Consider the following 57,671-nt stretch of genomic DNA (forward strand, 5'->3'; position numbering starts at 1 on the left):
CCCTGCACCTGCCCCGCAACTGGCCCTGGGCCGCCGCCCGCACCGAACTCACCGCAGCCCTACACACCCCACCACCACAAACCGCCGCCTAAACACCCCAACCACCCACGCCCCCAAGGCCCGACAGCACCACCGAACAACACCGGAACCACAGAGCCGGGCACACAACCACGCCCACCCACCACACCCCGCCCCCCACCACACCAAAAAACCCGGAAACCAGACCCATCGGTGAATCCAGGCTGAGCCGGACCGGAGCGCCACCTCCGCTGGTGAGCCGGGCCGGAGCGCCACCTCCGCTGGTTGAGCCGGGCCGGAGCGCTACGCTAGCGAAGGTCCGTGTCGAAACCACGTACGCCGTAAGGTCAGTGCACCAAACACGAAGTGACAGTTGGCATCTCGTCCCACCATGGTTTCGACACGGGCGCGTCTCGCTGCGCTCGTCGGGCCCGGCTCAACCGGCGGGGTGGTCGGTGCTCGCTGCGCTCGTCGGGCCCGGCTCAACCGGCGGGGTGGTCGGTGCTCGCTGCGCTACGTCGGGCCCGGCTCAACCAGCGGGGGAGGCCGTTTCGATACGGGCGCGTCACTTCGACTCGCTGCGCTCGTCGGGCCCGGCTCAACCAGCGGGGGAGGCACCCCTGGGGCATCGATCCCCGGCTGAGACGCGCGACACGTCGTCGAGCGGGGCGTGGCGGAGCGCGGTGAGTGGCGAAGGTGTTACCGTGGAGTCCCGTAGGTAATCGGGCCCAAAGGCCCGGTGGGTATCCAACGGGAGACGCATTGCGACCACTTCGCCACACACACGATGGCACGAAACACATCTTCGTCACCGGGGGCGTCGCGTCGTCGCTCGGCAAAGGCCTGACCGCCTCCAGCCTCGGTCAACTCCTCACCGCGCGGGGCCTGCGTGTCACCATGCAGAAGCTCGATCCGTACCTCAACGTCGACCCGGGCACCATGAACCCGTTCCAGCACGGTGAAGTGTTCGTCACCGAAGACGGCGCGGAGACCGACCTCGACGTCGGGCACTACGAGCGTTTCCTCGATCGCAATCTGTCGCAGTCGGCGAATGTGACCACCGGACAGGTGTATTCGACGGTCATCGCCAAGGAACGTCGGGGCGAGTATCTCGGCGAAACCGTTCAGGTCATTCCGCATATCACCGACGAACTGAAATCGCGGATCCTTGCGATGCGCGCACCGGACGCCGAAGGCAACGAGCCCGACGTCGTGATCACCGAGATCGGCGGCACCGTCGGCGACATCGAATCCCTGCCGTTCATCGAGGCCGCGCGCCAGATCCGCCACGACGTCGGGCGGGACAACATCTTCTTCCTGCACGTGTCGTTGGTGCCCTACCTCGCGCCGTCGGGGGAGTTGAAGACCAAGCCGACGCAGCATTCGGTCGCCGCGCTGCGCAACGTCGGCATCCAGCCCGACGCGCTGATCTTGCGCTGCGACCGCGACGTCCCCGAGGGACTCAAGCAGAAGATCGCGCTGATGTGCGACGTCGACGTCGAAGGCGTCATCTCCACCCCCGACGCGCCGTCGATCTACGACATCCCCAAGGTGCTGCACCGCGAGCAGCTCGACACCTACGTCGTGCGCAAGCTGGGTCTCCCGTTCCGCGACGTCGACTGGACCGAATGGGGCGATCTGCTCCAACGCGTCCACGAACCGCGCGAGACGGTCACCGTGGCGCTCGTCGGCAAATACGTCGATCTGCCCGACGCGTACCTGTCGGTTACCGAGGCGATCCGCGCCGGCGGGTTCGCGCATCGCGCGCGCACCGAGATCAAGTGGGTGCCCTCCGACGACTGCGAGACGCTCGAGGGGGCTCGCGCCGCACTCGGCGACGTCGACGCGGTCCTCATTCCCGGCGGCTTCGGCATCCGCGGCATCGAAGGCAAGCTCGGCGCCATTTCCTATGCGCGCCAGCGGGGTATCCCGCTGCTCGGGCTGTGCCTCGGCCTGCAGTGCGTGGTCATCGAAGCGGCGCGGACCGTCGGGCTCGACGGCGCCAGCTCCACCGAGTTCGATCCGGACACCGAGTTCCCGGTGATCTCCACGATGGCCGATCAGGAAGACGTCGTCGCCGGTGACGCCGACCTCGGCGGCACGATGCGCCTGGGTGCGTATCCGGCGACGCTGACCCGCGGATCGTTGGTCGCCGACGCCTACGGTTCGACGGAGGTGTCCGAGCGGCACCGGCACCGTTTTGAGGTGAACAACGCCTACCGCGACAAGATCGCCGAGTCGGGGCTGGTGTTCTCCGGTACCTCGCCGGACGGCAAGCTCGTCGAGTTCGTCGAATACCCGAAGTCGGTGCACCCGTTCCTCGTCGCGACACAGGCCCATCCGGAGCTCAAGAGCCGTCCGACGCGACCTCATCCGCTGTTCCGGTCACTGATCGGCGCCGCATTGAAATACAAAGCGGCAGAACGACTTCCAGTAGACATTCATCCGGTGGAGGCCGATGCCCCGGAGTCCGACGACGTCGAGGACGCGAGTTGAGTTCGCCCGGATCGCATGAATTCGCCGTCGCGGGATCGACGACGATCTACGACGGCGCGATCCTCACCCTGCGGGTCGACGACGTCGTGATGCCGGGCGGCGCGACCGCCAAGCGTGAGATCGTCGAACATCACGGAGCGGTGGCCGTCGTAGCCGTCGACGACGACGGTCGTGCTGCGATGATCCGCCAGTACCGTCATCCGGTGGGCCGGCGGCTGCTCGAACTGCCCGCGGGCCTGCTCGACGGAGGGCCGGAAGAATCGGCTCTCGTTGCGGCACAACGGGAATTGGCCGAAGAGGTCGATCTCGCGGCCGCCGACTGGGCGGTGCTCACCGACCTCGTGCTGTCGCCGGGATTCTGCGACGAAGCGCTGCGCGTCTATCTCGCGCGCGGGCTGACCGCTCTGCCGAGCGCGCAACGGTCCGACGAAGAGGCCGATCTCGCCCTGGAATGGATCGATCTCGCCGAGGCGGGCAGGCTGATCGGTGCCGGTGAGATCGTCAACGCCACCGCGGTGGCCGGTGTGCTCGCGGCCGCCGCCGCACTTGCGGACCCGTCGCTGTTGCGGCCGGTCGACGCCGAATGGATCGACGAGCCGACGGCGCTGGTGCGGCGTCGGGCCGCGCGGGACTGACGTCGGCGATGGTCGGGGATCTGGTGTCGCGCTACCTCGACCACCTCGTCGTCGAGCGGGGCGCCGCGCGCAACACCGTGGCGTCGTACAGCCGTGACCTCGCACGATATGCCGACTATCTGACCCGGCGCGGCATCGGGGACCTGTCGGAGGCCACCGAGGAAGACGTGCGCGAATTCCTCGTCGAGCTGCGTCGCGGCGACGCCGATCGACGGCAGGCGCCGCTCGCCGACTCGTCGATCGCGCGAACGCTGGTGGCGGTCAGGGGTTTTCACAAGTTCGCGGTGATCGAGAACGTCGTCGTGACCGACGTCGCGCATGCGGTGTCTCCGCCGCGGCCGGCGAGACGGCTGCCCAAGGCGTTGTCCATCGACGAGGTGACCGCAATCCTCGACGCCGCCGGCGACTCCGAGACACCGCGGGGTCTGCGTGACCGTGCGCTGCTGGAGCTGCTGTACTCCTGTGGGGCGCGGATTTCGGAGGTCGTCGACCTCGACGTCGACGACCTCGATATCGCACATCGCTCAGTTCTGTTGCGCGGCAAGGGCGGAAAGGAACGGATCGTCCCGGTCGGGCGGCCCGCCGTCGACGCTGTGACCGCCTACACCGTGCGTGGACGCCCGGCTCTGTCGAAGGGGCGATCGCCCGCGCTGTTCCTCAACGTCCGGGGTGGGCGGCTGTCGCGCCAGTCGGCGTGGCAGACCCTCGTCGACGCCGCCGCGCGCGCGGGTATCGACAAGGCGGTCTCACCGCACACGCTGCGGCACAGTTTCGCGACCCATCTGCTCGACGGCGGCGCCGACGTCCGCGTCGTGCAGGAGTTGCTCGGGCACGCGTCGGTCACGACCACCCAGGTGTACACCCTCGTCACGGTCACCACCATGCGGGAGGTTTTCGCGGTAGCCCATCCCCGGGCGCGCTGAGGGGCCTCGCGCTCCCGGCGTCGGCTCCGGTGCCTGAGACCTGCGTCACAATCCCTGTGTCACAATCTCTGTCATGAGGCCTCGGGTGCGCGATTTTCACGACGACGATCTGGACAGCATCGTGCGGCTGTGGGAGGCCGCGTATCACCGGGGTACGCCGCCGGTGTACTCGATGGCCGAAGTGATCGCATCGTGCCAGCAGGACCACGCGATGGTGGCCACCGTCGATGACAAGGTGGTCGCGGTGGCCGTCGGCCGAGCCGCGCACGCGCAGGGGTGGGTGGTGTTCTTCGACGTCGCGCCGGGGACCGATTCGAGTGCGGCCGGGTTGCTGCTCGACGCGCTGGAGCGGCGCATGGCGCCGCTGGGGCTGTCGAAGCTGTCGGTGCTGACCTCCGGATTCGACGAGGCCGCAACGGCCTTGTCGGACAACGGTTTCGAAGTGCGCGACCCGGTCCGCTACCTGGAGCGCCCGATGCCGGTGCAGCGGCGCGAACTCGACCTGCTCAAGGAGGTCGGCGGCCGGATCCTGCCGCGGCACCTGTGGGATCTGGTGAGCGGTATGCGCCAGGAGAAGGCGATGCTGGAACAGCGGTTGGTGACGCCGCTGGCGCGTCCCGAACTGGCCGAGCGGTTCGGGGTCATGCCACCGCACGCGGTGATGCTGTTCGGGCCGCCGGGGACGGGCAAGACGACCTTCGCCAAGGCCGTCGCATCGCGACTGGACTGGCCGTTCGTCGAACTGTTCCCGTCACGGTTGGCCGACTCGCCCGGCGGTCTGGCCGGTGCGCTGCGATCATCGTTCGAGGCGATCGCCGATCTGGAACACGCCGTCGTGTTCATCGACGAAGTGGAGGAGATCGCCTCCAAGCGCCGCGGCGATCCGCCGTCGCCCACTCAGGGCGTGACCAATGAGCTCCTCAAGCAGGTCGCCGAGTTCCGCGACCACGAGGGGCGGCTGCTGGTGTGCGCCACGAACTTCGTCCGATCACTCGACGCGGCGTTCCTGCGCCATGGCCGCTTCGACTACGTGATGCCGATCGGCCTGCCCGACGCCGACGCCCGCACCGCCATCTGGGGCCGATACATTCCCGGAGCGGTGATCGGCTCGATCGACGTCGCGGCGCTGACCGAGGCCAGTACCGGTATGACGCCGGCCGACATCGAGTACGCGGCGCGGCGCGCGTCGCAGGACGCGCTCGAACGTGCGCTGGGCGGAGATCCCGAACGATCGGAGATCGACACGGAATTGAGCACCGCCGACTACCTGACCGCGCTGGCCGCCACTCGGGCGACGGTGTCACCCGAGGCGGCGTCGGAGTTCTCCGAGGACATCGAGACCTACGCCCGGCTGTGACGTCGTCGGGTGCAGGCTGCCCGGTCGTCGGCGTGGGCTGACGCGGGTGAGCGAGGTCGCTGCATTAGGCTGGGAGATCAGATGACCATGGCCCTAACAGAGAGGAGCGTCGGGGAGTGATGACGCCGGAGCCTCAGCATTCTCAGGCAGCGCCCCGCCCCGACGACACTCAATACCGGCTGGCGGTCAACGACCGGCCCGACGACGATGTCGAGGAGCAGGTCGAGGCGGTCATCGGGCCGACGGGGCGGCCCATTCGACCGGTGCCGGAGCCAGAGCTGATCGAGCACCACGGACCCGCGACGATCATCGCCGTCTGCAACCAGAAGGGCGGCGTCGGCAAGACGACGTCGACGATCAATCTCGGTGCGGCACTTGCCGAATGCGGTCGTCGGGTGCTGCTCGTCGACCTCGACCCACAGGGGGCGTTGTCGGCGGGGTTGGGCGTGGCCCACCACGAGCTCGAGGCGACCGTGCACAACCTGCTGGTCCCGCCGCATGCGTCGACCGAAGACGTGCTGATGCGCACCCGGGTGGAGAACCTCGACCTGCTGCCGTCGAATATCGACCTCTCGGCCGCCGAGATCCAACTGGTCAACGAGGTGGGGCGCGAACAGACCCTGGCCCGGGCGCTGCATCCCATCGTCGATCGCTACGACTACATCCTTATCGACTGCCAGCCGTCGCTCGGGCTGCTGACCGTCAACGCGCTGGCCTGCGCTGACAGCGTCCTGATTCCGATGGAATGCGAATACTTCAGTCTGCGTGGCCTGGCACTGCTGACCGACACCATCGACAAGGTGCGTGACCGGCTCAACTACAAGCTGGAGCTCGCGGGCATCGTCGTGACGATGTTCGATGCCCGGACGCTGCATTCGCGCGAAGTGATGGCACGCGTGGTCGAGGTGTTCGGCGACGCCGTGTACGACACCGTCGTCAGCCGTACGGTGCGGTTCCCGGAAACGTCGGTTGCGGGTGAACCGATCACGTCGTGGGCGCCCAAATCGGCGGGTGCCGCGGCATATCGTGCTCTTGCGCGCGAGGTCATCGCGCGCAACGGCCCCAAGAAATGACCGAACCGGACTCGACGGGTGGCGCGGCCGCGGTGGACGTCGCGTTCGCAGATGCGGCCGCCGCCAACAAGTTTCAGGTCAAGCTCAAGAATTTCGAGGGTCCGTTCGATCTGCTGCTGAACCTGATCAGTCAGCATCGTCTCGACGTCACCGAGTTAGCTCTGCACGAGGTGACCGACGATTTCATCGCCTACACCCGCTCGATGGGTGCGCAGCTGAGTCTGGAGCAGACCACCGAGTTTCTCGTCGTCGCCGCGACGCTGCTCGATCTCAAGGCGGCGCGATTGCTGCCGTCGGGCGAGGTGGAGGACGTCGAAGACCTCGCTCTGCTCGAAGCGCGTGACCTGCTGTTCGCGCGGTTGCTGCAGTACCGCGCCTACAAGCAGGTGGCGGTGCTTTTCGCGGAACTGGAATCCGCTGCGCTGCAACGGTATCCGCGTGCGGTTTCGTTGGAAAGCCGCTACGAGGAGCTCGTTCCGGAGGTGTCGCTGGGTGTCACCGCAGACGCGTTCGCGTCGATCGCGGCGATGGCGATGACACCCAAACCCAAGCCGACCGTCGGGCTCGATCACATTCATCAACATCAGGTGTCGGTGCCCGAGCAGGCCCAGCGGATGACCGAGATCCTCACCGCCGAGCCCGGCGTGTGGGTGTCGTTCGCCGATCTGGTCGCCGATTGCGCGACCGGGCTGGAGGTGGTCGCCAGTTTCCTCGGCCTGCTGGAACTGTTTCGCGCCAAAGCGATCATCTTCGATCAGACCGAGGCGCTCGGCGACCTGTCGGTCAGCTGGACCGGTGATCAGGAGGCGGGCGAGGTCAACATGGAATCAGCGGAGGAGTACGGATGAGCGAGGACGACGAGACGCTCGACGAACCCGGCCAGGTCAGCATCGACATCGGGCAGACGACGCTCGACGCCGAGGACGAGCGGGTCATGGGCGACGCCGAGTTGCGCTCGGCGCTCGAGGCGGTGCTGCTCGTCGTCGACACACCGGTGTCGACCGAGGAGTTGGCCAACGCGCTCGAACAGGATCGGCTGCGGGTCAACCGGACGCTCAAGAAGATCGCGGCCGACTTCACCGAAGCGGGCAGCGGGATCGACCTGAGATTCGCCGGTGACGGCTGGCGGTTCTACACGCGCTCGGAATACGCGCCGTATGTGGAACGGCTGCTGCTCGACGGTGCCCGGACGAAGCTGACGCGTGCCGCGTTGGAGACCCTCGCCGTCGTCTCCTACCGGCAGCCGGTCAGTCGGGCCCGGGTGAGCGCGATCCGCGGCGTCAACGTCGACGGCGTGATCCGGACCCTGCTGGCGCGGGGACTGATCAGCGAGGCGGGCACCGACCCGACCACCACCGCGACGCTGTACGGGACCACCGAGTTGTTCCTGGAACGACTCGGGCTCGCGTCGCTCTCGGACCTGCCCGATCTGGCGCCGCTGCTGCCCGACATCGACGTCATCGACGACCTGTCCGAGGAACTGCACGACGACCCACGATTCGCCAAACTGGCTGATCGCCGGGCACAATCAGGGGTGACCGGGACGTCGTCCGACGCTCCGGGACCTATCGACGATCAGGACTAATCAGATATGGCATCCGCTAGCCGAGACGGCAAACCGGGACGAGAACAAGGCAGACGACAAGGCCCCAAGCGTGGGGGCAAAGGCGGGGGAGCAGCCAAAAAGCCTGCCCAGCAACAGGTTTCGAGCAAGAAGCCGCACCGCAAGGGGGCACGGTCGACGCCGGACGTGGCGTCGGGGCGGGTGCGCCTGAACAACGCGAAGCTGGCGCGCACGCAGTTGTCGCCGGAGGGCGACAGCGGCCACGCGACCTACGAGGCCGACGGTGTGCGGCTGCAGAAGGTCCTCGCGCAAGCCGGCGTCGCATCCCGACGTGGCGCCGAGGAACTCATCGCGGCCGGCCGCGTCTCGGTGGACGGTCAGATCGTCGTCGAGCAGGGGATGCGGATCAACCCCGACACCTCGATCATCCGCGTCGACGGTGCGCGCGTCGTCATCGATGAAACCAAGCAGTACCTGGCGCTGAACAAGCCCAAGGGCTACCAGTCGACGATGTCTGACGATCAGGGCCGCCACTGCGTCGGTGACCTCGTGGCCGAACGCGTCATGGCCGGTCAGCGACTCTTCCACGTCGGTCGCCTCGACGCTGACACCGAAGGGCTGTTGCTGCTCACCAACGACGGCGAGTTGGCCCACCGACTGATGCACCCCTCCTACGAAGTGCCCAAAACCTACCTCGCGACGGTGCGCGGCGAGGTGCCGCGCGGCATCGTGCGGACACTGCGCGACGGCATCGTGCTCGACGACGGTCCCGTGCACGTCGACAAGGCGACAGTCCTCGAAGTGCACGAGGGACGGTCGCTGCTGCGACTCACCCTGCACGAGGGACGCAAGCGCGTGGTGCGCCGGCTGCTCGACGAGGTAGGGTTCCCGGTCACTCGACTGCTGCGCACCGACGTCGGCGCCGTCAATCTCGGCGAACAGCGCCCCGGTACCCTGCGGGTGCTCGGCAGCGACGAGGTCGGGGCACTGTACAAGTCGGTGGGAATGTGACTGGTGCGACCGGGGCGAGCGCTTCGCCGGGGAATGTGACCGGGGCGTCTTCTTCGCTGGGGAATGTGACCGGGGTGTCTTCTTCGCCGGGGGATGTGACTGGGGTGAGCGCTTCGCCGGGGAATGTGACCGGGGCGTCTTCTTCGCCGGACACTGCGACTGGGGTGTCTTCTTCGCCGATTGAGCGAGCGCAGCGAGTCGAAATCCCCGCCGCCACCGTCATCGCGATCGACGGTCCAGCGGGAACCGGGAAGTCGTCGGTCTCGAAGCTGTTGGCGCAGCGCGTCGGCGCCGAGTATCTGGACACCGGAGCCATGTATCGCGCCGCGACGCTCGCGGTGCTGCGTGCGGGCGTACCCGTCGACGACGCCGACGCGATGGCTGCCGTCGTCGCCGATGCGGTTATCGCACTGGACGATTCGGACGGAGCGACCGTTGTGCTGCTCGACGGCGAGGATGTGTCCACCGCCGTGCGCGAGGCGGAGGTGACGGCGAATGTGTCCGCGGTGTCGGCGCATCCCGACGTCCGGGCCAAGCTCGTCGAGTTGCAGCGGGCCGTCGCGCGGGGACGATACGTCGTCGTCGAAGGCCGCGACATCGGGACTGTCGTGTTTCCGGATGCGGCGTTGAAGGTGTTCTTGACCGCGAGTCCGCAGGCGCGGGCGCAGCGTCGGCTGCGGCAGGACACCGCCGCGGGACGCGACACAGATTTCGACACGGTGCTCGCGAGTGTGAATCGTCGTGACCATCTCGACTCGACCCGCGCGGCGTCGCCGCTGCGACCGGCCGACGACGCGGTGCTGTTCGACACGAGTGAATTGACCTTGCCGCAGGTACTCGATGGATTGATTACCTTGGCGGAGAAGCGAATTGGGGTATCGAAGTGACGGATCCGACGTTCAGCGGTGATGTCGAGGGCATCGGCACGCTGCCCGGTGACGGGGTGTGGACCGACGAATCAGACTGGGAGGTCGGGGAATTCGACCTCGACGACGAGCTCGAGGGCGTGGCGTCGTTGCCGGTGGTGGCCATCGTCGGACGGCCGAATGTCGGCAAGTCGACGCTGGTGAACCGTATCCTCGGGCGGCGCGAAGCCGTCGTCGAAGATGTGCCCGGGGTGACTCGGGACCGGGTGTCGTATCGCGCGAGCTGGTCGGGACGCGACTTCACGGTCGTCGACACCGGCGGCTGGGAACCGGACGCGAAGGGCATGCATCAGGCGATCGCTCGGCAGGCTGAGCTGGCCATGGCGACCGCGGACGTGATCGTCCTCGTCGTCGACGCGACGGTCGGCGCGACGTCGACCGACGAAGCGGTGGCGCGCGTCCTGCGCCGGTCGAAGACGCCGGTTGTGTTGGCGGCCAACAAGATCGACAGCGACAAGGCGGAGGCCGAGGCGGCCGCGCTGTGGTCGTTGGGCCTCGGCGAGCCGTACCCGGTGTCGGCGGCGCACGGTCGGGGAGCGGGCGATCTGCTCGACGAGATCCTCAAGGTGCTGCCGACGACCACGCAGGTGGTGCCGCGACTGGACGGTCCGCGGCGCGTCGCGTTGGTCGGAAAGCCCAATGTCGGGAAGAGTTCGCTGCTCAACAAATTGTCGGGGACGGATCGATCCGTCGTCGATAACGTGGCCGGTACCACTGTCGATCCGGTCGATGAATTGATCGAATTGGGCGGGCGCCCTTGGCAATTCATCGACACCGCGGGTCTGCGGCGGAAGGTGCGCACGGCGTCGGGGCACGAGTATTACGCGTCGCTGCGGACGCGGTCGGCGTTGGAGGCGGCCGAGGTCGCGATCCTGCTGATCGACGCGTCGCAGCCGATCACCGAGCAGGATCTGCGGGTGCTGTCGTTGATCATCGAGACCGGACGCGCGCTGGTAATCGCGTTCAACAAGTGGGACCTGGTCGACGAGGATCGGCGCTACCAGTTGGATAAGGAGATCGATCGCGAGTTGGCGCGTGTGCCGTGGGCACAGCGGGTCAACATTTCGGCGATGACCGGTCGTGCGGTGCAGAAACTGGTGCCTGCTCTCGATACCGCGCTCGACTCGTGGGACAAGCGCATTTCCACTGGGCGGCTTAACAATTGGCTCAAGGAAGTAATCGCGGCAAACCCGCCGCCACTGCGCGGCGGCCGGCAGCCCCGGGTGATGTTCGCCACGCAGGCGGCGACCCGCCCGCCAACGTTCGTGCTGTTCACCACCGGGTTCTTGGAGGCCGGCTACCGGCGATTCCTCGAACGTCGGCTGCGTGAGGAGTTCAACTTCGATGGCTCGCCGGTGCGCGTGAATGTCCGCGTGCGAGACAAGCGGGAGATGCGCAAGAAGAAGTAGGCGGTGGCTTATGCTTCCACGGTGAGTAGCGTGGGTGTCGTCATCATCGGAGTCATACTGTTCGGCATGATCGCCGGTGCCGCCGCGCAATTGCTGCTCGGCGGCAAAGTGCGTGCCATCGATTGGTCGCTGGCGTTCGTCGCGGGATTGGCCGGATCCTTCGTCGGCGGACTGTTGTTCAGCCTGCTCAAGGGCAATGGTTTCGTGTTGCGCCCGAGCGGCCTGATCGGGTCTGTCATCGGTGCGTTGCTCCTGACCGCGGGGTGGTACTGGTTCAAGAAGCAACGCTCGGTGGGTTAAGTCGTCGGCAAGCCTCTGACCAGGCGATTGGTGTTTGGGTGCCGTCGTCGGATAGGCTTTTCGAGGTCGTCAGCGAGAGCCGATGACAGCGGGCTGTGGCGCAGCTTGGTAGCGCACTTGACTGGGGGTCAAGTGGTCGCAGGTTCAAATCCTGTCAGCCCGACAGAGCATACAGGTCAGAGGTCGTTTCCGGGACAACCGAGCGGCCTCGACTCGTCTCAGACCGCAGAGTTTTCACGGGACCGCTCGACGGACCGCAGAGCAGACCGCGCGGACGTCACTCGTCGTCACCGATCGCCATGAGGTCATCGGGGAACTCGTGCGAGTACACGTCGAGGGTGATCGAGACGTCGGCCAGCAGTGCGGCCGGTTTAAACACCCGTGCCGACCAATTGCGAAGACGCAGCGGCCCGCAGTCGCTAGGGTCGGTGTCGTCCCACCCACGGTCCGCGACAGAGGTACTCGTCTGCTGAAGGTCCCGGCTGTCAGGGCTTAGTCGTAGATTGGATGTCGAGGCAGGTCCATCTAGCTACGCGGGTCCCACGGACGGCCCTCTGAGGGCACTTGGTTCATAGCCGCCTCCATACGGAACACAGTCGCGCTATGACAGAAAGAGGGACCTGCGATGCTCCGCACAAGCCTCAGCGCTCAGTACGCAAGGGCAGTGTGTACACGGCTGAGCGCCCACCATTCTGCTGTTCACGGTGGTCTGCACCAGGCGCGGCCTGGTTGTGCGGTTAGTCGGGAACCCATTCAAATCTTTCTGAAGCGGACCAGTGCGTCTGAAAGCGCGGTTCAATGCGAAGACTCGCGAAGGTCAGGGAAGTCGGCTGCCGGACGGAGCCAAGTAGACTGTCTCCCGCGGAGCCTACCCATTCCGCGTTCCGAGCAGGGGAAAGGTGGTGCAGTGGCCGGATCGCTGGCCTACACCGTCAACGACGGCCCAATCTCCGCGACCGGGCACCTCCTTGAAGAGTCGGATGTCACCCACATCGCCCCTAGCGTGCAATCGATCTTGCGGGACGAGACCGGTGTCCAAGAGGCGCGCGAAGCGCTCGCCGACTTGGCGCAGACCGACTTCGAGAACGAGCGGCTAGAGAGCATCCTCGCTCCTCCTGATACGTTCGAAGAGTGGCGAGCAGGGGAGGCACTCGCCGAGCATCACCTGACTACGGAAGCTGGATGCGAGTTCCCCTGGCCCGACAGTCGGTCAACGAGAAACCCGAACAGCAGCGGTGGAGGCGTGGACCTTATTGGATTCCACGTTGGCGATCGAGTTAGGTTCGTCTTCGCCGAAGTGAAGACCAGCCATCAACAGGCCTGGCCACCCGCACTACTGACGAGCCGCAGCCACGGACTTCATAGCCAGATGGCTGGCCTCAACGCGGGCGACGATCGCAGCAAGTGGGCGATTCGGTACCTCGCAATGAACTCAGTGGGCAAGTCGTGGATCGGCAGCTTCCGTCAGGCAATGGAGACCTATCTAGCAGACTGCGCGGACGTTGTCATTTTCGGCGTTCTCATCCACGCAAGCGAACCGAATCAAGCAGACCTTCGTGCCAGAGCCTCCAGCCTCGCTCCGTCAGTGAAAGTACCAACCAGAATGGCGCTCATCGCAATCTACTTGACCGCCGAATTACTGGCTCGGGTCACAGATGGTTCGGTCATATTAGAGACTGCGGCATGACTATTTCCCGCGAGGCAATCAGCAGCCTCCGGTCTCACTGGGCAATCGAAGCCCTCGGCCATGAGCGAGCGCGGGCGGCGCAGTTCGCCGCAGCGTCCATGTATGTTGACTCGAACCTGGGCCGTCAACTTCACCGTGAAGACTCTTATGACGCCGCGACCGCGGCGCTCATTCAGGACGTCGCGTTCGCTTATGAGATCGTCGCCAGTGAGAGCATTGACGCGCTCGCACATCCGTCAGTGCACTCTGCTGCATCAGGCGCCGAGGTAGCGGAAGCTGCGGCCCACGAAGCGTTCGCCTTGTTGCGAGCGCTGCCGTTGAAGCGCGACTCGTTGGAAGCGCTGGTGCATCAAGTTCTACAACTCGGCGCGCTCGCATATTGTTCAGACCGCTGGGCGGAGTTCCGGGCGTGGATGCGCGAGCGCGAAGTCACCCCAGAACTGTTTGTTACTGACGGGCCATGGGACATGCGCGTACTAAGCGATTTGGGGCAGATTTGGGCGCGACTCCTTCGTAAGGACGGATGGCGCGACCTCGAAGGCGTGGCACAGACCGTCTCACGGCTGAGGGCAGAGCAGCAAGAGAACGAGGAACTCCTTTTCGATGCGCAGGCACGGCCCGAGGATTTGCAGGTTGCTGGGTGGCGCCTCGTGGCCCTGTACCACTGGGCCAGGCTATCCGAGATGGTCGCTACTTACCTTATGCAAGGCGAGCCTGTCGATATTGCGACGCAACTGGACTTCCACTTCGATCGAGCGATCTCCGCGGCGCAGCAATCTGCCGATCCAGCGTTCGTAGTAGTTCTCCAATGGCAGCGCGCGATGGCTCAACGCATGGTGGCAGGTGCACTGTGGTCCGTCACAAGAATCGGTCCCGAGATTCGGAGCATTGTTGAAACAGCGACACGGCAACGCTCCATGTTTGAAATGCTTCCGCCACAGCGCATAGCGATTCAGGAACAGGGACTCATGGACCCTGCAAGCGCGGCGGTCGTTGTCGATCTGCCCACGAGCGCGGGCAAGACTATCCTCGCGGAGTTCAAGATTGTTCAAGCGATTGGCCAGTTCAAGCAGGATAACGGCTGGGTCGCGTATGTGGCACCGACGCGGGCGCTGGTCTCGCAGATAACGCGACGCCTGAGGCGTGACCTTGGACCAAGCGGTATTCGCGTAGAAGAACTCACCTCTGCGGTCGAGATTGATGAAATCGAAGCCGGAATGCTCAACGAGTCTCCCTTCGATGTGTTAGTGGCAACTCCAGAAAAGCTCCACCTCGCAATCCGAAATGCGGCAATTGGTCGACCGCTCGCGTTGTTGGTGCTTGATGAGGCGCATAACATTGAGGATTCTGACCGCGGCATCAGAATCGAACTATTACTGGCGACTGTCAAACGAGATTGTGCTCAAGCGAACTTCTTGTTGCTTATGCCTTATGTGCCGAACGGTGACGATCTTGCTAGGTGGCTGGCGCCGCAAACTGGAAAGAGCGTTAGCCTCGCGACAACCCCTTGGCAGCCCAACGATCGACTGATCGGTCTTGTTTCGGTGGTGGCTCCCTCCTCTGGGCGGGGAAGGGATTGGCGGCTGTCTTTTGAGCCTATGCTTACGAGCGGCTCATCGATGAACGTCTCCGGCTCCTACCAGATAGGTCAAGCGCCACAACTTAATTGCACTTTCTCCAGTATCAAGAACAGCCTTAGCAAGATCGCTGGTGCTTCGGCACTAACGCTGTCCGAGCGGGGGACTGCGATCGTAATCTGCCCGACGATCTCAACCGTGTGGACAATTGCTGAGGAGTTGACGGGTCAGCTTCCGGAGGTGGAGGATCCCGATATCGCGTTGGTGCAGCGGTATCTAGCAGCAGAAATCAGCGAGGACTATGCCCTCATTGGCATGCTTGCACACCAGGTGGGGGTACACCACGCAGGACTCTCTGACGAAACGCGCGCGCTGATGGAATGGCTTGCCGAGCAAGGAAAGCTGCGGATACTCGTCGCGACGACCGGACTGTCTCAGGGGCTGAACTTCCCGGTCTCTTCCATACTCCTCGCAAGTCGGAACCTGCCTAGCGGTAAGTTCAACCGGCCAATGACTGCTCGCGAATTCTGGAATCTTGCGGGCAGGGCGGGCAGGGTTGATCAGGACAGCATCGGCGTCGTTGGAATATCTAGTAAAGAAGGTGATCGGGAATCGCTGGCGCAGTTCTTGTCCGAACAGACAGGCGCGCTCGTTTCCCGGCTCGTGGTTCTCCTGGATGAACTCGAAGATGCTGGTCGGCTACTTAATCTGGAGCGAACGCTCTACAACGATCAGTGGGCGGACTTCCGCAGTTATGTCGCACACCTTTTCGCTCAGAAGAAGAACCTCGATGCAGTACTGTCCGAAACGGAGCTGCTGCTGCGAAACACGTTCGGATACTCATCCCTTGCCGAAGCGAGCCCCGTCGAAAGGCAAAAGGGAGTTAGGCTTTTGGAGGCGACACGTTCCTATGCTGCTGAGCTCGCTCAGAATATCGAGACTGCAACGCTCGCCGATAGCACCGGGTTCACTCCTGAAGGTATCCGTTCTGCAATGGGTGAGATGCGTCGGATGGACAAGTCTCTCGATGCGAGCGATTGGCAGCCTGACAGCTTGTTTGGCGATGTGTCGTCTAGCGCTCTGCCTGATCTGATGCGGGTCATGCTTCAACTCCCGCAGATTAGGGGCAGCATTGATGAGCTAAGTGGCGCTGGTACCGGGATTGGCGACAGGGCGGCCAAGATTGCCGCTGACTGGGTCGCCGGCATCTCTCTCAAGGCCATTGCCGAGCGCTATTTCGGCGATGCAGTAAGCCCGACCGCCGCGCTTACCGATGCAACGAAGGCAATCTATCGAAATCTTGCGACGGCCGGTACGTGGGGGATTACAGCCCTGTCCAAGTTGCCTACGAGCGGCATTGATTTCGACAACGTTAGCGAAAGCGATCTGCGAAGTATCAACCTGCTCGGTGCAATGCTGTATCACGGCGTCAACACCGAGGCTGGTGTGGTGATGCGGATGAGTTCAGTTCCGAGAACTGCAGCTAACTCACTCGGTGCTGAGTTTGCGGAGCGCCACGAGCCGGGGGCTCTTCGCCCCGCTGAGGCGCGGGAGTTCCTCTCACAACTGTCCGATGCTGACTGGGGCCGACACGTTCCGAGAGGGTCAAACCTCGCTGGTTCTGACCTGCGAGATCTATGGCTGGTCCTGTCAGGCAGCAATGGAGACCCCAGGGTTCGGTCTACTGTAGGCGCGGCAGAGTAGCCTCGGTAGGTATCGCCGTGCCGCCGCCGCGTCCGTGTGCTCGATGACGCGACCAGCGGGCAGGCGAGTACTTCGAAGGCTAGGGCGCCGTCTATCACCATTCTCAGGTCCATCGCTCCGGAAGGTTGATGCATGAAGCTCACCGCAATCTACTCGAGATTTTTCCGATCGCTGAACTATGACTACGTCCGATTGTCGAGCCCGAGCTACCGTCCTGATCCCTGGGATGTCACGCCTTCAGGCGCCCAATACCCGTTCGTGCGACTGCGCTTGGAAGACCGGATCACGACTGTTGTCGGAGGCAATGAATCGGGCAAGAGCCAGGTGCTTGCCGCCGTACGGGCTGCGCTGACCGGGGAGGGCTACGAGAGGAGTGACTTTTGCCGCTACTCGCCGTTCTTTACGGTCGACAAGACTCTCGTTCGGCGAGAGTTTGGCGCTGAGTTCCGAGACATCAGCGACACTGACATCAGGACGCTTGAAGAAGCGACGGGTGAGGCGGGGTTTAGTGGAATTGATCGTGTAGCCATCTTTCGAATGAACACAACTCCGCAGCTTCGTCTGTACGTACACCGCGGAAATAGGTGGCTGGATCCGAGTCACATCAAGAAACCGACGCTCTTGAACGATGCCGGGCTTCCCGCACCGTTTTACATCGACGCGGACGTACCTCTGCCGGACAGTGTTCCCCTGGAGTTCCTAGCCACCGGAAAACCAACCGCAGCAGTCGGGCGCAACGTGCTTCGTAGCGTTTGGGATGCGTTTACGAATAACTCCAGCTGGTTCGAATCGAGAGAGACTGTTGTCAGTCAGGCGAGCGAGATCTCGACCTCCTTCAAGGCCTCGCCCTCAAGCGACGACGACCAGCTCAGGAAGTACCGTCTCGCTGCCGATTTATTGCTCAAGATTGCGGACCTTGATCGCTCGCAGTTCGTAGAACTGCAGAATGCAGTACGAACAAAGAACGGCTATGCAAACAGCATCGTCGACACGATCAACAGTGAGCTGTCGAAAGCTCTCAATTTCCCGCATTGGTGGACGCAGGACAGCCAGTTCGAGTTGTTCGTGGCCCTCTTCGAATATGACTTGGTTTTCATGATTCGCGACCGGACTGGCCGCTCCTATGGATTCGACGAGAGAAGTGATGGCCTCAAATACTTCTTGAGCTATTTCGTTCAGTACCTCGCCCACGAGGCACCTATTGACGGGCGACCGGAGATCCTGCTAATGGATGAGCCGGACCGCTTTCTATCGAGTTCTGGTCAACAGGACCTCCTCAGAGTGTTCGCCGACTTCGCGGACCCCGAAGATGACGCCCGTGCTTCGGTACAGGTTCTCTACGTCACGCACTCACCATTCCTGATCGACAAGAACCATGCCGAGCGGATTCGAGTACTCGAAAAGGGCGAGCACGACGAGGGGACACGCATCGTCGCGAGCGTCGCACAGAACCACTATGAACCGCGCTCAGATCTGCGTTTGGAAGCTTCGTAGGTGAGACAGCTTTTATCGGCACCTGCAACCTGATGCTCGAAGGACCGTCCGATCAGATTCTACTTGCTGGGATCTCAAGTTGGTTGGGCCGTCAGAACATTCCTGACCTCGAACGGCTTGATCTAAACCGCATCACGCTCGTGCCTGCGGGCGGTGTGAGTCAGGTACCGTATCTGATCTATCTGGCAAGGGGGCGGGACATCGAACGGCCAGCGGTGATAGCGCTTCTGGACGGCGATAAAGCAGGAAACGATGCTCGCGCGGCGATCCGTAAGGGTGGTGCTCGACGGAAGCCACTTATCTCCGACAACCTTGTACTGCAGCTTTCCGACACGGAACTCGACGGAGTCACAACCGACAACCCGCACGGCCGAGTTGCTATTGAGGACCTGGTTCCGACCGGCATCGCGGTCGCAGCTGCGGCTCGCTACTGCGCTGAGTTCGTCCCAGACATAGACGTCCCTGCGCTCGGGCTCACCGTCAGTTCTGTGTTCGGTGAGGACTCGGCGGAGCCGGCGAAGGCAGGTGCGAAGGGGACAATTGACGCGGTGGAGCAAGCGATCCGCAGGATTGCAGCAGAGGAGAACTTTGAGCTGAACAAGATTGGTTTCGCCCGGAGTGTGCTGAGTGTGCTGGTTGAACTCGCAAGTGAAGCCCCACAAGAGCGGGATCGTCAGGTCTTAGCTAAGAACTTCCGTCTTCTTTTCAGCGCCCTAGGTGTCAGGCAGCGAGCAGCTGTCCGTGCTGAGAGCGTCGAACGGGTCGCCAGTAGAATCAACCGTGCGCGAGATCGTTTCATGCGAGAGCATGTCTCCACAGCCACACGCGAACACGTGCTGTTGCTCATCGAGGAGATATCCGGGCAACTCGACGATTCGGAGGAAGCTGAAGATGTTCGGGCTGAGATGCGTTCGTGGAGAACGCGGTTCCATCTGAATGAGGACCCACGCGAGGTGATCGAAGATATCGAGAAGCTTCATACTGCACTCCGGTCACTCGCATACCTCGGAAAGCGCAATGCCGCGAGCGAGCCGACCACTCCTCACACGCCCACCCTCGACGCGGGGGACGGGACTCTGGTGATCGCCAGCAATGAAGATGTTTCGCAACTGTTGTCTAGGCCCTAGATGATTGATTCCTGGTGTTAGTGGTCGTAGGCGGTGAGGGATCGGCGGATGGTGGCGCCGATGGTGTCGTTGTGCCAGATCGCGGCGGTCAGGGCGAGGATGCGTTGGGCGATGCGGGCGCAGACTCCGGCTGCGGTGCGGCCGCCGTGCTGTTCGAGGTTGAGTTGCCCTTTGAGGGTGTCGTTGACTGATTCGATGATCTGCCGTAGTGGCTTGAGGAATCGTTGCCCTGGTCGGGGCTTCTCACCCTTGCGGGTCGGCCGGATGAGGGTGATGCCGGCCTCGGTCAGCTCGGTTTCGAATGCTGTGCTGTAGTAACCCTTGTCGGTGATGATCGTCAATTGTTCGGGCGGGATGCGATTGGTCAATCCTGTTGTGCCGGTGAGGATATCGTGCAATACCTCACGTTCGTTGGCCTTCGCTCCAGTTAATGCCCACCCGACGGGCACGCCATGCACGGTGGTCAGCAGATGCAGTCGCAGACCCCAAAAGAACCGCGAGTGCGACGCGCAGTAGCCGTACTCGGCCCACCCCGGCCAGCTCCGAGCGCAGCGCGGTCTCACGGGAGCGTCCGCACTCGACCGGGGTGGAGTCGGCCAGCAGTACGGTGTCGTCGCCGATACTGGTCATTGCGGTGAGGGTGGTACCGAGCCAGGCCATCACTGGGGCCAGATCGCGCAGGCGTTTGTTGTAGCCGGGTTGGTGCGGCACATACGGGAACATCCCGCTCAGATGCGTGCGGACATGTCGCAGCCACCGTCGTTCACTGGTGTGACCGAGCAGTGCCTGCATGACCGCGAGGGTGATCAGTTCGGCGTCGGTGATGGTGGCGGTGAACCCGCCAGCCGGTGTGGGTGTGACCCGCTCAGGGTGGGCTTTGAGGAGATCGTCACAGGTCACGTACAGTGCAGTGGCGAGGTCGTCCAGGTCGGTGTCCATATCGACTCCCTGTCGGTGTTGGGTTAGCAGCACCGATCCTGGACGATCCGCCCCTCAAATCCCACACGCCACACCGGCCACATCACCAGGAATCACTCATCTAGGTCACAGCCCTATTCGTCGTCACCGATCGCCATGAGGTCATCGGGGAACTCGTGCGAGTACACGTCGAGGGTGATTGACGGTTTTGAGTGACCGAGGATGCGTGAGACCTGCACCGGCGTCATGCCCTGACGGATCGCTGCAGTCGCGGCACTGTGTCGGAGGCCATGCACAGTGATCGACACGTCGGCCAGCGCAGCGGCCGGTTTGAACACCCGCGCCGACCAATTGCGGAGCCTCAGCGGCCCACCGTCGCGCTGTGCCAACACGAGCGCGTACTCATCGTCGGCGATGCCCGCACAGACCGCAGAGTTTTGAATATGGGCCGATAAACGCTGATGGACACCGACCGCAGATGAGCGAATATTCGCAGTAAATCGGTATAAGCTGCCAACGTCTGACAAAACACGAAAGCCCAGGATAGAGCGTTACACATAACTGGGGGTCAACTGGTCGCAGGTTCAAATCCTGTCAGCCCGACAAGAGTGACCAGCGTAAACACGCTGAATCAGAGTTATTGCGCAATAGCGGCTCGGCCTTCCGTTCGGAGGTCCGAGCCGCTGTTAGTCGCAAGGCCGGGTCTTGGGGTGTTCTCTGACTGGGGGGACTCTCACGTCAATGGTGGGCTCGTCGTGCTCTGGTAACCACACGTTGACAAGCACGAGATCAGTCTCGCCTGAGTACCGCCAACGTTCGTTCGACACGGCCTCGCATGATCCCGAAAGTCGGGGCATTGAAATACCCAATCGCGTGCAAAGTGGTCGCCAACCCGGTTATGGCCCTAGTTGATTCTCGATCTTCGGCGCATCGGACGAGTAATAGCCAGCAAAGAACAGGTCCCAAATCTCACCACTATTCAGTCTACGAATGGCCTCCCGGTTAGGGTGCGAAGATGATGGCCAAAATCGGTGGGCCGCCACGTCACCGCGGCCGAAGCGTGTCGCCGTTCCTCACTCTCGCGGATCAACTGAGTGAGCGATGACTTCCCTTGTCACGCATCCGAGCGCATGGTCGTTGATCAAGCCCATCGCCTGCATGAAGGCGAATGCCGTCGTCGGGCCGACAAACTTCCAGCCGCGCTTCTTGAGGTCTTTCGATAGTTTGACCGACGTCGGAGATGTGGACATCGTTTGAGGGACCGCAACTTCGTCGGGCTCGGGCGAGAAATTCCAGAAATAGGATGATATCGACCCAAATTCTTCCTCGAGGTCGATGGCCCGTTGAGCGTTGTTGACGACAGCTTCGATCTTTCCACGATGGCGGACGATTCCGGGATCGGCGAGCATTCGATCGACGTCGGGCGGAGTGAAGTCGGCGACGACGTGGAAGTCGAAGTTCGCGAAGGCCTTTCGGAAGTTGTCGCGCTTGACGAGAATTGTTCGCCAACTGAGGCCGGATTGGAAGGCTTCGAGCGCGAGTTTCTCGAATAGTCGTCGATCGTCGGCAACGGGAAATCCCCATTCCGTGTCGTGATAGTCGAGGAATTCGGGCGCTCCGCCGGACCAACCGCAGCGGGGTGATCCGTCGGGGCCGATGAATAGATCCACGTGTCGGTCTCTTTCGCAGGTCAGGCGTCAGGAGCGCCGGAGGTTGTCGGTGGTGTACACAGACAGTGACAGTATCGGTTGCGACGCACGCCTGATCGTCTCTGGGAGGCGACAGTCCTTAGATGTCGTCGAAGACAAATCGAGTAGTCGTTTCGGGCGACTGCTGCTAGCGTCAACGTCGTGATCGATATGGGACATCGAGCCAGGGTGGCGGGTTACAGGCCGTCGCCCCTGTTCGTCCTCATCCGGGGATAGCGGGCAGGGGCGCTTGATTCCTCGGAGGCTCGCGCCTTGTCCCGTACCGATGCCCATGTGGCTCTTTGTATTTGTCTGCACCGTGGCGACCTCGTTGCCCGCGCAACTCACGCATCCGCTCATGCCGTTTGCGATTTGCCCGCACGAGTGCCCTCTCCCGACGACCGGCATGCCACCAGATGCCGCTGGGAGTTGCAGTTCACCGGCATCCACGTGTGTTCGTGCTGGATGTGCCATGCCGGGCCACAACACCGCCAGTCGAATCGTGCCGAACGGCACTCGTCACGAGTGGCTCTTGCCGATGCAACCAAGATATGGCGAGGTGGGGACGATTCCGCGTTCGACGACGTCGTCTTCGTCGAATCGAGAGAATGGTGGTGACTGAGCTGGCGGTGCCGGGGTTTCGCGCTCGGCCGCACATCGTCGTCGCACCGCGTCGGCGAGTCGGTTAGTGATCTCCCCACTCTGTTCTCTGGGTCATCACCGCGAAAGGGGTTGCACCGCGGGTCGCTGACCCGACGGTAGTTTTGTCGACGGCAGACCTCGGCGAACGATTCGTTGTAACCAGTGGGACTCGTGGGGCGGGCGTAGTCCGACCCCATCGATTCGTTGTTGTCAGTGGGGCCGATGTGCCGGTGGGATTCACGCCGGAGTAACAGATGCCCGCGCAGCTTCCTGGCTGGCCGCCGTCAAAGACCATCCACGCGACATTCGACTCGGATTACATCCTCCGACACCGCGGAACCGTCGGATGAGTATCTGGAGTCGGATGTTCGGCCCTCGCTAGTCGTCTTCGGCTCCGGCGCGCAGCGAGTCCTCCAGGGCGGCGCGGGCCCCGGGGTCGACCGACGGTGCGGTGACCAGGAAGATCCGTCTTTCGAAGGTGCTGTCGTGCACGTCGATCGTCGCGAGGCCATCGAGGTGGGCGGGGAGCGCGAGCTCCGGCACCAGGGCGACACCGAAATCGGCGGCCACGTAGGCGGCGACGACCGCGTAGTCGTCGCTGCGGTTGGCGATCAGCGGCTCGAAGCCGGCCGCAGCGGCGGCACGAGACAGGGTGGCGTCCACGGGATCGGACGCCGCGGCGCCACCCACCCAGCGCTCCTCCGCGAGGTCGGCGAGGCGGACGCCGTCGCGTTCGGCGAGCCGGTGGGCGGACGGAGCGATGATCGACAGGCGTTCGCGCCGGACCGGGATCACCCGGAAGTCGGGCGGTAGGATCGCCCGGCGCCCGGGGGAGTCGTAGACGATCGCGGCATCCACCCTCAGGCTGACGACGGCGGCTAGCAGCGGATCGAGCTCGGCCTCCATCACGTCGGGCACGAACCCCGCGTCGTTCAGTGCGCGCACGACCCGGGGGAGCAGCCGGGCTCCCGCCGACGGGAAGACGCCGACGGCGATGCGGCGCCGGCCCGAGGCGACCATCGCCGCGACCTCTTCGAGCGCCCGGTCCGACCGGTTCAGGATGGCGATCGCGTGCGGCAGCATCGCCGCGCCAGCCGGGGTGAGGCGCGTGCCGTTGCTGTCGCTGGTGACCATCTCGGCGTTCAGAAGGCGCGTGAGTCCGCGTAGGTGGTGGGTCACCGTCGGCTGGCTCCATTGCAATGCCGCCGCGGCGCGCAGCACCGACCCGTGCTCCGCCACGGCACGCAACGCTCGCAACTGTCGAAGATCCAACATCTGGCTCCATATCAGCTATGGATAAGTCAAGAAATGTCGCTATTCCGTATGGTACGCGTCACTGCGAAGATTCATGCATGACTTCCATCACTCCCTACGCCAACGCCGTCCGTCGCTTCGCTGCCCGCGACCTGCAGCGCCTCAACGTGCCAGGTCACAGCGCCGACCCCGCAGCAGCGCCCCTCCTCGTCGACTTCTTCGGCGCCGAGGTGCTGCGATGCGACATCTCGCCCCTGCTCGACGGCATCGACAAGGGCGAGTCGAACCCGCTGGAGGAGGCCCGCGTCGCAGCCGCCCGTGCCTGGGGAGCCCGACGCACGTGGTTCCTCACGAACGGCGCGTCGGAGGCCAACCGGATGGCGGCCCTCGCGCTGTCGGCGTTCCGGTCTCCCGACGGCATCGTCGTGGCTCAGCGCAGCGCGCACTCCAGCTTCTTCGACGGCATCATCCTGGGCGGGCTCGATCCCCGCTTCGTTCAGCCGAACATCGACGAGAAGCACGGCATCAACCACGGCGTGACACCCGCCGCCATGCGGGAAGCGCTCGCGGCCGGCGATGCGAAGGCCGCGTACGTCATCAGCCCGAGCTACTTCGGCGCCGTCGCCGACGTGGAAGGCATCGCGGAGGTGTGCCACGAGGCCGGGGTTCCGCTCGTGGTCGACGCTGCGTGGGCGGCCCACTTCGGCTTCCACCCCGACCTGCCGGCCAACCCGCTCGCGTTGGGCGCCGACCTCGTCGTGTCGTCGACGCACAAGATGGGCGGCAGCCTCACCCAGTCGGCCATGCTGCACCTGGGCGAGGGGGAGTTCGCGGAGGAGTTGGAGCCGCTCATCGACCGCGCCTTCATGTTCACCCAGTCCACCAGCGCCAGCTCCCTGCTGCTCGCATCGCTCGACCTCGCCCGCGCCTCGCTCGAGGATGGGTACGAGCGGATCGCCACCTCGCTCGCCGCCGCGGAGGAACTCCGGGCCGCCGTGCGGGCAACTGGGTGTTTCCCGATCGTCAGCGACGGCTTCGACGAGTTCGACGACATCGTCGCGCACGACCCGCTGCGCGTGTCGATCGACGTCGGCGCGGCCGGGCTGCACGGGCACTCCGTCCGGGAGGAGCTCCTGCGTCGGGAGGGGATCATCACCGAGATCTCCACCGGCTCGTGCATCGTCGCCTTCGTCGGCCCCGGGACCACCCCGGACCCCGCCCGCTTCGTCGCGGCACTGAAGGGGCTGGAGCCCGTCGGCGAGCTCGCCGCGCGCGGCGAGGGTGGCCCGGTCGCCCTGCCCAAGCCGGGTGCGGCGGTCATGCGCCCGCGCGACGCGGCCTTCGCGCACACCGAGATCGTCCCGGCTCTCGACGCGGTCGGACGCGTGTCGGCGGACTCGCTGGCGGCATATCCGCCCGGCATCCCCAACGTCCTGCCCGGCGAAGTGCTCACCGCCGAAGCCATCACCTTCCTCCGCAGCATCGCGGCGACCCCGGGCGGGTACGTCCGCGGCGCCGTCGACGGCCTGGTCGACAGCGTTCGCGTGGTCGTCGGGGCCCCGGTCGCCGGTGCCCAGCACTGAGGCGATTGCGCCTCGCAACGTGGTGTCCACGGGTTAGCTTGTGTGCAACTCGACGGACGCGAAGAACGTGTCGGATCGCCGATCCGGCCGCTGTCCGATGGGCGATAAGCAAACAGGCCGTCGCCCCTGAAGAACGGGTAACAATGTGACAACCATCAGCCAACAACTCCTGAGGCGCAAGCCGATCGGGCCGGACACGAGCTCGCCGCTGGCGCGCACGATCGGCCTCTTCCCACTCATGGCCATCGGCATCAGCTGCACGATCGGCACCGGCATCTTCTTCATCATGTCGCAGGCCGTGCCCATGGCCGGGCCCGCCGTGATCTGGTCGTTCGTGATCGCCGGCGTCGTCGCCGGCCTCACCGCGCTGTGCTACGCGGAGCTCGCCGGCGCCGTGCCGGTGTCGGGGTCGACCTACTCCTACGCATACGCGACGATGGGCGAGGGCACGGCGATGATCGTCGGCGCCTGCCTACTGCTGGAGTACGCGGTGTCGGCCGGGGCCGTCGCCGTCGGCTGGTCGCAGTACCTGAACGAGCTACTCGGCAACCTGTTCAATATTCAGCTGCCTCACGCGCTGGTCAACGCGCCCGAGGAGGGCGGCATCGTCAACCTCCCCGCGGTGGTGCTGATCGCGCTCTGCGCGGTGCTGCTCATCCGCGGCACCAAGGAGTCCGTGGTCACCAACGCGATCATGGTGTGCGTCAAGATCGCCGTGCTGCTGTTCTTCATCGCCGTCGGCATCACCGGCTGGAACTCCGACCACTTCGCGAACTTCGCCCCGTACGGGATCAGCGGCGTCGCGGCGGGCGCGGGCGTGATCTTCTTCTCCTTCATCGGCCTCGACGCCGTGTCGACGGCCGGCGAGGAGGCGAAGAATCCCAAGCGCAACCTCCCGCTCGCCATCATGCTCGCCCTCCTCGTCGTGATCGCCCTGTACATCGGCGTCGCGCTGGTCGCGATCGGCGCGCAGCCGGCGTCGCAGTTCGAAGGACAGGAGGCGGGGCTCTCCGCGATCCTCGCGGACGTGGTCGGCAGTTCCTGGCCCGCGACGGTGCTCGCGATCGGCGCGGTCATCTCGATCTTCAGCGTCACGCTGGTCACCCTGTACGGCCAGACCCGCATCCTCTTCGCGATGTCCCGTGACGGCATGATCCCCAAGGTGTTCGGCCAGGTCAACGCGCGTACGTTCACCCCGGTCCGCAACACCCTGATCGTGTCGGCCGTCGTCGCGGTGCTCGCCGGCGTGATCCCGATCAACTTCCTGGCCGAGATGACCAGCATCGGCACTCTCGCCGCCTTCCTCGTGGTGTCGATCGGCCTGATCATCCTGCGCCGCCGCGAGCCCGACCTGGAGCGTGGGTTCAAGGTGCCGCTGTATCCGCTGACGCCGATCCTGTCGATCGCGGGATGCATCTGGATCATCAGCCAGCTTCGTCCGGTCACGATCGTGGTGTTCGTGGTCTGGAGTGCGGTGTTCCTCGCCTTCTACTTCCTCTACGGCCGACGTAAGTCCGCGCTGGAGCCGGGCAACTCCGTCCTGGAGCCGGAGGTGCCGATCACCGCGGCCGTGCACGTCGAGAAGGACGAGCGATGAGTCTCCTCGTCGGCGTCGACACCGGGCGTCGATCCTCTGCCGCACTGGCCCTCGCGGCTCAGCTGGCGAACTCTCTCGACACCGACCTGATCGTGGCGGCGGTCATCGCCTCGGCGTGGCCGCCGATGCGAGGCAACGTCGAACACGAGTGGCGGGTGCACAACCGCGACGCCGCGGACGTCGTACTCGAGCACGCGGCGACTGTGCTCGGCGATCAGGTTCAGGCGCGCTACGTCGTGCACGAATCGGCGTCGTCTCGCCGGGGGCTGCTCGAACTCGCCGAGTCCGAGCAGCCGGCGGTGCTGGTGTTGGGCTCGGCGGCGACCGGCCAGCACGGTCGGATCGCGCTCGGGGCCGTCTCCGAGGCGCTCCTGCGGGCGTGCCCCGTACCCATCGCGATCGCCCCCGTCGGGTACCGCGGACGGGTCGCCTCCCACATCACGCGGCTGACCGCCGCCTACGGTGGCTCGGAGGCGGCGGAGGAGCTCGTGTTGGGTGCCGCGCCCATCGCTGCGCGGGCGGGCGGCACCCTTCGGCTCGCTTCGTTCGCAGTCCGTCCGGACGCGGAGTTCGGCATCCTCGCGCGCATCGGCGCAAGGTCGGAGGATCCAGTCCTGCGCGAGTGGGCGGCGCGGATCCGCGCGCACGCGTCGGAGATCCTCGACGAGGTCGAAGACCTCGCGGCACGACCCGAGCTGGAGGACGTCGCGATCGGCATCGGAGAATCGTGGGCCGAGGCCATCGAGGACATCGGCTGGCGGGACGGCGATCTGCTCATGATCGGCTCGAGCGGTGTGAACCCACTCGCATGGGTCTTCGTCGGCTCACACGGGATGAAGATCGTGCGCAACGCCCCGGTACCCGTCATCGTCGTGCCCCGCTCGGTTTCGTGGGCGTGACGGCTACGAGTCTCCTCTGACCGTGAGACTCCTTTGACGCGGTCAACGAGATCGGCGCCCGATCTGCGAGCAGATCGGGGTGCGCTGACTTGACCCACCGACGACACGGACCCCGCCGAGCAACTCGGCGGGGTCCGTTGTCTGTCGGTCAGCGTGCCAGGAGTGCGACCGCGAGGTGTGCGCCCCGCCGCACCCAGCCGCACCCGGTCGGCGGTCCGGTTGTCGGACTAGTCCGACTTCTGCACGGCGTGGCCGCCGAACTGGTTGCGCAGCGCCGACACTGCCTTCATCGCGGGGGAGTCCTGCTGGCGGCTTCCGAACCTGGCGAACAGCGCCGACGAGATCACATGCGCGGGAACCGAGTGCCGGATCGCCTCTTCGACGGTCCATCGACCCTCGCCGGAATCGTCGGTATAGCCGGTGATCTCAGCCAGACCGGGATCCTCCTCCAGCGCCTTGATCAACAGGTCGAGCAGCCAGGACCGCACAACGGTTCCCTTGCTCCACGCCCGAAGGGTCTCCGGGACGTTCTCGATCAGAGGTTCGGCGGTGAGGATCTCGTAGCCCTCCGCGTAGGCGTGCATCAGGCCGTACTCGATGCCGTTGTGAATCATCTTGGCGTAGTGGCCCGCGCCGACCGGCCCGGCATGTGCGAATCCGTCTTCGCGAGGACCTTCCGGTCGCAGGGCGTCGAAGATCGGCATGGCCGTCGCGACGTCGGCGGGTGAGCCGCCGACCATCAGCCCGTATCCGTTCTCCTTGCCCCAGATGCCGCCCGACACACCACAGTCGAGGTAACCGATTCCGTGTTCGGCGAGCAGATCCGCATTGGGTTGATCGTCGGTGTACTTGGAGTTGCCGCCGTCGATGACGAGGTCTCCCTCGGAGAGAATCCCGGCGAGTTCGACCACGGTGTCACGAGTGGGGTCGCCGGCCGGGACCATGATCCACACGACACGCGGGCCGTCGAGCCGGTCGGCGAGGGCTTGCAGCGACTCAACGTCGGTGACTTCCGGTCGGGGGTCGAAGCCGATGACTTCGTGTCCGGCCGCGCGGATGCGGTCCCGCATGTTGTTGCCCATTTTGCCGAGACCGATCAGACCCAACTGCATAGCTTCGCCTTCCGTTGACACCGAGGAACGGTCTCATTGTCCACGACGGCGGCGCCGTTCGTTCGGCGACTCGACGAGGGTCTTCGCGACGAACGATCGGTCACGGTGCGCGAGTGAGCCACGGATCGCCGGTGACGTCGGCCACACTGCGACGTCGACGATCGGCTCGGGAGCCGACGCCCTTTCCGACGGCGATGATCGAGCGGATCGTCCAGCCGTAGTCGGGGGCCAGGCATGCGGTGAGTCCGTCGAGGTCGAAAGCCCGGAATTGGTGACAGGCCAGCCCCATCGCCTGCGCTTGAATCGTCAGATGCGCGACGGCTTGGCCGAGGTCGTAGTCGGCGAACTCGGAATAGGCGATGTCGTCGTCGACCCAGAGTCGTGCGGCGGTGACGACGAGCGCGCTCGCGTCGAGCGCCCACGCGGCGGAACTCGGCGCGAGGTGCGGCACGACGCGTCGATGATCGTCGTCGCCGCGTCGAGCGGGCAGAAAGCCCCACGGTTGCGAGTTGCCCGCCGACGGTGCCCAGCGCGCGGCGTCGAGCAACGCGGTCAGCGCGGGATCGTCGAGCACGTGCGTGGCGTCGAAGCTGCTGGGACTGAATCGGCCGCTCAACAGCGGATGCAGGTGTGGTTGAGCTTGGACGTCCATGCCGAGTCCAACCGCCGTCCCGAGCGCGATGTTCCACCGCGGCACCCGACCTCGCGACCGTGCCGGCGAAATTGAGATGTCTCGGTCGCGCGGCGGTCGAAGGAACGACAATGTCGGGGTGAGATTCGATACTGAACGAGCGGGTCGCCTGGTCCGAACGATCCGGCGCTCGCCCGGACGCTATCGGGAGTTCGACGCCGCGGGACTGCTCGACGGACTGGATGCGGCCGGGCGGGTCCGGCGGTTCGTGCAGCTCTCGCGCCTGGTCGACTCCGGAATCGGGACCGATCGCCTGATCGACGCGGCGAACGAGGGACGACTCGCCCACCTGGTGATGCGCGATGCGCTGATCCAACGCCCGAGATACACGCTCGAAGAGGTGGCGGCCAAGTCGGGGGTGTCGGTCACCGACGTCGAGCGATGGTTCCGGGCGATGGGCAGGGGGGTGTCCTCGCGGGTGAACCCCGACTACAACGACGCCGACCTGCAGTTGGCGCATGTACTCGTCGAGTACCGCGAATTGGGCTTGCTGGAAAAGGAACTGTTCGCCGCCGCGCGAGTGCTCGGGCGACACCTGTGGGCGGTCGCCGACGCCGTCGAAGTGCTGGTGGAGCTGCGACTGAGCGTCGTCGGCGATAACTCCGACGTCGCGGTGCGGATGGCCGCCGAGGTGCGGCGTCTGGCTGTTCTGCAGTCGAACATCGTCGAGCATCTGATGGCCACTCGGCTGGAGGCCTCGACACTGGCGACCGATCACGGCGCCGGGCCTCGGCACGAACTCGCCGTCGGGTTCGCCGATCTCGTCGGGTTCACCCGCCTCGGCGAGCTCACCGAGCCGACGGTGTTGGCCGAGCTGGCCGAGCAACTCGACCGGTTGACCACCGAGACGGTCGAGGCGCCCGTCCGGTTCGTGAAGACGGTCGGGGATGCGGTGATGGTGATCTCTCCGGATGCCGAGGCGATCGCCGACATGTTCCGGCGGTTGTTCGCGGCTGCGGCCGACGAGGGACTGCCGCCGCTGCATGCCGGAATCGCCTGGGGCCCCGCCCTGCCGCGCGCCGGCGATTGGATCGGTCGGACGGTGAATCTCGCCGCCCGGGTGTCCGCCGTCGCGACGCGGGGCACCATCCTCGTCGACCAGGACATGCACGAGCGGTTGGATGCGACGCGCTTTCCGCAAGAGGAAGCCGGGACCTTCGACCTCAAAGGCTACGACGGCGCGCGCCAGTTGTACCGCTTGGTCCGATGACCCGCGCGTGCGAGAGTGATCGAGTGATCAAGGTTCTCGCATTCGACACCTTCGGTACCGTCACCGACTGGCATTCCGGCGTCAGCCGCGTGCTCGCCGACGTCTTCCCCGGCGTCGACGCCTCGCTGCTCGCCCTGCAGTGGCGACTCACCTATGCGCCGACGCTGGCCGAGGTGGAAGCGGGTGCGCGCGAGTGGTCGCTGCTCGACGACCTGCATCGTGAGCAACTTGATCGAGTGCTGCGTGAGAACCACGGGATCAGTCCGTCCGTCGAGCAGCTCGACGCCGCGGTCCATGCCTGGCACGTCATTCCCGGATGGCCCGACGCCGCTGACAGCATCCGCCGCCTCAAGACCCGGTTCGTCGTGTCGGCGCTGAGCAACGGCAACGTCGCGTTGCTCACGGAAATGGCCAAACACAACGGATTCGAGTGGGACTTCATCGGTGGCGCGGATCTGTGGCGGCACTACAAACCCGCTCCGCAGGTGTACCTGGGGATTGTCGAGTTGATGCAGGCCGAGCCGCACGAGGTCTTGATGGTCGCGACCCATGTCAGTGACCTGGAGGCGGCGCGCTCGTGTGGTCTGCAGACCGCCTACGTGGAGCGGCCGCTGGAGTGGGGACCGGTCGACAAGCCGGAGAGCCGCTGTGACGACGACCTGTTCCACGCGACGGGGATGGACGATCTCGCTGATCAACTGGGGTGTTGACGTCGGGTCTCAGGCCCGGGCGAACGGCCCGACGTAGATGAGCGCGGTGTTGATCAGAACGACCAGTGCCCACAGTGTGGTCGCGGCGAGATTCTGCGTGATCAGGTAGGTCGCGACGACGCTCGATCCTAGGACGAGTGCTTTGACCGCGATCGCGAGTGCGGCGACGTCGAAAGTCGCTTCCGGTGCGGCGAACAGACCCCACAGGACCATCGCGGTACCGACGGTCGCAATGACGGCGATCAGTCGCACCAGGGTGGTCTGCGGGCTCAATTGCCAGGCCGCGATGCCCAGTGCGAGCAATGCGGCGATCTCGATGAGGAAGGCGACTATGTCGTTGGCATTGACGTCGTGGGTCATGTCGGTATCCTTTGCTGATTGTTGAGAGCGGTGCTCTCTATTTAGTGAAGCACGGGCCCGAGTGGATAGCAAGAGCAGTGCTCTCTATTTGAGTGGACGTCGGTGCGTTGACGTAGCGTGGGTCGGATGACCGCATCGTCGGACGAGGTAGTCGTGCTGACTGCGCGTATCGCGGAACTCGAGGCTGAGCTCGCCGTCGTGCGTGCGCGGTTGAACGTGCTGATCGACCGAACTGTCGAGGGTGCGTCCGCCTGCGGGATCACATCGGCGTCGTCGCCCGCCGACAAACTCGCCCTGTTTCGGCAGCGATTCGCAGGTCGGGACGACGTCTACGCGGTGCGTTGGACGAGTAAGAAGACCGGAAAGAGCGGGTGGAGTCCCGCCGTACGGGGTGGCTTCTATCGAGGTGACGAATCCGACGCCGACCATCTGTCGCTCACCGACGACGTCGTCGAGCGTCATCTGCGCGGAGGCAGCGATTATCACGTCGGGCTCTACCCAATGATCGCCGACGACATGTGCAGGCTGCTGGTCTGCGACTTCGACGACGAGTCCTGGCGGCACGATGCGGCCGCCTACGCAAACGAGTGCCGACGCGCCGGTCTGCAGGTGCTCGCGGAGATTTCGCGCTCAGGCGAGGGAGCCCACGTGTGGCTGTTCTTCAATGAGGCAGTACCGGCGGCGACGGCTAGAGTGGCTGGGCTGGGCCTGCTACATGCGGCGATGGCTCGGGTGCCGGGGATGTCGTTCGCAAGTTACGACCGATTCTTTCCGTCACAAGACACGCTGCCGGAACGGTCCACTGGCCGGGGACGCCTGGGAAATCTCATTGCCTTGCCGTTGCAGGGCGACTGTCGACGTCGGGCGACGTCGGTATTCGCCGATCCTGAGACGTGGCAGCCGTTCGGTGATCAGTTTGCTGCGCTCGCGGCCTGCGCGCCGGCCACGTTCGCGCAGCTCAACGAGCTGGCGACGTCGTTGGCGACACCGCGTGTCGGTCCTTCTCACATGCTTGCCCGCCGACCGAAACGCGCTACTATCCGGGCGTCGGCCAAGGTCATGGCCGGCCAGAAGCTCACGGTGCGACGTGACTCCATGGTGCATGTGCCGACCGCGGCGTTGCCGAGCGCCGTGGTCACCGAGCTCAAGCACATGGCTTCGGTGGCGAATCCAGAGTTCTATCGCAAGCAAGCGCAACGATTCAGCACTTTCGGTACGCCGCGGTTCGTGACGTGTTTCGAACACGATGAGGGTGAACTGCGGTTGCCGCGAGGCCTGAGCGACGAGGCCGTGACTCTGCTCAATGACGCCGGGTTCACCGTGTCGGTGGACATCGACCGGCGCGCACACCACGCGATCGACATCGAATTCACCGGTGAGCTGCGGCCGTCGCAGCAATCGGCGGTAGACGCGCTGCTGGCTCACGACATGGGCGTGCTAGTGGCACCGCCGGGGTCGGGCAAAACCGTGATCGCGTGTGCACTGATCGCCCATCGGCGGGTGCCGTCGGCGATTCTGGTCAACCGTGCGGATTTGGTAGTGCAATGGCGAGAGCGGTTGCAGCAGTTCTTGTCGCTCGAGGAAAAGCAGATCGGACAACTCGGTGCGGGCAGACGCAAACGACGGTTGACCGTGGACATCATCATGATGCAGTCGATCGGCCACCGAGCCGGTGACCCGTCGATCCTCGAGGACTACGGGCAATTGATCGTCGACGAATGCCATGGCGTCGCAGCACCTGCCATCGAAGCAGCATTGCGGCAGGTCGACGTGCCGCTGTGGACCGGGCTCACCGCGACTCCCTACCGCGCCGACCAGCTCGACGGACTGATCACGATGCAGTGCGGGCCTATTCGACACGAGATCGAGCAGGCCGTGCACGGTACCCGGCGACTGATAGTGCACGACACAGTGTTCACCACGGGCAGCGACGGTGCATCTATCCAGGTCATCTATTCGGAGCTGGCCGCCGACACCAGTCGCAACGAGACGATCATCGGCCACATCGTCGACGCTGCTGAGTCTTCGCGTACGTGTCTGGTGCTGACAAGCCGCCTGGAACACCTGGATGCACTCGCCTCGGGTGTCACGTCGCGATGCGGCATCGAGGTCGTCAGTCTGCACGGCCGACTGAGTCCCGCACAGCGACGCGAGATCCGGGCTCGGCTCACCGCGCTCGACGATGCCGGGACACCGTTCGTCCTAGTCGCCATCGACAAGATCGCTGGCGAGGGGCTGGATCTACCCACCCTCGACACGTTGTTCCTCACGGTTCCGGTCTCGTTCAAGGGAAGAGTGATTCAACAGATCGGGCGGGTGACACGTGGAACCGAGTCCGCCGCGATCGTGCACGACTACCGCGACAGTGCGGTGCCGGTGCTCGAGCGCATGCACCGACGCCGGCGCGCGGTGATGGCGAAGGAGGGATTCGAGGAGATGTCGTAGGCCACGGTTATGGTGGCGGCGTTCGGTGCAACAGCCGTTGCGCGGTAGCAGTCTGGAGGTCTGCGGATGACAGCTGACAGGGGGCCCGCGGTCATCGAGGTTCGTGGGGCGCGAGTGCACAACCTGCGCAACGTCGACGTCGATGTGCCGTTGGGACAGATGGTCGCCATCGCCGGGGCGTCCGGGTCCGGCAAGTCGTCGCTGGCCATGGGAGTGCTCTACGCCGAGGGGTCGCGGCGCTACATCGAGGCACTGTCAACGTATACCCGGCGTCGGATGTCGCACGCCGCACGCGCAGCGGTGGACGAGGTTCGCCACGTGCCGGCCGCGTTGGCGTTGCGTCAGCGTCCGGGCGTCCCGAATGTGCGTTCGACGTTCGGGACGTCGAGCGAATTGCTCAACGTGCTGCGCGTGATGTTCTCTCGGCTGGCATCACATCGATGTCCCAACGGGCACTATCTTGCTCCGACGATCGACGTCGCGGCCGACCTCGAACTCGTCTGCCCGGCGTGCGGAGCACGATTCCGGCCACCGGGGGCCGAATCACTCGCCTTCAACTCCGACGGTGCCTGCCCGACCTGCACGGGGACCGGGACCATCCGCGACGTCGACGATGCCGCCCTGATCCCCGATCCGGACAGGACCATCGCCGACGGCGCCGTCGCGCCTTGGTCGATGTTCGGACTGACGGTGATGCCGCAGGTAGTAGGCGAAATGGGGGTTCGCACCGACGTCCCGTACTCCGCGCTGTCCGACGCCGAACGCGGCATCGTTCTGCACGGACCGTCGGAGAAGCGGCACATCACGGTGCCGTCGAAGAGCGGCAAACTCTTCGAACTCAACGTCACCTATCGCAATGCGCGACTCGCGGTGCAGGAAGCGCTGGACAAGGCCACCACCGAACGGGGACTGTCGCGGGTCAACCGCTTCATCACGACCCGGACGTGCCCCGACTGCCAGGGCACACGACTGTCGGAGCAGGCGCGGGCGCCACGGATCGACGGGCGAAACCTCGCCGAGGTCACCGCATTGTCGCTCGACGCCGTGGTCGGCTGGGCGCCCACCGTCGTCGACGAGCTGCCCGCCGAGATGCGTGCGATGGCACGGCAGCTCGTCGACCAGTTGCTGGCGATGGCCCGACGACTGAGCGAACTCGGTCTCGGCTACCTCACCCTGGATCGGGCCGGTGCGACGCTGTCGACCGGCGAGCGGCAGCGTGTTCACCTCGCCCGCGCCGTGCGCAACCAGACCACCGGCGTGCTCTACGTTCTCGATGAGCCGTCGATCGGCCTGCATCCGGCCAACATCACCGGTCTGCTCGGTGTGATCCGCGATCTGCTGGCCGACGGCAATTCCGTGGTCGTCGTCGATCACGACGTCGACGTGCTGCGCGACGCGGACTGGCTCATCGAGATCGGGCCGGGGTCGGGCGGTGACGGTGGGACCGTGGTGGCGACCGGCCCGGTGACGTCGGTCGCAGCGGATCCGTCGTCGAAGATCGGCCCGTTTCTCGCCGGCGCACAAGGCGCGGTGATTCGGCAACGGGCGTCGGCGTCGGGATTGTTCAGCGCAGGCAAGATCACGCTGGTGACCGAACCGATCCACACCGTGCACGGGCTCACCGTCGACTTTCCGCGGCAACGCCTGACGACCGTCACCGGGGTGTCCGGCTCGGGGAAGACCACGTTGGTACTGGAGAGCCTGGTTCCCGCGGTCCGGGACACGCAGCGCCCCGCACATGTCCGTACGGTCGACGGTGCGAGCATCGACCGCGTGAACGTCGTAGACGCGACGCCGATCGGCGCCAACGTGCGATCCACCATCGCGACGTACAGCGGGGTCCTCGACGACCTACGCCGCGCCTACGCCGACACCGAAGCCGCACGCACACGGGGTCTGAAAGCCGCGGACTTCTCCTACAACACGGGCAGATTGCGATGCCCGCGATGTGAGGGCACCGGGCAGATCGTGCTCGACGTCCAGTTTCTGCCCGACGTCGACATCGATTGCCCCGACTGCGGCGGCAGCAGATATGGGCCCGAGGCGGCCGAGATCCTTCGGCCGACGCCCGATGGTCCGCCGGTGTCGTTGCCGTCGTTGCTCGCGATGAGTGTGACGAGCGCACTCGATCGGATCGACCTCGGACGCGTCCGGAAGAAGTTGCACACACTGGTCGAACTGGGACTCGGCTATCTCACGCTGGGAGAATCGACGCCCGCGCTGTCGGGCGGCGAAGCGCAGCGACTCAAACTGGCCGCCGAACTGGGGCGCGATCAGTCGAGCACGATGTTCGTTCTCGACGAGCCGAGCGTCGGGCTGCACCCCCTCGACACGCGGGTCTTGCTCGGCGTCCTCGATCGGCTGATCGACAAGGGAGCGACGATCGTGGTCATCGAGCACGACCTCGACATGATCGCCAACTCCGACTACGTCATCGACATGGGACCGGGTGGAGGTGCGGCGGGTGGGCGAATAGTGGCCACCGGCACCGCGGGGCAGGTGGCCGGCGATCAGCGCAGCGTGACCGGCCGATTCCTGCGTGCGCGGCTCGCCGAAGGAGGCTGACGGCTAAGGCGTGTCGCGGCCGCCGATGAGCGCTGAGGAGATGGTCTCCGTCGCGCGGCGCAACGCGGGGACCACGCGCTGCGCGAACGCGTCGTCGACGCGGGGGACCGGACCGGATACGCCGATCGCCATCGGGGTGGGCGCACCGGGCACCGACATCGCGAAGCAGCGGACGCCGAGTTCTTGTTCCTGGTCGTCGACGGCGTATCCCTGCTCACGGATCCGTTCTACCTCGGCGAACACCGACGACAGGCTGGTCAGCGTGTTGGGGGTGGGGGCGGGGAGGCCCGCTTGCGTGACCAGACGCGCGATCCGGGGATCGTCGAGGACGGCTAGCACGGCCTTGCCGACGCCGCTGTTGTGCAGATTCACCCGGCGTCCCACCTCCGTCGTCGTTCGCATGGTGTGCGGCGAGGGCACCTGCCCGGTGTAGATCACCATGTCGCCGTCGAGGACGGCGAGGCTGGCCGACTCGGAGAGTTCCTCGACGAGCGAATGCAGCACCGGAGCGGCGAGCGCGCCGAGTTGCCGGTTCGCGACTTCGCCGAGGCGGATGAGTCGTGGCCCGAGAGCATAGCGCCGATTGGGCAGCTGGCGGACGTGGCCGATGGAGATCAAGGTGCGCAGGAGGCGGTGAATGGTCGACAGCGCCATCGACGTCTGATCGGAGATGTCGCTGAGTGAGCATTCGCCGCCGGAACGCGCGATCACTTCGAGAATGTCGAAGGCGCGTTCGACTGCCTGCACGCTGGGGCTGTTCTGCGCGGGCATGATTCTCCTCGTCGGTCCGGCAGGTTGGACATGTCGTCATGACTTTACCGCCAGGTGGATGTCACTTTCGTCAACCGGAAAACGGAATCCGCGTTCAGTCCGTCGAATCCTTGCCACAGTGGCCTCGAACACACTAGAATCCACGATACGGAAAGAAGTTTCCACTGCCGCGAGCGGCAGTCGTACCGGAGGAATGCGCCTGTGTCGTCAATCACACATTTGACCTTGAGTCCTGCCGACTACGCGGTCGTCGACGACAGGCTGGCCGGCTGGGACGCTCGGTTGGCCGCGCAGTATCCGGGTGATGACGGTCGCCGCCAACCGGTGCAGACGACCTACGTCGCCGCCGATCGATTCACTCCGACCTTGGCCGCCGACTGGGGTGCGCGAGCCCAGGCGACCGCCGATGCCGCGGGCGGCCTCGCCGCCGTGGCCCGCGACGTCGGGCTGGGCGGCGGCACCGACGGCGATGCCCGCGTCGAGGCTCTCGCCGAACTCGTCGCGCACAAACTGGCCACCGAACCGATCGAAGATCTGCGCCTGGACTTCGAGGACGGTTACGGGATGCGGGGTGACGTCGTCGAAGACGCCGACGTCGCAGCCGCCGTCGACCAGGTCGTGCAGGCGTATGCGCAAGGATCTGCGACGCCGTTCCTCGGCATCCGATTCAAATGCTTCGAAGCACCCACCCGCGCGCGGGGTCTCCGCACCCTGGACCTCTACCTCAGCGGACTGCTCGCGGCCGGCGACCTGCCCGACGGTCTGGTCCTGACACTGCCCAAGGTGACGTCGGTCGATCAGGTCGAAGCGATGGTGTACGTCACCCAACGGTTGGAGGCAGCGCACGGTCTCGACGCCGGACGCCTGCGATTCGAAGTGCAGATCGAAACGCCGCAGGTCATCCTCGGCGCCGATGGAACGGCACCGGTCGCACAGCTGCTCCATGCCGCCGCTGGACGAGTGTCGTCGCTGCACTACGGCACCTACGACTACTCGGCGTCGCTGGGTATCGCCGCGCAATATCAGTCGATGGAGCATCCGGTCGCCGACCACGCGAAGAACGTCATGCAACTCGCAGTCGCGGGCACCGGCGTCCATCTGTCCGACGGTTCCACGAATATCCTGCCCGCCGGGGATCCGGACAACATCGCGGCCGCCTGGCGGCTGCACGCTCGCCTGGTCCGCCGCCACCTCGAGCGCGGCATCTACCAGGGCTGGGACATGCATCCCGCCCAGCTCGTGACGCGCTACCTCGCCACCTATGCGTTCTACCGCGACGGATTCGACGCGGCCGCCACCCGATTGCGCAACTACGTGCACAAAGTCGACTCGGCGATCATGGACGAACCCGCGACCGCCCGCGCATTGGCCGCGTTCATCCGCCGCGGCGTCGTCTGTGGCGCCGTCACCCGAGGTGAGGTCGAGGAGCACGCCGGCGTCGACCTGCCGACGCTGCACGCCGTCGCGCTCAACCAGCCGGTTCCGAACTAGGACGGTGCTGATTAACGCCGAAACGTCCCTCACCCGCTGGTTGAGCCGGGACGGAGCGCAAGCGGAGTCCCGTGTCGAAACCTCGCAAGACGACGATGCCAACGAATCCAAACGCCTTGTGACAGTTGTCAATTCGACTCACCTTGGTTTCGACACGGGCGCGTCTCGCTTCGCTCGTCGGGCCCGGCTCAACCAGCGGGTGGGCGCCGCCCGTTGGATTGACCATCAGAACCCTCCTAGGCGTCCTCGCGACGCACATCAGCAACAACCAGCCCCACAGGAAAGAGGACGACCATGACCCGAACGGCACCGCCGGCCACCGCGGCCCCGTATTACGCACCCCACGGTGGGCTCCCGCCGCAGACCGATCTGCTCACCGACCGCGCGATCGTCACCGAGGCCTACACCGTCATTCCGCGTGGCGTGCTCAGTGACATCGTGACGTCGGTGTTTCCGGGCTGGACCGAGACACGCGCCTGGATCCTCAATCGGCCCGTCGCGGGCGGCGCCACCACTTTCGCCCAGTCGATCGTCGAGGTGGGGCCGGGCGGCGGATCGTCGAAGCCCGAACCGCAGCCCGAGGTCGAAGGTTTCGTGTTCGTCCTCGACGGCGAACTGACCGTCACGATCGACGGAGCGTCACACACGCTCGACGCCGGTGGATTCGCCTATGCACCGGCAGGCACCGATTGGAGCGTCGCCAACCACGGGAGTGCGGCGTCGCGTTTCCAGTGGATTCGCAAGCGTTATGAACCGCTCGAGGGCTACACGCCGAAAGTCGTCGTTGGAAATGAGCGCGACGTCGAGCCCACGGCGATGGTCGGCACCGAAGGAAAATGGCGCACCACCCGGATGCTCGATCCGCAGGACCTCGCCTATGACATGCACGTCAACATCGTCACCTTCGAACCCGGCGCGGTGATTCCGTTCGCCGAGACCCACGTCATGGAGCACGGGCTCTACATGCTCGCGGGCAAGGCCGTGTACCGGCTCAACGAGGACTGGGTGGAGGTCGAGGCAGGCGATTACCTGTCGCTGCGCGCGTTCTGCCCGCAAGCCTGCTACGCGGGCGGGCCGTCGAACTTCCGTTACCTGCTCTACAAGGATGTGAATCGGCAGATCGCGTTGTGAACAGGTGACGCAGCACGGCCCGCGACCAGATGGTCGCGGGCCGTGCTCGTGAGTTCACTCTTCGACCAAGGTGGTCGCGGGCCGCGCTCGTGTGGTTCACTTTTCGGCTGTCGGTGTACCCCTGAGCAGGGCTTTCCGGTCGGCGGGGTTCGTGCACCTACCGGTTCAGTGGCCACCCGACGACGGTCTTGGGGCGCGGCGTCGCGTAGGTGCGGACCTTCGACGTCGACAATCCCAGGCGCAGCAAACCCTCGGCGATGGTGACCGCGGCACGCACGCCGTCGACGATGGGAACTCCCGTCGCCGCTGCGACCGATTCCTCCAGGTCGGCCATTCCGCCGCAACCGAGGCAGATGACCTCGGCGTGATCGCGTTCAACTGCCTCGCGGGATTGCGCGACGATGGCCGCCACGGCGCGCTCGGGGTCGGATTCGAGTTCGAGAACACCCAGACCCGACGCTCGCACCGACGCACAACGCTCAGCCAGGCCGGCGAGTTTCAAACGATCCTCGATTAGCGGAACCGTGCGATCGAGTGTGGTCACGACCGAGTATTTGTGGCCCAGATACATCGCGGTCGATGCCGCGGCCTCGGTGATGTCGACGACGGGGACGTCGAGGAGTTCCTGCAGACCTTCCCGGCCGTGCTCGCCGTAACCCGCTTGAATGACGGCGTCGAACGGTTCCGGGTAGGAGGTGATCGCGTCCATCACGGCGATCGCGGCGAGGTAGGACTCGAAGTTTCCTTCGCATGAGTCCGCTCCGAACCGCGGCGTGATGCCGATGATCTCGGTGCCCGGCGACGCGACCGAGCGCGCTGAGTCGGCGATGGCCGCCGTCATCGATTCGGTGGTGTTGACGTTGGCGACGAGTATGCGCATCGGTTCTCCTAGTGCTTGCTCGGGACGGCGATCGCCTCGCCCGAGACGTCGGTGAATTCGCGGTTGCGGTCGGCGACTAGCAGATACACGATCGCGCCGAGGCCGGCGCCGATAAACCATGAGAACGACGACACCGACGAGAAGGCGGGAACGAACGCCAACAGGAGCGCGACACCCGCGGTAGGGATCAGCGCGATCACGGCGCGCGGGTTGACGCCCGACGAGTAGTGATAGTCGCCGTCGGGGGCGGTGGTGTACAGGTCGGGCACATTGACCCGCGCGCGGCGGATGAGCCAGTAGTCGGCCATGATGATGCCGAACAGCGGGCCCAGGATCGCGCCGAGGCCGCCCAGGAAGTAGGTGATGACCGCCGGGCTGTTGTAGAGATTCCACGGCAGGATGATCAGACCGATGACACCCGAGACGACGCCGGCGCGGCGGAAGTTGAGCTTGGTGGGGAACAGGTTGGTGAGCGCGTAGATCGGTGCGACGAAGTTGGCCATCAAGTTGACCGCGACGGTCAGGATCAGCAGCGCGAGACATGCCATGACCAGCAAGAACGTGTTGGGTACGGTGGCGACGATATCCGCGGGAGATTCGATGACCTTGCCGTTGATCTTGTATTGCGCGCCGGCGAGGACGACGACGATGGCACCGAAGACGAGCATGTTGATCGGAATGCCGAAGAAGTTGCCGCGCACGATCGCGATGCGCGACGTCGCACTGCGGGTGAAGTCGCAGAAGTTGAGCACGAATGTGCCGTAGATGGCGACCCACAGTCCGGCGTCGCCGATGATCTTGAGCCACATGTCCACACCGGTCTTCGACGCCGGGGTGGTCCAGGCGATCGAGCCGCCGGCCCGGATGAACATCCAGATCGCGAGGGCGGACATGGTGAGCAGGATGACCGGTCCGGCGAACGCCTCGTATTTGCGGATGGTCTCCATGCCGTAGCTGACGATGACCATCTGCACGACCCACAGGATGAGGAACGCGATCCATCCCAGCGTGGACAGTCCGAGGATGCTGTTGGCGTCGAGGCTCTTCGCGCCGGGGAACACGGCGACGATCATCACTCGGAAGACGACGGAGGCGAGAAAGGTCTGGATGCCGAACCAAGCGATGGCCACCGCGCCGCGAATTAGGGCCGGAACCTGCGCGCCCCGGATGCCGAACGAGATGCGACTCATCACCGGGAACGGGACGCCGGTCTTCTCACCCATGAACCCGGACAGGTTGAGCAGGAGGAACAGGAACAGCCCGCCGAGGCCCAGCGCGACGAGAATCTGCCATCCGCCGAGGCCCAGCGCGAAGAGCCCGATGGCGAAGGCGTAGTTGCCGAGACTGTGCACGTCGTTGGCCCACAGGGCGAAGATGTTGTAGGAACGCCAGGTGCGTCCGGCGCGCATCGTCGGGGCGAGGTCTTCGTTGTAGAGGGTCGGACTGACGCCGGCGGGGGTGGGGTGCACGGGTGAGTCGGGTAGTGGCGGTGAGACCACGGCATCGTCGGGAGTGATCATCGAAGGCATCTTTCGCTCGTCGGCCCGCAGGCGCACTCGGGAATTCCACAGAGCGGAAACAGGGTTCCGCTATATGATCAATAGTAATGCGCATCACCAGAGGCATTGTCAAGTAGTTTCCGTACTGTGGAAATCACGCGTCGATAGGTGGAACTCCGAGACGTTGACAACGACTCTGTGTGCTACCTACTCTTCTCGCGATATAGAAACAGGTTTCCGCCCTGGGGGCCTCGTCGATGGAACTGGAGAGCCGATGACCGACCAACCCTCCGCCCGCCCGAACGATTCGGCCCAGTACGACCTGGTCGTCCGCGGGCAACGCATTCTGACCAGTGCGGGCATCGTGGCGCGCGAGGTCGGCGTCCGTGACGGCGTGATCGTGGCTATCGAGCCCTTCGGCAACGATCTCACCGGCACCGACGTCATCGACCTCGACGACACGCAGGTGATGATTCCGGGGCTCGTGGACACTCATGTTCACGTCAATGAGCCGGGCCGGACCGAATGGGAAGGCTTCGATTCGGCCACCCGCGCGGCCGCCGCCGGCGGCGTCACCACACTCATCGACATGCCGCTGAACTCGATTCCGCCGACGGTCACCGCCGAGGCGCTGGCGATCAAGCGGGCGGCGGCCGGACCCAAGGCCTACATCGATGTCGGATTCTGGGGCGGAGCGGTGCCCGGCAACAAGGGTGACCTGCGCCAGCTCCACGACGACGGCGTCTTCGGGTTCAAATGCTTCCTTCTGCACTCCGGCGTCGACGAATTTCCCCATCTCACCGCCGATGAGATGGAAGAAGACATGGCCGAACTCGCATCGTTCGACTCGCTGATGATCGTGCACGCTGAAGACTCGCGGGCCATCGATCGCGCGCCGCACGCCGAGGGGGACAAGTACTCGCGCTTCCTGGCCTCCCGACCGCGTGGGGCGGAGAACGTCGCGATCGCCGAAGTGATCGAACGCGCCCGGTGGACCGGCGCACGCGCGCACATCCTGCACCTGTCGTCGTCGGACGCACTGCCGATGATCGCGTCGGCGAGACGCGACGGCGTCAAGCTCACTGTCGAGACCTGCCCGCACTATCTCACGTTGCTCGCCGAGGAGATCCCCAACGGCGCGACGGCATTCAAATGCTGCCCGCCGATCCGCGAAGCGTCCAACCGTGAACTGCTGTGGGAGGGACTCGTCGACGGCACCATCGACTGCATCGTCTCCGATCATTCGCCGTCGACGATCGACCTCAAAGACGTGGAGAACGGCGATTTCGGCGTTGCCTGGGGCGGTGTCGCCTCCCTGCAGCTCGGACTGTCACTGATCTGGACCGAGGCCAAGAAACGTGGCATTCCCTTGGAGCAGGTCGTCGACTGGATGTCGCGCAAGCCGGCCCAACTCGCCGGAATGACCCGCAAGGGACGCATCGCGTTGGGCTGCGACGCCGACTTCGCGATCTTCGCTCCCGAAGAAGGACAGATCGTCGACGTCACCAAACTGCACCACAAGAACCCCATTTCGCCCTACGACGGCCGCGCGCTCGCCGGCGTCGTCTCGCAGACCTGGGTGCGCGGACGCAAAGTCGATTACACGGCGCCGCACGGCCGCCTCCTGCGACGAGGAGAGGCATAGCGTGGACGTCCGTGGTCGAGATCAGGGGAGGATGGTCAGCAGTAGTCGGACGAGTTCGGCTTGGCGGTGGGTGCCGGTCTTGGTGAATATCCGCTGAAGGTGGGTTTTGACTGTTGCGGTCGAGATGTGCAGGTCGTCGGCGATGGGGGCGAGGCCGTCGCCGGCGAGCACGCGTAGGGCGACGTCGGCTTCGGCGGTGGTCAGGCCGAACAGTTCGATGAGCAGTGCCGAAGAGGGTTGTGGGATGCGGTCGGGGTTGACGAGGACGACCAGGGCGAATGTCGTGATGGTGGTGTGATCCCAGGTGGTGGCGGCGTCGTGGGGGCTGATGGGGACGATGTGGACGACGTAGGGGCGGTCGCCGGTGGATCGTTCGCAGATCATCGACGCGCCGACGCGGTCGGCGGGGTCGGTGGCTGCGTGTAGTCGGGCAGTCAGGCGTTGATCGGTTGTGCTGCGGTGCGCGGTGAGTCGTCCGGCGTGGACGCGTAGTCCGTCGCCGGCGGCGACGATGTGTTCGGCTGCGTGGTTCATCTGCATGCATTGCAGGTCGGCGCGGACGATGATGATGCCGTGGCGCGCCGTGTCGATGACGTCGGCGGTCAGGGTGCGGGTTGCGTGTAGGTCGGCCAATGCATGTTGGGTGCGTAGTGCATGCCGCAGGTGGACGGTGAGGCGGTCGCCGGTGCGGATGGCGTCGGCGGACTCGGACTCGCGGTTGGCCTGCGGGCCGGCGATCAGCAGACTGACCGGTGACGGGTCGCCGTGCAGTGGTACGAACAGTCCGGTGCGTAGGTCGAAGCGGCGTAGGAAGTCGTGGCCGAACTCGGAGTCGCTGCCGGGGGCGACGAGTGTCGTGCCGGTGCGGATCAATCCGACCGGTGCCTGTTCGACGCTTTCGGTGACATAGTCCAGCTGGTGGAAGTGACCACGATATGCGCTTTGCACCTCCGCAGAACTGGTGGAGGCCAGCAAGGTCCGCGACGGTCCGCGGCCGGAGATCAGTGAGGTGGCGGTCGCGTTGAACAGGGCGGAGATGCGTTCGAGCGCGCTGATCCATGTTGCCGGGTTGATCGCCGATTCGTAGATCGCGCCGACCGTCTGTGAGAACTCGTCGATGTCAGCGATGGCGGGCCTCCGACTCTCACAGGTGCGAACCTCAAAGTAGAGCCCCGATGGTTCCCGAGCCATTGATCTGCGCAATATGCACTGTTCGGATGACTCGGACGTTTGCCGTGGTGCCGTGTCGGTGAGCAGTGCCGGGTGAGCCGCCTGGTTTGTCGGAAGTCAACCATTCGGTTGATGCGGGCATGTAGTCCCCGGTGTGAAGTTGTGGGAGTTTCCGCCGATGGAAGGGGCCGTCATGGCGACACCGGAACTGGTACGTGAACCGCCGACACTGCGTACGAACTGGCTGCTCGGCACATTGGTGGGGACTTTGCGTGACCCGCTGGGCATGATGACGAACGCCTACGCCGAGTGCGGGAGTGCGATGCGGTCGCGGATGGGTCCGCCGGGGATCGGCGTCGATCTGGTCAGCTTCTTCGATCCCGACGCCGTAGCGCACATCGTGGACAACCCGACTTATCAGACCTATCGCAAGGACAGTCGTTTCTACCAGCAGTTCTCGGAGCTGTTGGGTGACGGCCTGCTCACCGCGCAGGGTGAAACATGGAAGCGGCAGCGGCGGATCATTCAGCCGGTGTTCACCGCGCGGGTGGTGGACTCGTATGCCTCGGTGATGAATGTCGAGGCGCAGTCCGTGGTGGACGGATGGCGTCGATCAGGTGTCGCCGAGATCGATGTCGGCGACGAGATGATGGCTGCAACTCTGCGGATCATCGCCCGCCTGTTCTTCGGGGAAGACGCCGAGGAGATGATCGGCGTCGTTCGATCGTCCTTTCCCATACTCGGCCGGGCGGCCCTGACCCGCGGTGCGTTGCCCACTGCGCCGCCGTTGCGGTGGCCGCTGCCGGGTAACCGCCGTATCGTCGCCGCGCGGCAGGATCTGTTCGGATTGTGCGACCGGATCATCGCCCGGCGACGTCGCGCAGCGGATCCCGGCGACGATCTGATCGGACGGCTCATCGCGGCGAGGGATGACCACGGGGACGCCCTGTCGGATATCGAGATCCGCGATCAGTTGATGATTTTCCTGCTTGCGGGCCATGAGACGACGTCGACCGCACTCACCTTCGCGTTGTGGTTACTCGGTCACCACGACACCGAACAACAGCAGGTACGTGACGAGGTCGGTCGACTCGATTCCAACCCGTCGGCATCGGATTTTCAGCAGCTGGCATTCACCACCATGGTGCTCAAGGAGGCGATGCGCCTGTACCCATCGGCGCCGATCTTGAATCGGATCGCGGCGCGCGACGACGTGATCGACGGGTATCGGGTACGGCGAGGACAAATGGTCCTGTTCTCACCGTGGGTGATGCATCGCCGCGCCGACCTGTGGCCGGACCCGCTGAAGTTCGATCCATTGCGCTTCACCCCGGAGAATGAGGCCACCCGGCACCGGTTGGCGTGGATGCCCTTCGCCCACGGGCCGCGTGGCTGCATCGGTCAGCGTTTCGCGATGCTGGAGAGCGCGGTGGTGCTGGCCAACGTCATCGCAGCCTTCCAGATCCGATCCGACACAACCGAGTTGTCGCTGGGGTCGGATCTGACGCTGCAACTTCGTGAGCCGATCCACTGCGCCTTGATCCCGCTCGAGAAGTGACGAACCGTCGGCCGCTACGTCCTGGTTGTGCGCGACGGGCTGTGGTGCCGCCCGCCGGAATCGACGCCACCGGCGTGGTGGCGCGGGCGCACCTCGCCGACGCGATGAGACACGGCCTAGTCGATAGCGAACTGTGGGCTCGAACCCGTACCGGTCAGGCGGCCTCCGCCCCAACTTCCGTTGCTGTAGGTCTCGACGTCGACTCGATACGTGCCCGGTTCGACGTCGGGCGGTACGGGCATCGTGCTCGAGTCGCCGGCGTCGACGATCGTCAGATACGTGCGGTCGGGCAGCTCGCTGCCGGCGAGGAACAGCCGTGTGTGGGCGAAGGCGGACGGGTCGTCGGGTGTGTGCCAGGTGACGGTCAACGATCGGGAGCGCGCGTCGAACTGTGTGCTGACCTGCAGGGAGATCGGTTCGAAGGGTTGGTGGCTGCGCACACTCGCCATCGTAGGTGCTCACCGGCATACTGGTCCGGGTGAATACGACTCGAGTCGCGAAGACGGTGGCATCGATACTGATCGCCGGCGCCGCCGCGTGCATCGGCACCGCCCCGGCGGCCGCCGTTCCAGTGAGCTCCGCGCCTGGGACCGCTGGGCTGACTCCCGCGCTTGCCAGCGCGTACACCAGCGCGTGGACCGAGGCGAAACGGGAGGGTGTGCAACTGTCGATCACCTCGGGGAAGAGGTCGTGGGCGCAACAGCAGCAGATGTGGCGCGACGGCGTCGCGCAATACGGCAGTGCTTCTGCGGCTCGACGCTGGGTGCTGCCACCGAATGAATCAACGCATGTCAGCGGCCGGGCCATCGACGTCGGGCCGCGAACAGGCGCTGCGTGGTTGGAGACAACCGGTCGACGTTGGGGGCTGTGTCGCACATTCGACAACGAGTGGTGGCATTTCGAACTCGTGACCATCCCGGGGCTGCCGTGCCCACCCCGATTGCCCGCGCTAGACGAGATGTCAGTGGGCCCCGATAGGGTGGGCGGCATGACACTGACAGCAGCCATGATCACCGTCGACACCACCGATCCGCTTCCGCTTGCCCGATGGTGGGCACAGCAGACCGGCGGTGAGATCCTCGCCGAGAACGAAGGATGGTTCGTCACCGTGAAGATCTCCGATGCCGGGCCGTTGCTCGCCTTCCAGAAGACCGCCGACCCCACTCCGGGTAAGAATCGGATTCACCTCGACTTCGTCGCCGACGAGCGGGCCGCCGCCATTGAGGGGTTACTCGCGGCCGGCGCGACGCACGTCGCCGATCACGACATGCCCGGCTTCGCCTGGACCGTCCTCGCAGACCCGGACGGCAATCAGTTCTGCGTCGCACAGCACGGCTGATCGTCGAGCATGGGATTCACGCGCGATGAGCTCCTCGCGTTCCGCGACTGCACCGTCGACGATCTGATCGGCGACGATTGCCGACTGCTCTTCGTCGGGATCAATCCGGGGCTGTGGACCGCGGCCACCGGCGCTCATTTCGCGCGTCCGGGGAATCGCTTCTACCCGGCGCTCTATCACGCCGGAATCACCGAGTCCCTCATCGACGCGTCGACGGGGATGTCGCCCCGTGATCGCGACCAGCTCGTCCGGCGCGGCATCGGAATCACCAACGTCGTCGCGCGTGCCACGGCCGCTGCCGCCGAATTGACCGCCGACGAACTGCGCGAGGGTGGGCGGCGGCTCGTCGCCACCGTCGAGCGGATCGCGCCGATCGTCGTCGCGGTCGCCGGGATCACCGCATACCGGACCGCGTTCGGAGAGCCGCGGGCACGCCCCGGGCGGCAGTCGACAGTCCTCGGCGACGCCGCCGACACGCAGGTGTGGGTGGTTCCCAACCCGAGCGGACTCAACGCGCACGAGACTGTGGAGACCTTGGCCTCGCCGTATCGAGCGGTCGCACAGGCCGCGGGCGTCGAGCTCGTGGCGCGCGATGTTCCAGGTGCGGGTTCCGCCGACCCCGTTCGCGCATAAGACCTAACATTGCGCTGGTGCCCATTCTGAACAAAGACATGTTGCTGTGCATCTCCCTGTCCGGGAGGCCGTCGAACATCGGAACCCGGTTCCACAACTACCTGTACGACGAGCTCGGCGTGAACATGATCTACAAGGCGTTCAGCACCGACGACATCGCAGCGGCCATCGGCGGCGTGCGGGCGCTGGGGATCCGGGGCTGCTCGGTGTCGATGCCGTTCAAGGAAGAAGTGATTCCACTCGTTGACGAGATCGAGGAGTCGGCGGCGGCCATCGAATCCATCAACACCATCGTGAACGAGAACGGCCGCCTGGTGGCGTCGAACACCGACTATGAGGCAATCGCGGCGCTGATCGCCTCCAACGAGCTGGATCCGACCGCGCCGGTGATCGTGCGCGGTTCCGGCGGCATGGCGAAGGCAGTCGTCGCAGCGTTCCGCGGCGCGGGATTCGACGACCTGACCGTCGTCGCGCGCAACGTCGGGGCCGGCAGTGCACTCGCAGCCAAGTACGGATACCGGCACACAGTCGACGAGCCGGAACCCGTGGCCGCGATCCTCGTCAACGTCACACCGATCGGCATGGCGGGCGTTGACGAGGACGTGCTGTCGTTCCATGCCGATCAGATCGACGCGGCGACGGTTGTCTTCGACGTCGTCGCGTTCCCGGCGGAGACGCCCTTCATCCGGGCGGCTCGCGCGGCAGGCAAGCAGGTCATCACCGGCGCGGAAGTGATCGCGCTACAGGCGGCCCGGCAGTTCGAGCGTTATACCGGGATCGCCATCACCGCGGATCAGGTAGCGCGGGCGTCGGAGTTCTCGCGTCAGGTGTGAGATCGTGATCGTCGTCGGCGGCTGAATTCTGCCGCCGACGGGGTCCGCGCGGTCGGTTGGCGATGGCCGCGCCGACACTGGCCGCCACCACCAGACAGATGGCGACCGAGCGCCACAGTCCGAGTCGCTGGTCCAGGATGAGCCACCCCGCCAGCGCCGCGACGACCGGCTCGAGGCTCATCAGAACGCCGAATACATGGCGGGGCATTCTGCGCAGCGCCGCGAATTCGAGGCTGTAGGGGATTATCGAGGCCAGCAGCGCCGTCAGCGCGGCGAGGCCCAGCAGGTGGGGATCGGTGAGTCCGACCACCGCGCCCGGCAATCCCATCGGGAGCACCGCGAGAGTGCCGACGACCATCGCCATCGCCAACCCGCCGGCACCCGGGACGCGCTGCCCGACCCGCGCGCTGGTCACGATGTACCCCGCCCAGCTGGCCGCGGCGAGCAGCACGAAGCACACTCCGACTGGGTCGAGCGGATCGTCACCGACCAGACTCTCAACTCCCAGCAATGCCATACCGGCCGCAGCCAGCGCGACACACACGATGTCGGCACGCTTGCGGGACAACACCGCTGCCAGGACGAGGGGGCCCAGAAACTCGATGGCCACCGCGGTTCCGAGTGGGATGCGGGCGATGGCCGCGTAGAAGAAGCCGTTCATTCCGGCCATGGCCAGCCCGAACAGTGCCACACCCAGCCACTGACGTCGGGTCCAGCGGCGTATCGACGGTCGCGTGACCGCGACGAGCGCGACCGCGGCCAACCCCAAGCGCAGGACGGTCACGCCCCAGGATCCCAGGTCGTCGAACAATTGAGCGGCGAGTGCCGCACCGAATTGGAGTGAGGTGCACGAACCGAGGATCAGCAGCACCGACGACGGGCTGGCGTGAGAGTTCGCGGCGGGTGACGCGGTCACTGCGGACGAAGCTGTCGATGGTCCATCGTTCAAGGATGCCAACCCCGATGCATTCGGTCTAGTGAATGGTTTTTATGGTAACACTTAAGATATTTTGTCCTATTCTGAGCTGATGTTGAACGTCGCACGATTGCGGATTCTGTGGGAGCTCAGTCGGCGGGGCACTCTGGCCGAAGTCGCGGCGGCCTTGTCCTATACGCCCTCGGCAGTGTCCCAACAGTTATCGCTGCTCGAGCGGGAAACGGGCGTCGTGCTGTTGGAGCGTGTCGGACGCGGAGTGCGGTTGACCGATCACGCCCAGGCCCTCGTCGAACATACTGAGGTGATTCTCGCTCGACTCGAGGAGGCCGAAACGGGTCTTGCTCAGCTCGCGCCGACCGTTCGGGGGGTGTTGCGAGTCGGTTCGTTTCCGACCGTCGTGCTGACCATTGCACCGACGGCGTTGACCTTGCTAGCGCAGCGTCACCCCGAACTCGACGTCGAGATCACTCAGCGGGAAGTCGGCGAAGCGCACAGCGGGTTGCTGTCGCACCAGTTCGACGTCATCGTCGGCGAGGAATACCCGGGAATGCCCGAAGCGATCCTCGACGGTGTGGACCGTGCGGAACTGCTGTCGGATCCGTTGCGGCTCGTTCTTCCGCTCGACATGCCGATTCCGAGTCGGCTCGCGGACCTGGCGCAGAGTCCGTGGTCGTTAGACCCTGCAGATTCGCCGACCGGTCGGTGGTCGCGGGGAGTGTGCCGGGCGGTCGGGTTCGAGCCGCGCGTTCAGTTCGAGGCTCCAAATCCGCTCCTGCACGCTCACCTCGTGCGGACGGGTCACGCGGTGTCGATGCTGCCGGCACTCATCGCGTCCGGACACTTGGACGGCACGACGTTGGTGGGACTGCCCGGTGACCCGCAGCGGACGTTGTATACCGCCGTGCGTTCCGGGCGTGCCGATCATCCCGCGATTCGTGCGTTTCGGCGTGCGCTCACCGATGCTGCGCGGATGGAGGAGGCGCCCGAGCCGGTAGTGCGACTCGTGCAATAGCCCCTATCCAGAAGTTCCGGTTATCCACAGATTCGGAGATCGATGGAACCGAACGGGCCGCGGGCGCGTCCAAGTGTGTGAACCGCACCCCCGACCCAACGGAGACCTCTGATGGAGCACTTCGACCCCGATACCGTACTCGCACAATTCGACGTCGACGAGTCGACGGACCTCGATGCGATTTGTTACACCCTCGCAGTTCTCGTCCGACTGTCGAACGCCATCGATCACCGGCTCGCGACGGTGACAGCACTCGGTGAGCGCCTCGGCATTCCGCGACGCAAGGGCGTCAAGTCGATGGTGAAACTCTTGATCGAGCAAGGCCTGGCACCGCACATCGCATATCGGACGTTGCGTGACGGCCAACAATTCGCCGACGTCCCGACGGTCGAAGCGCACGCTCGCGACGGGGCGCTGTCGGGCGAGCATGTCGATGCGATCTTCAAAGGGCTCCGGCACATTCAAGCGCGCGTCGCACTCAGTGAGGAAGACTATGAGACCTGCGTGTCAACACTGACCAGTCAGGCGTTCACCGCGAACCCGAGGGCCGTGACCGATAAGGCGCGCGCAATCGCGATCAGCCTGGCACCCGAGGAATCCGAGCCTCGGGTCGCCGAAGACCGCGCCCTGAACGAGTTGTCGTTCTCGCCCGGTGCGGATGGTCGATTCACCGGCGAATTCGATCTCGACTGCGTGACAGCCGCCCGACTTCACACAGCTCTGGACCCGCTGTGTGCGCCGGTGTCGGGCCCCGACGGCGAACCCGATCCGCGGTCGGCGGCGAAGCGTCGGGCCGACGCCTTCGATCAGATCATTGCCAGCTACCTTCGGCACTGCGATCGGCCCGCGCAGGGCGGTGAGAAGCCGAACGTACTGCTCATGCTTCCGTGGAACGCGGTTCACCACACCGGAGGTGGTGATTTCGGTGAGGTGGCGCACCTCACCTGGGCGGGCCCCGTGACCGCAGCGACCGCGGCTGCCCTGGCGTGCGATTGCGATGTCAGTCGAGTAGTCGTCGACGCCGAGTCGGTGCCGCTGGATGTCGGGCGCGAGCATCGGGTCGTGCCGGCGAGTCTACGCAAGGCGGTGATCGCCCGTGACATGGTCTGCATCCGGTGTGGGCACCCGGCGTCGTGGTGCGATGTCCACCACAACGTGCCGTGGGAGAGCGGCGGCGAGACGTCGTTGAGCAACTCGTCACTGCTATGCCGCGACGATCACACCTGGCTGCATCAGCGGGGATGGACGGTCGTCATCGGACCCGACGGGCATCCCTGCATGAAACCACCCGCCGATGCCGAATCACAGGCGCTGATTCCTGCGTTCAATCGCCGGCAGACTCGGCCGCTGTCCCGGCTGGAAGCTGCCTAGCCGGCAGAGGGGCATAAGCGACGCACCCAGCACATTCGGTAGGGTCGTTCGGGTGAATTCGAGCTCACCACTGAAGTCGGTGGTCACCCGTTTGGCCGAGGAACTGTCTGTCGCCGAGGGGCAGGTGGCTGCCGCCGTTCAATTGCTTGACGACGGATCGACGGTGCCGTTCATCGCGCGGTACCGCAAGGAGGCGACCGGCAGCCTCGATGACGCACAACTGCGCACCCTTGACGAACGGCTCGGGTACCTTCGTGAGCTCGACGAACGTCGTGCCGCGGTGATCGCGTCCATCGAGGAACAGGGCAAGCTCACCGACGCGCTTCGCGCGGACCTCCTGGCGGCCGACACCAAGGCTCGCGTCGAAGACATCTATCTCCCGTACAAGCCGAAGCGCCGCACCAAGGCGCAGATCGCACGTGAGGCCGGCCTGACGCCGCTCGCCAAGCGGCTGCTGGCCGATCCTTCGCTCGATCCAGCCACCACCGCGCAGGAGTTCATCACCGAAGGATTCGCAGACGCCAACGCGGCACTCGACGGCGCGCGCCAGATCCTGATCGAACGTGCTTCCGAGGACGCACAGTTGGTTGGATCTGTTCGCGAAAAGTTCTGGAAAGATGCGTCGTTGCGGACGGTGCCACGATCTGAGCAGGCTGCGACTGCGCCAGCCGCGCAGAAGTTCCGGGACTATTTCGACTTCGCCGAACCGTTGGAGACCATGCCGTCGCACCGGGTGCTCGCGGTACTGCGCGGCGAGAAGGAAGAGGCGCTGACTCTAAGCTTCGATGGTGGCGAGGACGAGCCCTACCAGGCAATGGTTGCCGCGACCCTCGGCGTCGACGCATCGAACCCAGGTGCTGCCACGAAGTGGCTCGGCGACACCGTCCGGTGGGCGTGGCGGACCAAGCTGATGATCATGGCAACTGTCGACGCACGAATGAAGCTGCGCCAGCGTGCTGAAGAGGATGCGGTCGCGGTCTTCGCTACCAATCTGAAAGACCTTCTTCTCGCCGCACCGGCGGGTACGCGCGCCACTCTCGGTCTTGATCCGGGATTCCGCACGGGAGTCAAAGTCGCGGTCGTCGATGCGACGGGAAAGGTCCTCGACACGTGTGCGATCTACCCGCATCAGCCGCAGAACCAGTGGGGCCAGGCGAAGGCCACTCTCGGTGCGCTAGTGGCCCGCCACGGTGTCGAACTCGTAGCGATCGGTAACGGCACCGCGTCGCGCGAAACCGACGCGTTGGCAACCGAACTCATCTCCGACATCACCAAGTCCGGGGCGAAGGCACCGGCGAAGGCCGTCGTCAGCGAGGCCGGCGCCTCGGTCTACTCGGCATCGGAATACGCCTCTCACGAGCTGCCCGACATGGACGTATCGCTACGCGGCGCGGTATCGATCGCTCGGCGACTGCAGGATCCGCTCGCCGAACTCGTCAAGATCGACCCCAAGTCGATCGGCGTGGGGCAGTATCAGCACGACATCACACCGGGCATCCTCGCTCGCAGCCTCGACGCGGTAGTCGAAGACGCGGTCAACGCGGTCGGCGTCGACCTCAACACCGCGTCGGTCCCGCTTCTGTCCAGGGTCTCCGGCGTCACGCCCAGCCTTGCGGCCGCGATCGTCGCGCACCGCGACAGTGCCGGCGCATTCCGAAGCCGCAAAGGACTCCTTGACGTCCCGCGGCTGGGTCCCAAGGCATTCGAGCAGTGCGCCGGCTTCCTGCGGATTCGCGAGGGCGACGACCCGCTCGACTCCTCCGGAGTCCACCCCGAGGCGTACCCCGTCGTCCGTCGCATCCTCGACCGGTCGGGCACAACGCTGACCGATCTCATCGGCGACACCAGGACACTCAAGTCGCTGCGCCCCACCGACTTCGCCGACGACCGGTTCGGCATCCCCACCGTCACCGACATCCTCGCCGAATTGGAGAAGCCGGGCCGTGATCCGCGCCCCGCCTTCGCCACCGCGACGTTCGCCGCGGGCGTGGAGAAGGTCTCCGACCTCAAGCCCGGCATGGTTCTCGAAGGAGTCGTCACCAACGTCGCCGCTTTCGGCGCATTCGTCGACGTCGGGGTCCACCAAGACGGCCTCGTCCACGTGTCGGCGATGTCCGACCGGTTCGTCGCCGACCCGCACGAAGTAGTCCGCTCAGGTCAAGTCGTGCGCGTGAAAGTCATGGAAGTCGACGTCGAACGCAAACGCATCGGTCTGTCGCTGCGACTCAACGACGAGGTCGGCGGCGACAACCGCGCCCGACCATCCCGCGGCACTGGAAACGACCGCGGCAGGGGACAAGACAGCTCCAACCGAGAGTCGGGCGCTCAACACAACCAGAATCGCGGTAACTCCGGGCAGCGCGCGAACAACGCGAACGGCAACCAGCGCGGCAACGGCAATCGCGCCAACAATCAGTCTCGCAACAACCGAAACAACAATCGCGGCGCAAACCAGCCGTCGGGCTCGATGGCGCAGGCGCTGCGCGATGCGGGATTCGGCAAGTAGTCGCAGTCGACGCCGAGTCGCGCCGGGCGTCGGCGGCAGGGGCTATCGCCTCACACGGCCGCCGACGTAGGAGCGACAGGGGAGAATCGCTGCCCCGACGTCGGCTTCGCCGATCCGATCTGACCCGACTCAGACAGAAAGGCCACCAGGTCGGCGAGCGTCTGCTCCGACGTCCGCGGGCGATAGCCGAGCTGCGTCACCGCCTTGGTGATGTCGACGACGGGCTGTGCCTCCAGCGCGCTGATCGACGCCCTCGACACCAGATCCGACCCGAACAGATGACTGATCGGCTCGATGACGGGTACGACGACCTTGAGCACGCTCAACGGGATCGCGAGAAGTGGCTGGGGACGCCCGCACAGTTGCGCGACGCGACGCATCGCATCGAACAACCGCACGGGCGCCCCGCCGAGCAGATAGTTCTCGCCGGTCACCCCTCGTTCACCGGCGGCTATCAGACCCAACGCGACGTCACGCACATCGACGAGATCGAATGTTCCGTCAACAAACAATGGAACACGACCACGCGCCGCGTCGCTGAGCATTCCGTTGATTCGCGACAACCCGTGATCGACCGGGCCGTACACACCGGTCGGATTGCAGATCACCGCGTCGAGGCCGTCGGCGATCACCGCGCGAAGTTCCTGCTCACCGGCCCACTTCGACCGGTCGTACACGGGTAGCGCCGCGTCTTGCGATCGCGCCGACGTTTCGTCGACGATCCCGGTGTCGGTGTACTGATCGAACGAGTGGATCGAACTGCAGTGGACGAAGCGTCGCACCCCGGCGGCCAGTGCTGCTCGCGCGGTCGACGCCACACCCTCGGTGTTGATCCGCCACGCCAGTTCGTCCTGCTGCTTGAGGGTGATCATCGCGACCAGGTGATACACGGTGTCGACGCCGTCAAACGCGGTGGTCAACGCGTCGGCGTCGAAGATGTCCGCACGCAGCCATGTCACCGACGACGCTCGGCTCGCACGGGGCTCCACCCGATCGATGGCCACGACGTCGTGCCCGTCGGCGACGAGCTGGTTGACCAGGTTGGTTCCGACGAATCCGGCGGCACCGGTGACAGCGACTTTCATCCGTTTCCTTACCTCAACGAACGCTCACAGAATTAGAACACGTTCTAGATAGGGGTCACGGTAACAGAAAGTCCGGTGAATTGCGTCTCACTGGTTCTCGAACTCGGTGAGCAGCGCAGCACCACCCGCCCGCACGCCGCCGACGTCGCCGACGTACCCGACCGTCCGCAGCACCGAGTCCGCGATGCCGCAGGCGACGGCGGCCGGTCCCACGTCGGCCACCCAACGTGCCTCCTCGACCCGCAGCTGAATCGCCGCCTCGACGAAGTGAAACGGCAGCCGTGCGTGCAGATCCCCGCCGACGTCGCGCGCAAGCTCCACATACGCCGCACGCAGCGCGCTCCGCTTGCCGAAGAATTGCGCGAACTTCGGATCGCGCGTCTCCGGCAACTGCAGCAGCACCCCCAGATTCCACTTCGACGCGAGCAGTTGATGCGCGTCGAACCACGCCATCGCCCACAGCCGCTGCGCCGCCGGGTGCTCCGACGCCGAGAGCCAGTGCGCCAACCGCAGCGGGGTGTCGACGGTCCGCACGAGCAAGCTGTCGAGGATGTCGTCTTTCGTCGCGAAATGGTGATACAGACTCGCCTGACGCACGCCGACGGCCTCGGCGATCGCCCTGGTGGACGTCCGCGCGAAGCCGTTGGCCGCAAACAGTTCAGCTGCCGCGTCGAGGATTTCCTCCTCCGGGGTCGCGCCCGACCGACGCCGATCGGTCAGGCGCGGACGACCGCGTTTCGAGGTGGTCATGACGTCGAGGATGCCACCTCTCGTTCGTGGTGGATCAGTCGGTGGCAGACGGCCCCGACCACTACTGTCGCGCCGACGAACAACA

47 protein-coding genes, 1 tRNA gene and 2 pseudogenes (1 of these 50 running past the window's edge) are annotated in these 57,671 nt (G+C 65.2%); 34 read left to right on the top strand and 16 right to left on the bottom strand.

Annotation, left to right across the window (positions count from 1 at the left end; genetic code table 11):
• Window positions 1-780: 780 nt before the first annotated feature.
• The 16 genes from pyrG (at window position 781) to HH308_RS03415 (ending at window position 19,301) form a co-directional block, all read left to right on the top strand.
• Entirely contained in the window at window positions 781-2,514 is a 1,734-nt protein-coding gene (gene pyrG, locus HH308_RS03340; protein WP_170192764.1) for a CTP synthase, read from the top strand.
• The gene (locus HH308_RS03345) at window positions 2,511-3,149 is read left to right on the top strand and encodes an NUDIX domain-containing protein (protein WP_170192765.1); all 639 of its coding nucleotides are present in this window, start codon (window positions 2,511-2,513) and stop codon (window positions 3,147-3,149) included. Before pyrG ends, HH308_RS03345 begins: the two co-directional genes overlap by 4 nt.
• Window positions 3,150-3,157: 8 nt before the next feature.
• Window positions 3,158-4,072 (top strand): site-specific tyrosine recombinase XerD, encoded by a 915-nt coding sequence (gene xerD, locus HH308_RS03350; protein WP_170192969.1) that lies wholly within the window; start codon window positions 3,158-3,160, stop codon window positions 4,070-4,072.
• A gap of 73 nt (window positions 4,073-4,145) precedes the next feature.
• Complete coding sequence (locus tag HH308_RS03355; RefSeq protein ID WP_170192766.1) at window positions 4,146-5,429, top strand: ATP-binding protein; 1,284 nt, start codon at window positions 4,146-4,148, stop codon at window positions 5,427-5,429.
• 119 nt (window positions 5,430-5,548) lie between these two features.
• A complete protein-coding gene (locus tag HH308_RS03360; RefSeq protein ID WP_170192767.1) occupies window positions 5,549-6,502 on the top strand; it encodes a ParA family protein in 954 nt (317 codons plus the stop codon).
• Entirely contained in the window at window positions 6,499-7,350 is an 852-nt protein-coding gene (locus tag HH308_RS03365; protein ID WP_170192768.1) for a segregation and condensation protein A, read from the top strand. Before HH308_RS03360 ends, HH308_RS03365 begins: the two co-directional genes overlap by 4 nt.
• On the top strand, window positions 7,347-8,087 hold the full coding sequence (gene scpB, locus HH308_RS03370; RefSeq protein ID WP_170192769.1) for an SMC-Scp complex subunit ScpB: 741 nt from the start codon (window positions 7,347-7,349) through the stop codon (window positions 8,085-8,087). Before HH308_RS03365 ends, scpB begins: the two co-directional genes overlap by 4 nt.
• Before the next feature lie 6 nt (window positions 8,088-8,093).
• Window positions 8,094-9,077 (top strand): pseudouridine synthase, encoded by a 984-nt coding sequence (locus HH308_RS03375; RefSeq protein ID WP_170192770.1) that lies wholly within the window; start codon window positions 8,094-8,096, stop codon window positions 9,075-9,077.
• Between the two features lie 164 nt (window positions 9,078-9,241).
• Complete coding sequence (cmk, locus tag HH308_RS03380) at window positions 9,242-9,964, top strand: (d)CMP kinase (RefSeq protein ID WP_312870328.1); 723 nt, start codon at window positions 9,242-9,244, stop codon at window positions 9,962-9,964.
• Complete coding sequence (der, locus tag HH308_RS03385; RefSeq protein WP_312870329.1) at window positions 9,961-11,412, top strand: ribosome biogenesis GTPase Der; 1,452 nt, start codon at window positions 9,961-9,963, stop codon at window positions 11,410-11,412. The genes cmk and der overlap by 4 nt, the downstream gene beginning before the upstream one ends.
• A 66-nt stretch (window positions 11,413-11,478) precedes the next feature.
• The gene (locus tag HH308_RS03390; protein WP_170192972.1) at window positions 11,479-11,712 is read left to right on the top strand and encodes a GlsB/YeaQ/YmgE family stress response membrane protein; all 234 of its coding nucleotides are present in this window, start codon (window positions 11,479-11,481) and stop codon (window positions 11,710-11,712) included.
• Window positions 11,713-11,801: 89 nt separating this feature from the next.
• Window positions 11,802-11,875 (top strand) — tRNA-Pro (locus tag HH308_RS03395).
• Window positions 11,876-12,619: 744 nt separating this feature from the next.
• Complete coding sequence (locus tag HH308_RS03400) at window positions 12,620-13,399, top strand: hypothetical protein (protein WP_170192771.1); 780 nt, start codon at window positions 12,620-12,622, stop codon at window positions 13,397-13,399.
• Window positions 13,396-16,680, top strand: a complete 3,285-nt coding sequence (locus HH308_RS03405; protein WP_170192772.1) for a DEAD/DEAH box helicase — start codon at window positions 13,396-13,398, stop codon at window positions 16,678-16,680. Before HH308_RS03400 ends, HH308_RS03405 begins: the two co-directional genes overlap by 4 nt.
• A gap of 132 nt (window positions 16,681-16,812) precedes the next feature.
• Entirely contained in the window at window positions 16,813-18,174 is a 1,362-nt protein-coding gene (locus tag HH308_RS03410) for an AAA family ATPase (protein ID WP_170192773.1), read from the top strand.
• Between the two features lie 32 nt (window positions 18,175-18,206).
• Window positions 18,207-19,301 (top strand): toprim domain-containing protein, encoded by a 1,095-nt coding sequence (locus tag HH308_RS03415; protein ID WP_170192774.1) that lies wholly within the window; start codon window positions 18,207-18,209, stop codon window positions 19,299-19,301.
• A gap of 17 nt (window positions 19,302-19,318) precedes the next feature.
• On the opposite strand, the pseudogene HH308_RS03420 reads toward HH308_RS03415, so the two are convergent.
• From HH308_RS03420 to HH308_RS03435, 4 genes and pseudogenes are all read right to left on the bottom strand, one after another.
• Window positions 19,319-20,240 (bottom strand): annotated as a pseudogene (locus HH308_RS03420) (IS982 family transposase).
• A 113-nt stretch (window positions 20,241-20,353) separates the two neighbouring features.
• The gene (locus HH308_RS03425; protein ID WP_170192775.1) at window positions 20,354-20,746 is read right to left on the bottom strand and encodes a tyrosine-type recombinase/integrase; all 393 of its coding nucleotides are present in this window, start codon (window positions 20,744-20,746) and stop codon (window positions 20,354-20,356) included.
• Window positions 20,747-21,292: 546 nt separating this feature from the next.
• A complete protein-coding gene (locus HH308_RS03430; RefSeq protein WP_170192776.1) occupies window positions 21,293-21,889 on the bottom strand; it encodes a DNA-3-methyladenine glycosylase I in 597 nt (198 codons plus the stop codon).
• A gap of 1,038 nt (window positions 21,890-22,927) precedes the next feature.
• Entirely contained in the window at window positions 22,928-23,824 is an 897-nt protein-coding gene (locus tag HH308_RS03435) for a LysR family transcriptional regulator (protein WP_170192777.1), read from the bottom strand.
• 77 nt (window positions 23,825-23,901) lie between these two features.
• Here HH308_RS03435 and HH308_RS03440 point away from each other — a divergent pair, with 77 nt between their 5' ends.
• The 3 genes from HH308_RS03440 (at window position 23,902) to HH308_RS03450 (ending at window position 27,882) form a co-directional block, all read left to right on the top strand.
• A complete protein-coding gene (locus HH308_RS03440; RefSeq protein ID WP_170192778.1) occupies window positions 23,902-25,386 on the top strand; it encodes an aminotransferase class I/II-fold pyridoxal phosphate-dependent enzyme in 1,485 nt (494 codons plus the stop codon).
• Between the two features lie 145 nt (window positions 25,387-25,531).
• Window positions 25,532-26,983 carry an amino acid permease gene (locus HH308_RS03445; RefSeq protein WP_170192779.1) on the top strand — a complete coding sequence of 484 codons (1,452 nt, stop codon included), beginning with the start codon at window positions 25,532-25,534 and terminating at the stop codon, window positions 26,981-26,983.
• Window positions 26,980-27,882: a universal stress protein gene (locus tag HH308_RS03450; protein ID WP_170192780.1), complete on the top strand. Its 903-nt coding sequence runs from the start codon at window positions 26,980-26,982 to the stop codon at window positions 27,880-27,882. The genes HH308_RS03445 and HH308_RS03450 overlap by 4 nt, the downstream gene beginning before the upstream one ends.
• 227 nt (window positions 27,883-28,109) lie before the next feature.
• On the opposite strand, the gene gnd is transcribed toward HH308_RS03450, so the two are convergent.
• Both gnd and HH308_RS03460 read right to left on the bottom strand, forming a co-directional pair.
• Window positions 28,110-29,015, bottom strand: a complete 906-nt coding sequence (gnd, locus tag HH308_RS03455) for a phosphogluconate dehydrogenase (NAD(+)-dependent, decarboxylating) (RefSeq protein WP_312870330.1) — start codon at window positions 29,013-29,015, stop codon at window positions 28,110-28,112.
• A 79-nt stretch (window positions 29,016-29,094) separates the two neighbouring features.
• Window positions 29,095-29,646: a nitroreductase family protein gene (locus HH308_RS03460; protein ID WP_170192782.1), complete on the bottom strand. Its 552-nt coding sequence runs from the start codon at window positions 29,644-29,646 to the stop codon at window positions 29,095-29,097.
• 118 nt (window positions 29,647-29,764) lie between these two features.
• Here HH308_RS03460 and HH308_RS03465 point away from each other — a divergent pair, with 118 nt between their 5' ends.
• Window positions 29,765-30,895: an adenylate/guanylate cyclase domain-containing protein gene (locus HH308_RS03465; RefSeq protein WP_312870331.1), complete on the top strand. Its 1,131-nt coding sequence runs from the start codon at window positions 29,765-29,767 to the stop codon at window positions 30,893-30,895.
• 23 nt (window positions 30,896-30,918) lie between these two features.
• Complete coding sequence (locus tag HH308_RS03470) at window positions 30,919-31,605, top strand: haloacid dehalogenase type II (RefSeq protein ID WP_312870332.1); 687 nt, start codon at window positions 30,919-30,921, stop codon at window positions 31,603-31,605.
• Window positions 31,606-31,614: 9 nt separating this feature from the next.
• Here HH308_RS03470 and HH308_RS03475 read toward each other — a convergent pair whose 3' ends face one another.
• Window positions 31,615-31,965, bottom strand: a complete 351-nt coding sequence (locus HH308_RS03475) for a DUF2568 domain-containing protein (protein ID WP_170192784.1) — start codon at window positions 31,963-31,965, stop codon at window positions 31,615-31,617.
• A 126-nt stretch (window positions 31,966-32,091) separates the two neighbouring features.
• Between HH308_RS03475 and HH308_RS03480 the strand changes: the two genes are divergently transcribed.
• Both HH308_RS03480 and HH308_RS03485 read left to right on the top strand, forming a co-directional pair.
• Window positions 32,092-34,410, top strand: coding sequence for a DEAD/DEAH box helicase (locus HH308_RS03480; RefSeq protein WP_170192785.1), 2,319 nt, complete (start codon window positions 32,092-32,094; stop codon window positions 34,408-34,410).
• 66 nt (window positions 34,411-34,476) lie between these two features.
• A complete protein-coding gene (locus HH308_RS03485; RefSeq protein ID WP_170192786.1) occupies window positions 34,477-36,975 on the top strand; it encodes an excinuclease ABC subunit UvrA in 2,499 nt (832 codons plus the stop codon).
• Between the two features lie 3 nt (window positions 36,976-36,978).
• Here the strand turns inward: HH308_RS03485 and HH308_RS03490 are convergent, their stop codons facing one another.
• On the bottom strand, window positions 36,979-37,746 hold the full coding sequence (locus HH308_RS03490; protein ID WP_170192787.1) for an IclR family transcriptional regulator: 768 nt from the start codon (window positions 37,744-37,746) through the stop codon (window positions 36,979-36,981).
• Between the two features lie 210 nt (window positions 37,747-37,956).
• Between HH308_RS03490 and HH308_RS03495 the strand changes: the two genes are divergently transcribed.
• Together HH308_RS03495 and HH308_RS03500 are read left to right on the top strand one after the other, a co-directional pair.
• Window positions 37,957-39,237, top strand: a complete 1,281-nt coding sequence (locus HH308_RS03495; protein ID WP_170192974.1) for a DUF6986 family protein — start codon at window positions 37,957-37,959, stop codon at window positions 39,235-39,237.
• Window positions 39,238-39,531: 294 nt separating this feature from the next.
• Window positions 39,532-40,368: a bifunctional allantoicase/(S)-ureidoglycine aminohydrolase gene (locus HH308_RS03500; RefSeq protein ID WP_170192788.1), complete on the top strand. Its 837-nt coding sequence runs from the start codon at window positions 39,532-39,534 to the stop codon at window positions 40,366-40,368.
• Between the two features lie 157 nt (window positions 40,369-40,525).
• On the opposite strand, the gene HH308_RS03505 is transcribed toward HH308_RS03500, so the two are convergent.
• Together HH308_RS03505 and HH308_RS03510 are read right to left on the bottom strand one after the other, a co-directional pair.
• The gene (locus HH308_RS03505; RefSeq protein WP_170192789.1) at window positions 40,526-41,248 is read right to left on the bottom strand and encodes an aspartate/glutamate racemase family protein; all 723 of its coding nucleotides are present in this window, start codon (window positions 41,246-41,248) and stop codon (window positions 40,526-40,528) included.
• Window positions 41,249-41,256: 8 nt separating this feature from the next.
• Window positions 41,257-42,768 (bottom strand): NCS1 family nucleobase:cation symporter-1, encoded by a 1,512-nt coding sequence (locus tag HH308_RS03510; RefSeq protein WP_170192790.1) that lies wholly within the window; start codon window positions 42,766-42,768, stop codon window positions 41,257-41,259.
• A gap of 253 nt (window positions 42,769-43,021) precedes the next feature.
• Here HH308_RS03510 and allB point away from each other — a divergent pair, with 253 nt between their 5' ends.
• Window positions 43,022-44,392 carry an allantoinase AllB gene (allB, locus tag HH308_RS03515; RefSeq protein ID WP_170192791.1) on the top strand — a complete coding sequence of 457 codons (1,371 nt, stop codon included), beginning with the start codon at window positions 43,022-43,024 and terminating at the stop codon, window positions 44,390-44,392.
• 21 nt (window positions 44,393-44,413) lie between these two features.
• Here allB and HH308_RS03520 read toward each other — a convergent pair whose 3' ends face one another.
• Entirely contained in the window at window positions 44,414-45,583 is a 1,170-nt protein-coding gene (locus HH308_RS03520; RefSeq protein WP_170192792.1) for a helix-turn-helix transcriptional regulator, read from the bottom strand.
• A gap of 172 nt (window positions 45,584-45,755) precedes the next feature.
• Here HH308_RS03520 and HH308_RS03525 point away from each other — a divergent pair, with 172 nt between their 5' ends.
• A complete protein-coding gene (locus HH308_RS03525) occupies window positions 45,756-47,120 on the top strand; it encodes a cytochrome P450 (RefSeq protein WP_170192793.1) in 1,365 nt (454 codons plus the stop codon).
• Window positions 47,121-47,236: 116 nt separating this feature from the next.
• Here HH308_RS03525 and HH308_RS03530 read toward each other — a convergent pair whose 3' ends face one another.
• On the bottom strand, window positions 47,237-47,560 hold the full coding sequence (locus tag HH308_RS03530; protein ID WP_170192794.1) for a hypothetical protein: 324 nt from the start codon (window positions 47,558-47,560) through the stop codon (window positions 47,237-47,239).
• 131 nt (window positions 47,561-47,691) lie between these two features.
• On the opposite strand from HH308_RS03530, the pseudogene HH308_RS30635 reads away from it, so the two are divergent.
• The 4 genes and pseudogenes from HH308_RS30635 to HH308_RS03550 all read left to right on the top strand — a co-directional run.
• Window positions 47,692-47,961, top strand: a pseudogene (locus HH308_RS30635) (D-alanyl-D-alanine carboxypeptidase family protein); the annotation flags it as partial.
• 147 nt (window positions 47,962-48,108) lie between these two features.
• Window positions 48,109-48,459, top strand: coding sequence for a VOC family protein (locus HH308_RS03540; protein ID WP_170192975.1), 351 nt, complete (start codon window positions 48,109-48,111; stop codon window positions 48,457-48,459).
• Window positions 48,460-48,468: 9 nt separating this feature from the next.
• A complete protein-coding gene (gene mug, locus HH308_RS03545; protein ID WP_170192795.1) occupies window positions 48,469-49,092 on the top strand; it encodes a G/U mismatch-specific DNA glycosylase in 624 nt (207 codons plus the stop codon).
• Between the two features lie 17 nt (window positions 49,093-49,109).
• The gene (locus HH308_RS03550; RefSeq protein ID WP_170192796.1) at window positions 49,110-49,925 is read left to right on the top strand and encodes a shikimate 5-dehydrogenase; all 816 of its coding nucleotides are present in this window, start codon (window positions 49,110-49,112) and stop codon (window positions 49,923-49,925) included.
• Here HH308_RS03550 and HH308_RS03555 read toward each other — a convergent pair.
• Window positions 49,876-50,841 carry an EamA family transporter gene (locus HH308_RS03555; protein ID WP_312870334.1) on the bottom strand — a complete coding sequence of 322 codons (966 nt, stop codon included), beginning with the start codon at window positions 50,839-50,841 and terminating at the stop codon, window positions 49,876-49,878. The two genes, HH308_RS03550 and HH308_RS03555, sit on opposite strands and share 50 nt — an antisense overlap.
• A 112-nt stretch (window positions 50,842-50,953) precedes the next feature.
• Here HH308_RS03555 and HH308_RS03560 point away from each other — a divergent pair, with 112 nt between their 5' ends.
• The 3 genes from HH308_RS03560 to HH308_RS03570 all read left to right on the top strand — a co-directional run bounded on the left by HH308_RS03560 (window position 50,954) and on the right by HH308_RS03570 (window position 55,751).
• On the top strand, window positions 50,954-51,874 hold the full coding sequence (locus tag HH308_RS03560) for a LysR family transcriptional regulator (protein WP_170192798.1): 921 nt from the start codon (window positions 50,954-50,956) through the stop codon (window positions 51,872-51,874).
• Window positions 51,875-51,985: 111 nt separating this feature from the next.
• Window positions 51,986-53,245, top strand: a complete 1,260-nt coding sequence (locus HH308_RS03565; RefSeq protein WP_170192799.1) for an HNH endonuclease signature motif containing protein — start codon at window positions 51,986-51,988, stop codon at window positions 53,243-53,245.
• A 52-nt stretch (window positions 53,246-53,297) separates the two neighbouring features.
• Complete coding sequence (locus tag HH308_RS03570; RefSeq protein WP_170192800.1) at window positions 53,298-55,751, top strand: Tex family protein; 2,454 nt, start codon at window positions 53,298-53,300, stop codon at window positions 55,749-55,751.
• Between the two features lie 50 nt (window positions 55,752-55,801).
• Here the strand turns inward: HH308_RS03570 and HH308_RS03575 are convergent, their stop codons facing one another.
• The 3 genes from HH308_RS03575 to HH308_RS03585 form a co-directional block, all read right to left on the bottom strand.
• Entirely contained in the window at window positions 55,802-56,836 is a 1,035-nt protein-coding gene (locus tag HH308_RS03575) for an NAD-dependent epimerase/dehydratase family protein (RefSeq protein ID WP_170192801.1), read from the bottom strand.
• An 87-nt stretch (window positions 56,837-56,923) separates the two neighbouring features.
• Complete coding sequence (locus HH308_RS03580; RefSeq protein WP_170192802.1) at window positions 56,924-57,586, bottom strand: TetR/AcrR family transcriptional regulator; 663 nt, start codon at window positions 57,584-57,586, stop codon at window positions 56,924-56,926.
• On the bottom strand, window positions 57,583-57,671 hold the 3' end of the coding sequence (locus HH308_RS03585; RefSeq protein ID WP_170192803.1) for an amino acid permease. 1,432 nt of this gene lie beyond the right edge of the window; 89 of the gene's 1,521 nt are visible here — the last part of the coding sequence; its start codon lies off the right edge, out of view — the gene reads right to left on this strand; its stop codon occupies window positions 57,583-57,585. Before HH308_RS03585 ends, HH308_RS03580 begins: the two co-directional genes overlap by 4 nt.

The organism is Gordonia asplenii (genome assembly GCF_012933505.1).
Lineage (GTDB): Bacteria > Actinomycetota > Actinomycetes > Mycobacteriales > Mycobacteriaceae > Gordonia > Gordonia asplenii.

Bases quoted from the DNA above. Each gene is read 5' to 3' on its own strand.
- HH308_RS03405 (WP_170192772.1), top strand. From the start codon at position 13,396: ATGACTATTTCCCGCGAGGCAATCAGCAGCCTCCGGTCTCACTGGGCA.
- HH308_RS03520 (WP_170192792.1), bottom strand. From the start codon at position 45,583: ATGGCTCGGGAACCATCGGGGCTCTACTTTGAGGTTCGCACCTGTGAG.
- HH308_RS03475 (WP_170192784.1), bottom strand. From the start codon at position 31,965: ATGACCCACGACGTCAATGCCAACGACATAGTCGCCTTCCTCATCGAG.
- allB (WP_170192791.1), top strand. From the start codon at position 43,022: ATGACCGACCAACCCTCCGCCCGCCCGAACGATTCGGCCCAGTACGAC.
- HH308_RS03390 (WP_170192972.1), top strand. From the start codon at position 11,479: ATGATCGCCGGTGCCGCCGCGCAATTGCTGCTCGGCGGCAAAGTGCGT.
- HH308_RS03410 (WP_170192773.1), top strand. From the start codon at position 16,813: ATGAAGCTCACCGCAATCTACTCGAGATTTTTCCGATCGCTGAACTAT.
- HH308_RS03575 (WP_170192801.1), bottom strand. From the start codon at position 56,836: ATGAAAGTCGCTGTCACCGGTGCCGCCGGATTCGTCGGAACCAACCTG.
- HH308_RS03505 (WP_170192789.1), bottom strand. From the start codon at position 41,248: ATGCGCATACTCGTCGCCAACGTCAACACCACCGAATCGATGACGGCG.
- mug (WP_170192795.1), top strand. From the start codon at position 48,469: ATGGGATTCACGCGCGATGAGCTCCTCGCGTTCCGCGACTGCACCGTC.
- HH308_RS03365 (WP_170192768.1), top strand. From the start codon at position 6,499: ATGACCGAACCGGACTCGACGGGTGGCGCGGCCGCGGTGGACGTCGCG.
- HH308_RS03540 (WP_170192975.1), top strand. From the start codon at position 48,109: ATGACACTGACAGCAGCCATGATCACCGTCGACACCACCGATCCGCTT.
- HH308_RS03440 (WP_170192778.1), top strand. From the start codon at position 23,902: ATGACTTCCATCACTCCCTACGCCAACGCCGTCCGTCGCTTCGCTGCC.
- xerD (WP_170192969.1), top strand. From the start codon at position 3,158: ATGGTCGGGGATCTGGTGTCGCGCTACCTCGACCACCTCGTCGTCGAG.
- HH308_RS03435 (WP_170192777.1), bottom strand. From the start codon at position 23,824: ATGTTGGATCTTCGACAGTTGCGAGCGTTGCGTGCCGTGGCGGAGCAC.
- HH308_RS03415 (WP_170192774.1), top strand. From the start codon at position 18,207: ATGCTCGAAGGACCGTCCGATCAGATTCTACTTGCTGGGATCTCAAGT.
- HH308_RS03510 (WP_170192790.1), bottom strand. From the start codon at position 42,768: ATGATCACTCCCGACGATGCCGTGGTCTCACCGCCACTACCCGACTCA.
- HH308_RS03375 (WP_170192770.1), top strand. From the start codon at position 8,094: ATGGCATCCGCTAGCCGAGACGGCAAACCGGGACGAGAACAAGGCAGA.
- HH308_RS03355 (WP_170192766.1), top strand. From the start codon at position 4,146: ATGAGGCCTCGGGTGCGCGATTTTCACGACGACGATCTGGACAGCATC.
- HH308_RS03560 (WP_170192798.1), top strand. From the start codon at position 50,954: ATGTTGAACGTCGCACGATTGCGGATTCTGTGGGAGCTCAGTCGGCGG.
- scpB (WP_170192769.1), top strand. From the start codon at position 7,347: ATGAGCGAGGACGACGAGACGCTCGACGAACCCGGCCAGGTCAGCATC.
- HH308_RS03580 (WP_170192802.1), bottom strand. From the start codon at position 57,586: ATGACCACCTCGAAACGCGGTCGTCCGCGCCTGACCGATCGGCGTCGG.
- HH308_RS03490 (WP_170192787.1), bottom strand. From the start codon at position 37,746: ATGCCCGCGCAGAACAGCCCCAGCGTGCAGGCAGTCGAACGCGCCTTC.
- HH308_RS03460 (WP_170192782.1), bottom strand. From the start codon at position 29,646: ATGGACGTCCAAGCTCAACCACACCTGCATCCGCTGTTGAGCGGCCGA.
- HH308_RS03565 (WP_170192799.1), top strand. From the start codon at position 51,986: ATGGAGCACTTCGACCCCGATACCGTACTCGCACAATTCGACGTCGAC.
- HH308_RS03450 (WP_170192780.1), top strand. From the start codon at position 26,980: ATGAGTCTCCTCGTCGGCGTCGACACCGGGCGTCGATCCTCTGCCGCA.
- HH308_RS03485 (WP_170192786.1), top strand. From the start codon at position 34,477: ATGACAGCTGACAGGGGGCCCGCGGTCATCGAGGTTCGTGGGGCGCGA.
- HH308_RS03360 (WP_170192767.1), top strand. From the start codon at position 5,549: ATGACGCCGGAGCCTCAGCATTCTCAGGCAGCGCCCCGCCCCGACGAC.
- HH308_RS03500 (WP_170192788.1), top strand. From the start codon at position 39,532: ATGACCCGAACGGCACCGCCGGCCACCGCGGCCCCGTATTACGCACCC.
- HH308_RS03480 (WP_170192785.1), top strand. From the start codon at position 32,092: ATGACCGCATCGTCGGACGAGGTAGTCGTGCTGACTGCGCGTATCGCG.
- HH308_RS03525 (WP_170192793.1), top strand. From the start codon at position 45,756: ATGGCGACACCGGAACTGGTACGTGAACCGCCGACACTGCGTACGAAC.